Origin of the sequence: uncultured Sphingomonas sp., assembly GCF_913777625.1 — a bacterium.
Lineage (GTDB): Bacteria > Pseudomonadota > Alphaproteobacteria > Sphingomonadales > Sphingomonadaceae > Sphingomonas.
This window is the reverse complement of sequence record NZ_CAJYTI010000008.1, coordinates 169186-226489: the sequence shown is the minus strand read 5'-3', so window position 1 is coordinate 226489 and position 57304 is coordinate 169186. Positions and strand designations below refer to the sequence as shown.

At 67.9% G+C, this 57304-nt stretch carries 50 protein-coding genes (2 of these 50 running past the window's edge); 22 read left to right on the top strand and 28 right to left on the bottom strand.

Going from position 1 to position 57304, the window contains the following annotated elements:
• A protein-coding gene (locus QZ814_RS04885) for a phosphoenolpyruvate carboxykinase (protein ID WP_294329958.1) crosses the window boundary here: on the bottom strand, positions 1-1357 show its 5' portion. 251 nt of this gene lie to the left of the window's left edge; 1357 of the gene's 1608 nt are visible here — the first part of the coding sequence; the start codon lies at positions 1355-1357; its stop codon lies beyond the left edge, outside the window.
• A 202-nt stretch (positions 1358-1559) separates the two neighbouring features.
• Here QZ814_RS04885 and QZ814_RS04880 point away from each other — a divergent pair, with 202 nt between their 5' ends.
• The 7 genes from QZ814_RS04880 (at position 1560) to QZ814_RS04850 (ending at position 6997) form a co-directional block, all read left to right on the top strand.
• The gene (locus QZ814_RS04880) at positions 1560-2270 is read left to right on the top strand and encodes a response regulator transcription factor (protein WP_066716607.1); all 711 of its coding nucleotides are present in this window, start codon (positions 1560-1562) and stop codon (positions 2268-2270) included.
• Positions 2263-3813, top strand: a complete 1551-nt coding sequence (locus tag QZ814_RS04875; protein ID WP_294329957.1) for a stimulus-sensing domain-containing protein — start codon at positions 2263-2265, stop codon at positions 3811-3813. The genes QZ814_RS04880 and QZ814_RS04875 overlap by 8 nt, the downstream gene beginning before the upstream one ends.
• Positions 3814-3863: 50 nt before the next feature.
• A complete protein-coding gene (gene rapZ, locus QZ814_RS04870; RefSeq protein ID WP_294329979.1) occupies positions 3864-4796 on the top strand; it encodes an RNase adapter RapZ in 933 nt (310 codons plus the stop codon).
• 1 nt (position 4797) lies between these two features.
• A complete protein-coding gene (locus QZ814_RS04865) occupies positions 4798-5202 on the top strand; it encodes a PTS sugar transporter subunit IIA (protein WP_064312096.1) in 405 nt (134 codons plus the stop codon).
• Positions 5199-5471, top strand: coding sequence for an HPr family phosphocarrier protein (locus QZ814_RS04860; RefSeq protein ID WP_294329956.1), 273 nt, complete (start codon positions 5199-5201; stop codon positions 5469-5471). The genes QZ814_RS04865 and QZ814_RS04860 overlap by 4 nt, the downstream gene beginning before the upstream one ends.
• 232 nt (positions 5472-5703) lie before the next feature.
• Positions 5704-6507: an RNA methyltransferase gene (locus QZ814_RS04855; RefSeq protein ID WP_294329955.1), complete on the top strand. Its 804-nt coding sequence runs from the start codon at positions 5704-5706 to the stop codon at positions 6505-6507.
• Positions 6476-6997: an META domain-containing protein gene (locus QZ814_RS04850; RefSeq protein ID WP_294329954.1), complete on the top strand. Its 522-nt coding sequence runs from the start codon at positions 6476-6478 to the stop codon at positions 6995-6997. The genes QZ814_RS04855 and QZ814_RS04850 overlap by 32 nt, the downstream gene beginning before the upstream one ends.
• A 102-nt stretch (positions 6998-7099) precedes the next feature.
• Here the strand turns inward: QZ814_RS04850 and QZ814_RS04845 are convergent, their stop codons facing one another.
• From QZ814_RS04845 to recR, 4 genes are all read right to left on the bottom strand, one after another.
• Positions 7100-8107: a DUF2971 domain-containing protein gene (locus tag QZ814_RS04845; RefSeq protein ID WP_294329953.1), complete on the bottom strand. Its 1008-nt coding sequence runs from the start codon at positions 8105-8107 to the stop codon at positions 7100-7102.
• Positions 8108-8277: 170 nt separating this feature from the next.
• Positions 8278-9681, bottom strand: coding sequence for a DNA recombination protein RmuC (gene rmuC, locus QZ814_RS04840; RefSeq protein ID WP_294329952.1), 1404 nt, complete (start codon positions 9679-9681; stop codon positions 8278-8280).
• A 430-nt stretch (positions 9682-10111) separates the two neighbouring features.
• Positions 10112-10636 carry a peptide deformylase gene (def, locus tag QZ814_RS04835; protein ID WP_294329951.1) on the bottom strand — a complete coding sequence of 175 codons (525 nt, stop codon included), beginning with the start codon at positions 10634-10636 and terminating at the stop codon, positions 10112-10114.
• A 31-nt stretch (positions 10637-10667) separates the two neighbouring features.
• Positions 10668-11264, bottom strand: a complete 597-nt coding sequence (gene recR / locus QZ814_RS04830) for a recombination mediator RecR (protein ID WP_294329950.1) — start codon at positions 11262-11264, stop codon at positions 10668-10670.
• A gap of 52 nt (positions 11265-11316) precedes the next feature.
• Here recR and fmt point away from each other — a divergent pair, with 52 nt between their 5' ends.
• Positions 11317-12219 (top strand): methionyl-tRNA formyltransferase, encoded by a 903-nt coding sequence (gene fmt, locus QZ814_RS04825; RefSeq protein WP_294329949.1) that lies wholly within the window; start codon positions 11317-11319, stop codon positions 12217-12219.
• A complete protein-coding gene (truA, locus tag QZ814_RS04820; RefSeq protein ID WP_294329948.1) occupies positions 12216-12962 on the top strand; it encodes a tRNA pseudouridine(38-40) synthase TruA in 747 nt (248 codons plus the stop codon). The genes fmt and truA overlap by 4 nt, the downstream gene beginning before the upstream one ends.
• Here the strand turns inward: truA and QZ814_RS04815 are convergent.
• From QZ814_RS04815 to QZ814_RS04775, 9 genes are all read right to left on the bottom strand, one after another.
• Positions 12952-14142, bottom strand: coding sequence for a class I SAM-dependent RNA methyltransferase (locus tag QZ814_RS04815; protein ID WP_294329947.1), 1191 nt, complete (start codon positions 14140-14142; stop codon positions 12952-12954). The two genes, truA and QZ814_RS04815, sit on opposite strands and share 11 nt — an antisense overlap.
• The gene (locus QZ814_RS04810; protein WP_294329946.1) at positions 14139-15542 is read right to left on the bottom strand and encodes an NAD(P)H-hydrate dehydratase; all 1404 of its coding nucleotides are present in this window, start codon (positions 15540-15542) and stop codon (positions 14139-14141) included. Before QZ814_RS04810 ends, QZ814_RS04815 begins: the two co-directional genes overlap by 4 nt.
• Entirely contained in the window at positions 15539-15877 is a 339-nt protein-coding gene (locus QZ814_RS04805) for a hypothetical protein (RefSeq protein WP_294329945.1), read from the bottom strand. Before QZ814_RS04805 ends, QZ814_RS04810 begins: the two co-directional genes overlap by 4 nt.
• The gene (gene ilvD / locus QZ814_RS04800; RefSeq protein ID WP_294329944.1) at positions 15858-17579 is read right to left on the bottom strand and encodes a dihydroxy-acid dehydratase; all 1722 of its coding nucleotides are present in this window, start codon (positions 17577-17579) and stop codon (positions 15858-15860) included. The genes QZ814_RS04805 and ilvD overlap by 20 nt, the downstream gene beginning before the upstream one ends.
• Positions 17580-17590: 11 nt before the next feature.
• A complete protein-coding gene (locus tag QZ814_RS04795; protein WP_294329943.1) occupies positions 17591-18322 on the bottom strand; it encodes an N-formylglutamate amidohydrolase in 732 nt (243 codons plus the stop codon).
• Positions 18319-19053 carry an enoyl-CoA hydratase/isomerase family protein gene (locus tag QZ814_RS04790; RefSeq protein WP_294329942.1) on the bottom strand — a complete coding sequence of 245 codons (735 nt, stop codon included), beginning with the start codon at positions 19051-19053 and terminating at the stop codon, positions 18319-18321. The genes QZ814_RS04795 and QZ814_RS04790 overlap by 4 nt, the downstream gene beginning before the upstream one ends.
• Positions 19054-19211: 158 nt before the next feature.
• Positions 19212-20048, bottom strand: a complete 837-nt coding sequence (locus QZ814_RS04785; protein ID WP_294329941.1) for a 4-(cytidine 5'-diphospho)-2-C-methyl-D-erythritol kinase — start codon at positions 20046-20048, stop codon at positions 19212-19214.
• Positions 20049-20067: 19 nt separating this feature from the next.
• Positions 20068-21666, bottom strand: a complete 1599-nt coding sequence (locus QZ814_RS04780) for a tetratricopeptide repeat protein (RefSeq protein ID WP_294329940.1) — start codon at positions 21664-21666, stop codon at positions 20068-20070.
• The gene (locus tag QZ814_RS04775) at positions 21641-23293 is read right to left on the bottom strand and encodes an electron transfer flavoprotein-ubiquinone oxidoreductase (RefSeq protein ID WP_294329939.1); all 1653 of its coding nucleotides are present in this window, start codon (positions 23291-23293) and stop codon (positions 21641-21643) included. The genes QZ814_RS04780 and QZ814_RS04775 overlap by 26 nt, the downstream gene beginning before the upstream one ends.
• 131 nt (positions 23294-23424) lie before the next feature.
• Between QZ814_RS04775 and QZ814_RS04770 the strand changes: the two genes are divergently transcribed.
• The 3 genes from QZ814_RS04770 to moaB are packed head-to-tail and all read left to right on the top strand — an operon-like array spanning position 23425 to position 26574.
• Positions 23425-24147, top strand: coding sequence for a uracil-DNA glycosylase family protein (locus QZ814_RS04770; RefSeq protein ID WP_294329938.1), 723 nt, complete (start codon positions 23425-23427; stop codon positions 24145-24147).
• On the top strand, positions 24144-26057 hold the full coding sequence (locus tag QZ814_RS04765; RefSeq protein ID WP_294329937.1) for a lytic transglycosylase domain-containing protein: 1914 nt from the start codon (positions 24144-24146) through the stop codon (positions 26055-26057). Before QZ814_RS04770 ends, QZ814_RS04765 begins: the two co-directional genes overlap by 4 nt.
• Complete coding sequence (gene moaB, locus QZ814_RS04760) at positions 26047-26574, top strand: molybdenum cofactor biosynthesis protein B (RefSeq protein ID WP_294329936.1); 528 nt, start codon at positions 26047-26049, stop codon at positions 26572-26574. Before QZ814_RS04765 ends, moaB begins: the two co-directional genes overlap by 11 nt.
• Before the next feature lie 156 nt (positions 26575-26730).
• Here the strand turns inward: moaB and QZ814_RS04755 are convergent, their stop codons facing one another.
• Positions 26731-27066: a VOC family protein gene (locus QZ814_RS04755; protein ID WP_294329935.1), complete on the bottom strand. Its 336-nt coding sequence runs from the start codon at positions 27064-27066 to the stop codon at positions 26731-26733.
• A gap of 55 nt (positions 27067-27121) precedes the next feature.
• Here QZ814_RS04755 and QZ814_RS04750 point away from each other — a divergent pair, with 55 nt between their 5' ends.
• On the top strand, positions 27122-28192 hold the full coding sequence (locus tag QZ814_RS04750) for a PA0069 family radical SAM protein (RefSeq protein WP_294329934.1): 1071 nt from the start codon (positions 27122-27124) through the stop codon (positions 28190-28192).
• Here the strand turns inward: QZ814_RS04750 and QZ814_RS04745 are convergent.
• Together QZ814_RS04745 and QZ814_RS04740 are read right to left on the bottom strand one after the other, a co-directional pair.
• The gene (locus tag QZ814_RS04745) at positions 28189-29643 is read right to left on the bottom strand and encodes a hypothetical protein (protein ID WP_294329933.1); all 1455 of its coding nucleotides are present in this window, start codon (positions 29641-29643) and stop codon (positions 28189-28191) included. The genes QZ814_RS04750 and QZ814_RS04745 overlap by 4 nt on opposite strands.
• Before the next feature lie 49 nt (positions 29644-29692).
• Positions 29693-30916, bottom strand: a complete 1224-nt coding sequence (locus tag QZ814_RS04740) for an SGNH/GDSL hydrolase family protein (protein WP_294329932.1) — start codon at positions 30914-30916, stop codon at positions 29693-29695.
• A gap of 142 nt (positions 30917-31058) precedes the next feature.
• Between QZ814_RS04740 and QZ814_RS04735 the strand changes: the two genes are divergently transcribed.
• Complete coding sequence (locus QZ814_RS04735) at positions 31059-33671, top strand: M1 family metallopeptidase (protein ID WP_294329931.1); 2613 nt, start codon at positions 31059-31061, stop codon at positions 33669-33671.
• Between the two features lie 153 nt (positions 33672-33824).
• Here QZ814_RS04735 and QZ814_RS04730 read toward each other — a convergent pair whose 3' ends face one another.
• The 6 genes from QZ814_RS04730 to QZ814_RS04705 form a co-directional block, all read right to left on the bottom strand.
• The gene (locus tag QZ814_RS04730) at positions 33825-35417 is read right to left on the bottom strand and encodes a long-chain fatty acid--CoA ligase (RefSeq protein WP_294329930.1); all 1593 of its coding nucleotides are present in this window, start codon (positions 35415-35417) and stop codon (positions 33825-33827) included.
• A gap of 220 nt (positions 35418-35637) precedes the next feature.
• Complete coding sequence (dnaE, locus tag QZ814_RS04725; RefSeq protein WP_294329929.1) at positions 35638-39117, bottom strand: DNA polymerase III subunit alpha; 3480 nt, start codon at positions 39115-39117, stop codon at positions 35638-35640.
• A 193-nt stretch (positions 39118-39310) separates the two neighbouring features.
• Positions 39311-39811: a glutathione peroxidase gene (locus QZ814_RS04720; RefSeq protein ID WP_294329928.1), complete on the bottom strand. Its 501-nt coding sequence runs from the start codon at positions 39809-39811 to the stop codon at positions 39311-39313.
• Complete coding sequence (locus QZ814_RS04715) at positions 39808-40491, bottom strand: ABC transporter ATP-binding protein (protein WP_294329927.1); 684 nt, start codon at positions 40489-40491, stop codon at positions 39808-39810. Before QZ814_RS04715 ends, QZ814_RS04720 begins: the two co-directional genes overlap by 4 nt.
• Complete coding sequence (locus tag QZ814_RS04710; RefSeq protein ID WP_294329926.1) at positions 40484-41734, bottom strand: lipoprotein-releasing ABC transporter permease subunit; 1251 nt, start codon at positions 41732-41734, stop codon at positions 40484-40486. The genes QZ814_RS04715 and QZ814_RS04710 overlap by 8 nt, the downstream gene beginning before the upstream one ends.
• Before the next feature lie 548 nt (positions 41735-42282).
• The gene (locus QZ814_RS04705; protein ID WP_294329925.1) at positions 42283-44754 is read right to left on the bottom strand and encodes a TonB-dependent receptor; all 2472 of its coding nucleotides are present in this window, start codon (positions 44752-44754) and stop codon (positions 42283-42285) included.
• A 219-nt stretch (positions 44755-44973) separates the two neighbouring features.
• Between QZ814_RS04705 and QZ814_RS04700 the strand changes: the two genes are divergently transcribed.
• Positions 44974-45450: an Hsp20 family protein gene (locus tag QZ814_RS04700; RefSeq protein ID WP_294329924.1), complete on the top strand. Its 477-nt coding sequence runs from the start codon at positions 44974-44976 to the stop codon at positions 45448-45450.
• A 203-nt stretch (positions 45451-45653) separates the two neighbouring features.
• Here QZ814_RS04700 and QZ814_RS04695 read toward each other — a convergent pair whose 3' ends face one another.
• The 5 genes from QZ814_RS04695 to secG all read right to left on the bottom strand — a co-directional run bounded on the left by QZ814_RS04695 (position 45654) and on the right by secG (position 50019).
• Complete coding sequence (locus QZ814_RS04695; RefSeq protein ID WP_294329923.1) at positions 45654-46085, bottom strand: SgcJ/EcaC family oxidoreductase; 432 nt, start codon at positions 46083-46085, stop codon at positions 45654-45656.
• A gap of 68 nt (positions 46086-46153) precedes the next feature.
• Positions 46154-46948, bottom strand: a complete 795-nt coding sequence (locus tag QZ814_RS04690) for a helix-turn-helix domain-containing protein (protein ID WP_294329922.1) — start codon at positions 46946-46948, stop codon at positions 46154-46156.
• A gap of 311 nt (positions 46949-47259) precedes the next feature.
• Positions 47260-47919, bottom strand: coding sequence for a peptidylprolyl isomerase (locus QZ814_RS04685; RefSeq protein WP_294329921.1), 660 nt, complete (start codon positions 47917-47919; stop codon positions 47260-47262).
• 4 nt (positions 47920-47923) lie between these two features.
• Positions 47924-49555 (bottom strand): CTP synthase, encoded by a 1632-nt coding sequence (locus QZ814_RS04680; RefSeq protein ID WP_294329920.1) that lies wholly within the window; start codon positions 49553-49555, stop codon positions 47924-47926.
• Between the two features lie 107 nt (positions 49556-49662).
• The gene (gene secG, locus QZ814_RS04675; RefSeq protein ID WP_294329919.1) at positions 49663-50019 is read right to left on the bottom strand and encodes a preprotein translocase subunit SecG; all 357 of its coding nucleotides are present in this window, start codon (positions 50017-50019) and stop codon (positions 49663-49665) included.
• Between the two features lie 261 nt (positions 50020-50280).
• Here secG and QZ814_RS04670 point away from each other — a divergent pair, with 261 nt between their 5' ends.
• The 7 genes from QZ814_RS04670 to QZ814_RS04640 all read left to right on the top strand — a co-directional run.
• Entirely contained in the window at positions 50281-50634 is a 354-nt protein-coding gene (locus tag QZ814_RS04670) for a MarR family transcriptional regulator (RefSeq protein WP_294329918.1), read from the top strand.
• Entirely contained in the window at positions 50564-50944 is a 381-nt protein-coding gene (locus QZ814_RS04665) for an SH3 domain-containing protein (RefSeq protein ID WP_365898116.1), read from the top strand. Before QZ814_RS04670 ends, QZ814_RS04665 begins: the two co-directional genes overlap by 71 nt.
• Positions 50941-51879, top strand: coding sequence for an N-acetyl-gamma-glutamyl-phosphate reductase (gene argC / locus QZ814_RS04660; protein WP_294329917.1), 939 nt, complete (start codon positions 50941-50943; stop codon positions 51877-51879). Before QZ814_RS04665 ends, argC begins: the two co-directional genes overlap by 4 nt.
• A 134-nt stretch (positions 51880-52013) precedes the next feature.
• Positions 52014-53474: a glucose-6-phosphate dehydrogenase gene (gene zwf, locus QZ814_RS04655; protein ID WP_294329916.1), complete on the top strand. Its 1461-nt coding sequence runs from the start codon at positions 52014-52016 to the stop codon at positions 53472-53474.
• Positions 53475-53732: 258 nt separating this feature from the next.
• Complete coding sequence (gene pgl / locus QZ814_RS04650; RefSeq protein ID WP_294329915.1) at positions 53733-54440, top strand: 6-phosphogluconolactonase; 708 nt, start codon at positions 53733-53735, stop codon at positions 54438-54440.
• On the top strand, positions 54441-56264 hold the full coding sequence (gene edd / locus QZ814_RS04645) for a phosphogluconate dehydratase (RefSeq protein ID WP_294329914.1): 1824 nt from the start codon (positions 54441-54443) through the stop codon (positions 56262-56264). It begins immediately after the preceding gene.
• A 125-nt stretch (positions 56265-56389) separates the two neighbouring features.
• Positions 56390-57304 carry the 5' portion of a glucokinase gene (locus QZ814_RS04640; protein ID WP_294329913.1) on the top strand. It continues 54 nt past the right edge of the window, so the window shows 915 of its 969 coding nt (coding positions 1-915); its start codon is at positions 56390-56392; its stop codon lies beyond the right edge, outside the window.

Sequence of the window (57304 nt, the reverse complement as noted above, 5' to 3'; positions counted from 1 at the left end):
CGTTGAGCAGCGCCCGCGTCGCCTTGATCGGCATGCGGTGGCCGACGCCGTACTTGCCGCCGGTCCAGCCGGTATTGACCAGCCAGCAGGCAACATTGCCCTCGGCGATCCGCTTCTTGAGCAGATTGCCATAGACCGACGGATGCCGCGGCATGAACGGGGCGCCGAAGCAGGTGGAGAAGGTCGCCTCGGGCTCGGTGACGCCGATCTCGGTGCCCGCCACCCGCGCGGTATAGCCCGAGAGGAAATGGTACATCGCCTGCTCGGGCGTCAGCCGCGCGATCGGCGGCAGCACGCCGTACGCATCGGCGGTGAGGAAGATCATGTTGTTCGGCACCGGCCCAAGATTGTCGGCCGAAGCATTGGGGATGAAGTCGATCGGGTACGACCCACGACTGTTCTCGGCGAGCGTCGCATCGTCGAGGTCGAGCGTGCGCGTCTCCGGATTCATCACCACATTCTCCAGCACCGTGCCGAAGCGCCTGGTGGTGGCGAAAATCTCCGGCTCGGCCTCGGGCGAGAGGCGGATCATCTTGGCGTAGCAGCCGCCCTCGAAATTGAAGACCGCGGTGTCCGACCAGCCATGCTCGTCGTCACCGATCAGGGTGCGGCTGGCATCGGCCGACAGCGTCGTCTTGCCGGTGCCCGAGAGGCCGAAGAAGATCGCCGTGTCGCCCTGGGGCCCGATATTGGCCGAACAGTGCATCGGCATGATGCCCTGCTCCGGCAGCAGATAGTTGAGCAGACCGAACACGCTCTTCTTCATCTCGCCGGCATAGGCGGTGCCCCCGATCAGGATCAGCTTCTCGGTGAAGCTGACGGCGATCACCGTCTCGCCGCGGGTGCCGTGACGCGCGGCATCGGCACGGAAGCTCGGCAGGTCGATGATCGTGTAGTCGGGCACGAAGTCCGCCAGCGCCGCCGCTTCGGGCCGCACCAGCAGCGTGCGGATGAACAGGTTGTGCCAGGCGAGTTCGTTGATCACCCGCACCTGCACGCGGTGCTCGGGCTGCGAGCCGCCATAGAGATCCTGCACGAACAGTTCGTCGCGCGTGCCGAGCTCGGCGAGGAAATCGGCCTTGAGCGCGGCGAAATGCTCCGGCGTCATCGCCTGGTTGGTCTTGCCCCACCACACGCTGGTATCGGTCTCGGCATCGCGGACGATGAACTTGTCCTTGGCCGAGCGCCCGGTGTGCTTGCCCGTAGCAACCACGAGCGGTCCTTCGGCTGCCAGCCTGCCCTCGCCGCGACGGATCGCGTGCTCGACCAGAGGTGCGGTAATCAGGTTCCAGTGCAGGGTCGCCGACGTAACGATGCCCTGCTCGCCAAGACCATGGCGCGATTGACGCTCTTCCACCCAAGCCTCCTATTTATATTATCACGCCATTTATCTGACAAACCAGAGGATTTGCCGGCGGCGTAACTTTATTGCGACTCGTCCAGTGACATGCCGATGCGAAAGGGGTCAATCCGGGTAAGCGTTGTCGGTCGGTTGAGGCGGAAGAAACTTTGGTCTAACGGGTGGAGATGCTGATTTTGTGCCAGCCCCGGACTGCCGGATGACCGCCACGATCGCGCTGGTCGATGACGACCGCAACATCCTCACCTCGGTATCGATCGCCCTCCAGACCGAGGGATTTCTCACCCGCGTCTATTCGGACGGCGAGAGCGCCTTGAAGGCGCTGATCGAGAACCCGCCCGAGCTGGCGGTGCTCGACATCAAGATGCCGAAGATGGATGGCCTGGAGCTACTCCGCCGCCTGCGCGAGAAGAGCCAGATTCCGGTGATCTTCCTCACCAGCAAGGACGACGAGCTGGACGAGGCGCTCGGCCTGGCGATGGGCGCCGACGACTATATCGCCAAGCCCTTCTCGCAGCGGCTGCTGATCGCCCGCATCCGCGCCATCCTGCGCCGCACCGAAACGCCGGCGCCGGTCGTGGAGGGCGCGGCGCCCGCCGAGCCGGCCGAAGCGCTGGAGCGCGGCCGCCTGAGCATGGATCCGGCGCGCCACAAAGTCACCTGGGGCGGGGTCAACGTGACCCTTACCGTCACCGAATTCCTGATCCTGGAGACGCTTGCCCAGCGCCCGGGCATCGTCAAGACGCGCAACCAGCTGATGGATGCCGCGTACCAGGACGACATCTATGTCGACGACCGCACGATCGACAGCCACATCAAGCGCGTCCGCCGCAAGTTCCGCCAGGTAGACCCGGAGTTCGACGCGATCGAGACGCTCTATGGCGCCGGATACCGCTTTTCGGATGAATGACGAGCGCGACCTGGCGCTGCGATGGTCGGGTCGGGTCAGCCTCACGCCGCGGATCCTCGCGGTCAACATCTTCGCGCTGGCGCTGCTGTGCGGCGGCTTCTTCTACCTCGACAGCTATCGCAGCCGCATCGTCGACAGCCGGGTCGAGCAGACCAGCCGCGAGGTGCGGCTGATCGCGCAAGCGCTTGCCTCCGCCACCGACAAGCGCCGCGACCTGCTGGTGCTCAGCCTCGCCCGCGACATGGGCACCCGCATCCGCCTCTACGATCCGCAGGGCAAGCTGCTCAGCGACAGCCGCGAGCTTGGCCTGCGCAACCTGGTGCTGCGCGATCCGGACAAGGATCCGGTGGGCCAGACCATCGCGCGTTTCCTCGATGCAGTGATCGACAAGGTCGCCGGTGCCGATCGCGCGCCGCTGTACCGCGAACGGCCGCGCGATGCCGGGCTGGAGTGGCCGGACGTCAAGACCGCGCTGGAAACCCATGCCGCCGCTGCGTCGGTCTGGCGCGCGCCCGATCGCACGCCGGTGATCACCGCCGCCGCGCCGATCACCGGCCTCGGCGTGGTGATGACCGCATACAACGCCCGCGACATCACCCAGACGGTGCGGCTGGAGCGCTACCGGCTGGGTGTGGTGCTCGGCATCGTATCGCTGGTTTCGGTGCTGCTCTCGCTGTTCCTCGCCCGCACCATCGTGCGGCCCTTGCGGCGACTGGCGCTGGCGGCGATCCGGGTGCGCCTCGGCCGGGCCCGCGAGGTGGTGGTGCCCCGCCTGCCCGAGCGCCGCGACGAGATCGGGATGCTCGCCCGCGCGCTTTCCGACATGAGCGGCGCGCTGCGCGCCCGCATCGACGCCACCGAAACCTTCGCCGCGGACGTCACCCACGAGCTGAAGAACCCCCTCGCCTCGCTCCGCTCCGCCGTCGAGGGGCTGTCGAACGTCAAGGACCCCGCCCTGCGCGACCAGCTGCTCGACATCGTCCGCGACGACGTCCACCGGCTCGACCGGCTGATCACCGACATTTCCGAGGCCTCGCGGATCGACGCCCAGCTCAGCCGCACCACCTTCGAGCCGTTCGACCTGGGCGAGTTGATCGCCGCGCTGATCGACCAGCGCGAGACCCGCGGCGTGCCCGAGGAGATCCGCCTCCGTTTCGATCGCCCGCGCGGGGTATCGATGGAGGTGATGGGCGACCCGACGCGGCTCGAGCGCGTGTTCGAGAACCTCATCGAGAACGCCCTGTCCTTCTCGCCTCCCGGCGGCCTGATCGCGATCTCGGCGCAGGAGGAGGACGAAGCCCTCGCCGTCTGGGTGGAGGACGAAGGCCCCGGTGTGCCCGAGGAAGCCCGCGAGGCGATCTTCCGCCGCTTCCATTCGGTGCGCCCTTCCAGCGAGGCGTTCGGCCAGCATTCGGGGCTCGGGCTTGCCATTGCCCGCACCATCGTCGAAGGCCATCAGGGAAGCATAATCGTGGAATCGCGGGAGGATCGATCGCAGGGCGCACGCTTCGTGGTGCGGCTGCCATTGGCAGCCCGCGCATGAGCCCGCCCCTCGACCCGCCCGCGCTCCCGGCAGCCTATAACGAGAGCATCATGCAACGGCGTCGCCCCAAACATATCCTGCTCGTCACCGGCATGTCGGGTGCCGGCAAGTCGACCGTGCTGCGCACGCTCGAGGATCTCGGCTGGGAGGTGGTCGACAACCTCCCCCTGCTCCTCCTAAACCGCCTGCTCGACACCGCGCCGGGTGCCGATGGCGGTGACGACGAGCGCCCGCTGGCGCTCGGTCTCGGCACCCAGACGCGCGGCTTCGACGCCGAGAGCATCGTCCAGCGCATCAAGAAGCTGCGCGAGGACCAGGGGCTCGACGTCGGCACGCTGTTCCTCGAATGCAGCGGCGCCGAGCTGATCCGCCGCTTCTCCGAGACCCGCCGCCGCCACCCGCTGGCGCAGGACCGCCCCGCCGAGGACGGCATCGCCCGCGAGCGCGAACTGCTGGGCCCCTTGCGCCGCTGGTCGAACCGCCTGCTCGACACCACCGACATGAAGGCCAACCAGCTCGCGCAGACGATCCGCCAGATCTTCTCGGCCGACGGCGGCAAGACCACCTTCAGCGTCACCTCCTTTGGCTTTTCCCGCGGCCTGCCGCGCGATGCCGATCTCGTCCTCGACATGCGCTTCCTGCGCAATCCGCACTGGGACGCTGCCCTTCGTCCCGGCACGGGACTCGATGCCGACGTCTCCGCCTATATCGCCGCCGACCCCGCCTATGACGCGGCGATGGCGCAGATCGAGTCGCTGCTGCTGCTCCTCCTCCCCCGCTACCAGGCCGAGGGAAAGGCCTATGTGACGATCGCGTTCGGCTGCACCGGCGGGCGCCACCGCTCGGTCCATGTCGCCGAACGGATGGCCCGCCGGTTGCGCGACGAAGGATTTTCGCCCACGGTGACGCACAGAGATTTGCAGACCGCGCCACAGGACTCCCTGGAGGGGGCGCCGGTGTCCATGGCAAGGGGCGGAGAATAGAATGATCGGGTTGGTGCTCGTGACGCACGGACGACTCGCCGAGGAGTTCGTCGTCGCGATGGAACATGTAGTGGGGAAGCAGGAGCAGGTCGCCGCGATCTGTATCGGCCCCGAGGATGACATGGAGGGCCGCCGCGCCGACATCGCCAGCGCCATCGGCGCGGTCGATTCGGGCGAAGGCGTGATCGTGCTGAGCGACCTGTTCGGCGGCACCCCCTCCAATCTCGCCATTTCACTGATGAAGGCGGGCAAGGTCGAGGTGATCGCCGGCATCAGCCTGCCGATGCTGATCCGCCTCGGCAGCGCCCGCAAGACCATGTCCGTGACCGACGCGGTGCTCGCCGCGCGCGACGCCGGCCGCAAGTACGTGACGGTCGCGTCGGAAATGCTGGGGCCGCCGCAATGAGCCGCGTGTCGCGCACCGTTCTCATCGAGAACCGCCGCGGCCTCCACGCCCGCGCCAGCATGGCGTTCGTCACGCTCGCCAGCACCCAGCCCTGCGAGCTGACCGTCGAGAAGGACGGCAACAGCGCCGCGGGCACCTCGATCCTCGACCTGATGATGCTCGGCGCCGCCAAGGGCGACACGATCACCATTTCCGCCGAGGGCGACGGTGCGGAAGGCGCGGTGCAGGCGCTGGTCGAGCTGGTCGAAGCGCGGTTCAACGAGGAATAGGCGCCGCAAGTCTGGGAATATCTACCAGACCAAGAACCACCGTCATCCCCGCGAAGGCGGGGATCCATTGGCGCTGAGGCCGCGGTTCTTTTCACCAGCGCACAGGCGAATGGATCCCCGCCTTCGCGGGGATGACGCGGTAGGCAGAGGGATGCGCGTGCCACCGAAGCAGGGAACGGCCCGAGCTGCCCCCCAACTAGCCCCCGCCCCCATCCCGCCCTATAGCGGCCCGATGCCACGCGAAATCACCGCCTACTCGAACCCCCTCATCAAGCGCATGCGCAACCTGCGCGACAAGCGCCACCGCCGCGAGGAGGGGCTGTTCCTCGCCGAGGGCCTGCGCATCCTCACCGAGGCGCGCGAGGCCGGCCGGATCCCCGACTATCTGTTCTACACCGCCGAGACCGCCCGCCACCCGCTGGTCGTCGCCCTCGTCACCGCCACCGAGGCCCGGGGCGGCGAGGCGATCGAGACCAATGCCGACATCCTCTCGAAGCTCTCCGGCAAGGACAATCCGGGCGCGGTCGTCGGCGTCTATCCGGAGTTCGCGCTCGACCTCGCCGATATCGACCGCAGCACTGCGCCGATCTGGCTGGTCGCCGAGCGGCTGCGCGATCCCGGCAATCTCGGCACCATCCTGCGCACCGGCGACGCGGTGGGCGCCGGCGGGCTGATCCTGCTCGACGACTGCGTCGATCCCTTCTCGGTCGAGGCGGTGCGCGCGAGCATGGGCGCGCTGTTCACCGTCCCCGTCGCCCGCGCCCGCTGGGAGGAGTTCGAGCCCTGGCTGCGCGCCGGCCCCGGCCAGCTCGTCGGCCTCAGCCTCGATACGACCCACGACTATCAGGCCCCGCGCTACGCCGCGCCGACCTTCCTGCTCACCGGCAACGAGGCGCAGGGCATGCCGCCGCATATGGAAGCCGCGTGCGATTTGCTGGTAAAGATCCCCATGCTGGGCAAGGCAGACAGCCTCAATGCGGCAGTGGCAACGGCGGTGATGGCCTATGAAGTACGCAACCAGTTCCGGAACGCCTGAGCGGGCGCGCCGCGCCGCCGCAGCCCTCGCGCTGGCGTGCGGCCTCGGCGCCGCCCTCCCCGCCGCCGCGCAGGCGCCCGCGCCGCCGACGGCCCGCGAGCAGCCCCGCGCCGAGACGCCCCCGTTCGACGCCGAGGAGCAGCTGCTGCTCGGCGACTGGCGCGTGACCGGGGTCGACGGCCACCCGACCGTCCCCGGCAGCCGCGCCCGGCTGAAGCTGGAGGGCCTGCGGATCAGCGGTTATACCGGCTGCAACGCGCTGGGCGGCAACTACCGGGTGGAGCGCGGCTACCTCACCACCGGCGGCGTGATCACCACCCGCCGCGCCTGCTCGGCGGCGCTGATGCGGCAGGAAAAGGCCCTGCTCGCGCTGCTCGACCAGCGCCTGGCGGTCCGCCAGAGCCATCGCGGCCGGATGCTGCTGACCGGGCGCGACGGGAAGGCGCTGGTGTTGGTGCGAGGACGCCAAGTAATTAGCTCCCCATCTTAAACATTTCACAATTGAATAACGCGCTAGCACCTTGAGTTGTTGCCGCGCCGGCATGATGATTTATCCAGCCCAAATCCGACGCGCGCGAAGTCGAGCTTAATATTACCTTCGCAATGGGATGCCGCTAAATTTAACACGGCGTTCCGCATCTTGCATACCCGCTGCACGCAGCATACGAACAAAAGCGTTTACAACCACATCCGGATTTGGCGTTGGACCAATTATTATCGAGTCCAATATCTCGTTCAAATTTGCCTTAAGTAATTTCTTTTCTGGAATGTCGCGCATAGGCAAATAGAACACAGATTGCACAACGCCATTTACACACACAATTTTGCTCGGAACGTCTGGCTCCGCAGGAGGACCAGGTGGACGATAGATAATCCTCCACTCTTTCTCCTCGGCGAAACCGGGATGCTTCGTGCTCAACAGCATAATATCAAGAGCGTATTTCATGTTGAACGAAACAAGATTAGGATCAATTTTTTTCAGATCATCCCGATACTCAATGATAGCGTCACGCATCCGCGTAACCTCTCCGACTATGCCGCGAAGCCCACGATAATCAACTGGAGCTATCACCACGTCGTACGCGTCCTGAGGGTTTGCAAAAGCGTCCACATTGAAAACTAAGCAGACGTTGGCATCACCTCCGTAAGCACGCCACATGCTTAGCAGCCCCATTTCTAATTCAAGGCCGGCATGGGCGGACAGCGACAGCAAATAGGTATTGAGCTTCAGAACGCTCGCTTCATCTCCAATAGCTTTGAACACGCTTTGGAAATGACCTGGAACGACCGCGTTACAAGCATCCAAGAAAGAATTGGCTAGAGCGTCATCGCTGAAAGCCTGACGCAAAAGATTTAGGCCATAATCCACCTCGGAAAAGTCGTTCATCTCGGTTGCATTACGAAGCCATAGGCATCGATCCTCTTCGCTTTTTGCTGTGAGGATAGCGTATGCGGTTTGTGCACTCGTATAGTGGACAAGTTTTGGCTGAGGCTGGTCTGGAGGAGGGATCAATTCAGCATGACGAACTGCATCCCTCTGAAAAAAGACATTTCCTAAGACCTCGTCAATCTTATCTTGCGCGATTTCTGACTCAGGCATCTCCGCCCCGTTTATCAAGTTCGAGCAGACTTTACGACCAAGCAGCCTCGGCGCCTAGCCGTTTAGAGGAGCAATCGAAGTGAAATGAAGCACAGGTCGAAATTAGGGGCAGAATGAACGCCGATACGACTGAATAAATCTAGGTTAATCGTCTCAAAATAATAATCTTCTCACTCCGCCGCAGCCGCTTCCTCCACCTCGCCTCCATCCGGCGCCGGCAGTTCCGCCGTCGGCGCCCGCGCGATCACGTCGACCGTGTCGATCGCGTCCAGCGCGCTGTTGCCGGTATCCACGTTGAGCGCCTGGAAGCGCCGCGCGGAGACCATCACCCGGCCCTCGAAGCTCGCGACGAACTTGTTGTAATTCTCCACCGCGCTGTTCAGCCCGCCGCCGACGCGCTTGAGGTGGCCCGCTGCCGTCGCCAGCCGCTCATACAGTTCCTTGCCCAGCTTGCCGACTTCGCGGGCGTCCTCGGTCAGCTTCTGCTGGCGCCACATCGAGGCGACGGTGCGGGCGAGCGGCAGGAAGGCCGAGGGGCCGGCGATGATCACCCGGTTGCGCGCCGCGCGCTCCCACAGCTCCATGTCCACTTCCAGCGCGCTGGACAGGAAATTGTCGCCGGGGATGTACATGATCACGAAGTCCGGCGCCTTTTCGAACTGCGCCCAATAGGCCTTGCGCGACAGCGCGTCGGCATGGGTGCTCATCGCCTTGGCATGGGCTTTCAGCGCCGCCGCGCGCTCCTCGGCGCTGGTCGCCTCGGCCGCCTGGAGATAGCCGTCGAGCACGCACTTCACGTCGACGATCAGCTGCTGGTCGCCCGGCAGGCGGATGATGAAGTCCGGCCGCAGCATGCCGTCCTCGGTGGTGACCGAGACTTCGGCCGCGAAATCGACATGGCCGGAAAGCCCGGCGATCTCGATCAGGTTGCGGAACTGCTGCTCGCCCCAGCGCCCGCGCGTCTTAGGCGCAGCGCGCAGGGCATTGACCAGCTTGGAGGTTTCCGCGCGGGTCTCGCCCAGCCCGGCCTGCACGGCGCTGATCGCCTCACGCAGCTGGCCATAGCTGTCGTTGCGGTCCTTCTCGACGCGCTGGAGGCCTTCCTCATAGCGCTTGAGCGTGGTGTCGATCGGCTGGAGCAGCGTGCGCAGCCGCTCCTCGTTCTTCTCGCCCGCCTGGTGGAAGCGCGCCTCGGCGCGTTCGAGAAAGGCGCGCTGCGTCTCGCCGAGCATGGTCGAGGCGAGTTCGCGGAACTGGCCGGCCATCATCTCGCGGGCGTTGACGAATTCGGCGAGCCGCTCCTCGAACGAGCCCGCCTTGGCCTTCAATTCGGCCAGCTCGATGCGGGCGGCGTCGCGCTCGTTGCGGAGCATCGCGGCTTCCTCGCGCAGACGGGGGAGCTGGGCCACGCGTTCCTCGGCCATGGCGAGATCGGTGATCGCGGCCTTGAAATCAGCCTCGCGCCGGGCGCTCTCCGCCCGCGCCTCGCTCGTCCCGCGCGCGCCGATCAGCCAGCCGACCACCACGCCCGCGACCAGGGCCACCATCACGAAACCAACGACGAACGGATCCAACTCATGCCTCCCGCGGAACAGGACGCGAACTTACCTGTCCGGGGGCGGGGCCGCAAGGGCGGGTGCGGTCGGTTGGGCGCGGGATGGGGAGGCTCTGGTGGATAAGTGGCCGGGCCCCGCCCCCCCCCCGTCGTCCTTCCGGCGAAAGCCGGAATCCATTGGGGTCGCCGTTGAGGCTCGAGCCGCGACCGAGTGGCGAATGGATCCCGACGTTCGTCGGGATGACGGCTGCAGGTATGGAAGGAGGGAGGCGTCAGACCGCCCAGGCCGTTTCCTCCCCCGCCAGGGGGAGGTGGCGCGCGACGCGCGTCGGAGGGGGAGGACCGCGATCCAGTGGCGGCAGGGGTTCCTCCCCCTCCGTCAGGCTGCGCCTGCCACCTCCCCCTGGCGGGGGAGGATGCACTTCAGGCCCGGTCCGACGCGCGGAAAATCAGGCGGCCTTGCGGGCCTTGTTGAGCTTCTTCATCAGCATGTCGCGCTTGAGCCGCGAGAGATGGTCGAGGAACACGATGCCCTCGAGATGGTCCATCTCGTGCTGGATGCAGGTGGCGAGCAGGCCCTCGAAGACCTCGTCATGCTTCTCGCCCCTCTCGTCCAGCCAGGTCACCCGGCAGCGCGCGGGGCGCTCGACATCGGCGAACTGGTCGGGGACGGACAGGCAGCCCTCGGTATAGACCGAAACTTCCTCGGCCGGCTCGTGGATCTCGGGGTTGATGAAGACGCGCGGGTGCCGGATCGGCTTGCCCTCCTCGTCCTCTTCCTCCTGCAGGTCCATCACGATCAGCCGCTTGGGCACGCCCACCTGGATCGCGGCAAGGCCGATGCCCGGCGCATCGTACATGGTGTCGAACATGTCGCCGATCAGCGTGCGCACGTCGTCGTCGACCGCCTCGACAGGGGTGGAGACGAGACGCAGACGCGGATCGGGTACTTCGACGATAGGGAGGATGGCCATCGCCCAAATTTAGGAGAGCCGCCCCCCAGCGTCAAGCAACCGGCCGCCGCGCGCGGAGCGCCTGGGCGAGCGTGCCCTCGTCGAGATAGTCGAGTTCGCCCCCCACCGGCAGGCCATGGGCGAGTTGAGTGACGCGGACGGGGAAGGCTTCCAGCCGCTCCGAGACATAGTGCGCGGTGGTCTGGCCCTCGAGCGTGGCGTTCATCGCGAGGACGACCTCGTCGATGCCGCCTGCCCCCACCCGGCGGACCAGCGCGTCGATCCGAAGATCCTCGGGGCGCACGCCGTCCAGCGCGGAGAGCTTGCCGCCCAGCACATGGAAGCGGCCGGGGAAGAGCCGCGCCCGGTCCAGCGCCCAGAGGTCGGCGACTTCCTCCACCACGCAGAGCGACCGGTCGTCGCGGCGCGCGTCGGCGCAGATCGAACACGGGTCGTGCGTGTCGACATTGCCGCAGATATGGCACGTCGTGAGCTTCTGGCTGACCGCGCTGAGCGCCGCGAGCAGCGGATCGAGCGTGGTCTCGCGCTTCTTGAGCAAATGGAGCACCGCCCGCCGCGCCGATCGCGGCCCGAAACCGGGCAGCCGCGACAGGGCCTGGGTCAGCGCTTCGATTTCGGGAGAGGCCATGTGCGACACATAGGGGCTTGCATGCGCGCCTGCCAAGCGGTTGAGGGGACATATGCGCATCCTCTTCATGGGAACCCCCGATTTCGCCGTGCCGGTGCTCGACGCCCTGGTCGAGGCCGGGCACGACATCGTCGCCGCCTACAGCCAGCCGCCCCGCCCCGGCGGCCGGCGCGGCAAGGTGCTGACCCCCTCCCCGGTCCATGCCCGCGCCGAGGCGCTGGGGATTGCGGTGCGGACGCCGCTCAGCCTCAAGGGCCCCGAGGAGCAGGCGGCGCTGGCGGCGCTGGGTGCCGATGTCGCGGTAGTGGCGGCCTATGGGCTGATCCTGCCCAAGGCGGTGCTGGCCGCGCCGCGGCTGGGGTGCCTCAACGTCCATGGCTCGCTGCTGCCCCGCTGGCGCGGCGCGGCGCCGATCGAGCGGGCCATCCTCGCCGGCGACGCGGAGACCGGCGTCGGCATCATGCAGATGGAGGCCGGGCTCGATACGGGCCCGGTGCGGCTGGAGGGCCGGACACCGATCGATCGCAAGACCGCGGGCGAACTGCGCACCGAGCTGAGCGCGATGGGTGCGCGGCTGATGGTGCAGGTGCTGGCCGACTTCGACGCCTATCCCGCCATGCCGCAGCCCGAGGAGGGCATCACCTATGCGGCGAAGATCGACAAGGCCGAGGCGCGGCTGGACTTCACCCGCAGCGCGGTCGAAGTCGAGCGGGCAGTGCGCGCGTTCAACCCGGCGCCTGGCGCGTTCTTCGAGTGGAACGGCGAGCGCTTCCGGATCCATGCGGCCGATCTGGTCGATGCGGATGGCCCCGCGGGCACCGTCGGCGACGACCTGCTGATCCATTGCGGCGAGGGCGCGATCCGCCCGACCTCGATCCAGCGCGCCGGCCGCGGGGTGATGACGGTCGCCGAACTGCTGCGGGGCTTGCCGATCCCGGCGGGGACCCAGCTTTGACGCGCTTTGCGCTCACGGTGGAGTTCGACGGCCGCCCCTTCATGGGCTGGCAGCGGCAGGATCACGGCCCCAGCGTCCAGCAGGCGATCGAGGACGCCGCCTATGCCGTGACCGGCGAGGAGGTGGTGGTCCACGCCGCCGGCCGCACCGACGCCGGCGTGCATGGGCTGGGCATGCGCGCGCATGTCGACATCGCCAAGCCGATCGCGCCGTTCCGGCTGATGGAAGCGCTCAACGCCCGGATCCGCCCTCACCCGGTGGCGATCCTGGCGTGCGAGGAAGTTTCGGGGGACTGGCACGCGCGTTTCTCGTGCCTTAGCCGGCATTATGAATATCGGATCGTAACGCGCCGTGCGCCCCTCACTTGGGAGAAGGGCCTCGCCTGGCGCCTGTCCGGGCCGCTCGACGTGGCCGCCATGCACGCGGCAGCGGCGCATCTGGTGGGGCGGCATGACTTCACCACCTTCCGCTCGGCGCATTGTCAGGCCGAGAGCCCCGTCCGCACGCTCGATCGGCTTGACGTGGTGCAGGCCGGCGATCGGATCAGCGTGTTCGCCTCGGCGCGCTCGTTCCTGCACCATCAGGTGCGCTCGATGGTCGGCTGCCTGTCGCTGGTCGGCCAGGGCAAATGGGCGCCGGAGGATGTGCGCGACGCGCTGGAAGCGCGCGACCGCACGACGCTGGGGCTCAACGCCCCGCCCGACGGCCTGTTTTTCCTGCGCGCGGAATATCCTAGCGCGTGAACTTCGCCGCCAGCTCGACATGCGTCGACCAGCGGAACTGCCCAACCGGCTGCACCCAATCGAGCCGGTAGCCACCCTTGCACAACATCTCGGCATCCCGCGCGAAGGTACTGGGATTACACGAAACATAGGCGACGATCGGCGCCCTGGAGCCGGCCAGCTCCCCCACCTGCTCCCGCGCACCGGCACGAGGCGGATCGAGCACGATCGCGTCGAACCGGTCGAGCTCGGCCGTCGTCAGCGGCCGCCGGAACAGGTCGCGGTGGTCCCCGAATACCTGCCGCCCGGTCGCACCCGCCGCGGCCTTGAGCGACAGGATCGCGTCGCGCGCGGCCTCGCCCGCATAGACCCGCGCGCCGTCGAGCGCGAAGGTGAAGGTGCCCAGCCCGGCGAACAGATCGGCGACCGTCCGCGCCTTACCGACGATTGCGCGCACCGCCGTCACCAGCGCCGCCTCCCCCTCGGGGGTCGCCTGGAGGAAGCTGCCGCTCGGCAGCGGCACCGCGACACCGCCGAGGGTGATCGTCACCGGCACCGGCTCCCAGCGCGCCGTGGGGCCGAAGCCTTCGTCGATCGCGAAGCGGGCGAGCCTTTCCGCCTCCGCAAAGGCGGTGATCGCCTCGGCGGCTGCCAGTCCTTCGGGGTCGATCCCCTCGACCAGCACGTCGCGGCCCTGGTCGCTGAGCGCGAGATGCACGTTCACCCGCCGCGCGTCGGGCAGCAGCGTGGCGAACAGGCGGCGGAGCGGCGCGAGCAGCGCGAACAGTTCGGGGGCGAGGACGTGGCATTCGGCCAGGTCGACCAGCTTGTGGCTGCCCACCTCGGTAAAGCCGATCCGCACCTGCTTGCCGCGCCGCTCGGCATGGAGCGTCGCGCGGCGGCGGGTGCGCGGCGGGGAGAGCAAGGGCGTACGGATCTCTGCCGCCAACCCCTGCGCCGACAGCGCGGTACGCACCCGCTCGGCGAGGAAACCGCTCCATGCGGCATCGTCGAGATGCTGGAGCTGGCAACCGCCGCAGCCGGGGAAGTGCCGGCAGGGGGGCGTCTGGTGGTGCGGGCCGAAGCGGATCGCGCCCTCCGCGTCCACCCAATCGCCTGGTGCGGTCAGGGGGAAATGCCGGCCGTCGCTCGTCACCCCATCGCCCCGCGCCGCGACGCGCACCACTTCGACTTCGCTCACAGACATTCCGAACACGCTTCCGCCAGTTGAGCGACGAGCTGATCGGCGAAAAAGGCGGGGCCTGCAAGCTGCGCCGCGCGGCCGTGCAGCCATACCGCCGCCGCAGCCGGGTCGACCCCGCTGCCGCCCTGCCCGATCTGCGCGCCCAGCACGCCTGCGAGCACGTCGCCGGTGCCGGCGGTCGACAGCCAGGGCGAGGCCCCCGCCAGCACCCGCACGCTGCCGTCCGGGCCCGCGATCACGGTGTCGCCGCCCTTGTGCACTACGGTCGCGCCACTGGCGGCCGCAGCCTGGAGCGTACGGTCGATCTTGCTGCCGGTGCCGCCGAACATCCGGTCGAATTCGCCGCCATGGGGGGTGACCCACACCGGCGCCTCGCGCGCCGCAAGCGCAGCGGCAGCACCGGTGCCGAGCAGGCTCAGCGCGTCGCCGTCCAGCACCAGCGGCTTGTCGGCGGCGAGGCCCACGCGCAGGAACGCCTCGGCACGCCGATCGCGCCCGAGGCCGGGGCCCAGCACCACCGCGTCGATCCGGTCCCCGGCAAGGAAATCGGCAAGATCGTCGGCATCGTCGATGGTCCGGCGGACCAGCGCATCCGGGGCCGGGCCCGTCGGCTCGGGGCCCGCCAGCATCACATAGCCCGCCCCGCTCGCCATCGCCGCGCGCGCCGCGAGGCGCCCCGCCCCCGGCATGGTCCCTTCGATCACCGCGACCAGCCCGCGGCTGTATTTGTGGCTCTGCGGTCCGGGCGTCGAGAGGTGCGGCCGCGATACCGTGCGCCACGCCGTATCCACCGGAATGCCGATGCCGGCGAGCAACACATGGCCGCAGCGGGACAGTCCGTCGTCGAGCAGATGGGCGGGCTTGAGCGCCCCCAGCGCCACGGTGGCGTTCACCCCGCGCGGCGCGCCGAGTTCCGCGCCGCTGTCGGTGTCCATGCCCGACGGTAGGTCGATTGCGAGCGTGAAGTCGGCGCCGCGCACCAGCTCGGCGAACACCGCGGCGATGCTGCGCTCCAGCGGGCGCGTGACGCCGATGCCGAACAGCCCGTCGATCACCACCGGCCGCACGGGCGCGCCGTAAAGCGAGGTGGTCGGCCCCTGCCAGCGCGCATGCATCCGCTCGGCCGCACCCGGCTTAGGCGCGCCCGACGCCGCGACCAGCACGTCGAGCCCAGCCTCGCGCAAAAGTCGAGCAACGACATAGGCATCGCCACCATTGTTGCCGGGCCCTGCGAGCACCAGCGCCGGCCGGCCCATCGCGAAGCGGAGCGCCTCCCGCGCAACGGCGGCACCGGCGCGCTCCATCAGTTCGTCTTGGGAAACGCCACGCGCGAACACCGCCTCCTCGGCGGCTCGCATTGCGTCGGCAGAGAGGATCGGGGCACCGGACGGGATCATCGCCCCGTTGTAGCGCCCTTCCCCCCGAGACGATAGCGCATCCCGCCGATCGTCACTTCGGTCGCGCTGCCGGCATGGGTGACGCTCGCCACCTCGGCACCGTCGGCCGCAGTGATCACATTGCCCTGCACCTGCAGCCGCCGGAACCCGCCATCGGGATGGCGGAGGACGAGCCTATCGCCCTCCCGCTCCACGGTGCAGACCGGCAGCAGCGTCTCGCCGACCGGTCCGCACGCGACCGTCTCGCCCGCCTGCTGCGCAGGCTGCGACGCCGGATCGGCACCGCAGCCCGCCAGAAGCACGCCGAGGACGAGACTAGATGTCCGCGTAGACATGACGCTCGGCCTTGGCGCCGGGGTGCGTCACCGCCCCCTGATAGGCCGGGCCGACATTCTGCGAATAGCGGTAGAGCGCGCCCGACTGATAGTCGTTCACCCGCGGCTGCCAGCGCGCGCGGCGCTCGGCCAGCACGTCCTCGGGCACGTCGAGGTCGATCGTCCCCGCCTCGGCATCGATACGGATCGTGTCGCCGTCCTCGACCAGCGCGATCGGGCCGCCCTCGGCCGCCTCGGGGCCGACATGGCCGATGCAGAAGCCGCGCGTGCCGCCCGAGAAGCGGCCGTCGGTGATCAGCGCCACCTTCTCGCCCATGCCGAGGCCATAGAGCGCGGCGGTGGTCGACAGCATCTCGCGCATGCCCGGGCCGCCCTTCGGCCCCTCATAGCGGATGATGATCACCTCGCCCTCGTTGATCTGGCGGTTCTCCACCGCCTGGAAGGCATCCTCCTCGCAATCGAACACCCGTGCCGGGCCGGTGAACTGGAGCCGGTGCATGCCCGCGACCTTCACGATCGCGCCCTCGGGTGCCAGCGAGCCGCGCAGGCCGACGACGCCGCCCGTGGGGGTGATCGGCGTCTTTACGTCGTAGATCACCTTCTGGTCGGGGTTCCAGGTGACCTCGTCGATATTCTCGCCCAGCGTCTTGCCGGTCACGGTCAGGCAGCTGCCGTCGAGCAGGCCGTTGGCCAGCATCGTCTTCATCAGCATGTAGACACCACCGGCGGCATGCATGTCCTTGGCGACATACTTCCCACCCGGCTTCAGGTCCGCGATATACGGCGTTGATTTGAAAGCCTCGGCGACGTCGTGCAGGTCGAAGTCGATGCCGGCTTCGTTGGCCATCGCGGGCAGGTGGAGCGCGGCGTTGGTCGAGCCGCCGGTCGCTGCCACCACCCGCGCGGCGTTGATGAACGCGGCGCGCGTCGCGATGTCGCGCGGGCGCAGGTTCATCTCGAGCAGGTTCATCACCTGATGGCCCGCAGCGATCGCGATTTCTTCACGACTCTTGTAAGGAGCAGGCACCATGTTGCTGTTCGGCAACGACAAACCCATCGCCTCGCCGACGCACGCCATGGTGTTGGCGGTGAACTGGCCGCCGCACGCGCCGTGGCCGGGGCAGGCGACCTTCTCGAGCGCGGTCAGGTCCTTGAGCGGGCAGTTGCCGGCGGCGAACTTGCCCACCGCCTCGAACACGTCGACCACGGTGACGTCGCGGTCCTCGAACCGGCCCGGCAGGATCGAGCCACCATAGACGAAGATCGACGGAATGTTGAGGCGGAGCATCGCCATCATCATGCCGGGCAGCGACTTGTCGCAGCCGGCAAAGGCGACCAGCGCGTCATAGCAATGGCCGCGCACGCTGAGCTCGACCGAATCCGCGATCACCTCGCGGCTGACGAGCGAGGACTTCATCCCCTGATGGCCCATGGCGATGCCGTCGGTCACCGTGATGGTGTTAAACCGGCGCGGCATGCCGCCATTGGCGATCACGCCCTGGCGGGCGGCATCGGCCTGGAAATCGAGGGTGGTGTTGCACGGCGCGCTATCGTTGCCGGCGCTCGCCACGGCGACGAACGGCTTGGCGATATCCTCCTCGGGAATCCCCATGGCATAGTAATAGCTGCGGTGCGGCGCGCGCTCGGGCCCCACGGAGACGTGGCGGCTGGGGAGCTTGGACTTGTCGAATCGGTTGGTCATGGCGCGCAAGCCTATGTCGCGGAAACACCCTTTTGCGCAAGAGTGTTGCGCAGAAAAAGCGTGAGCTCGTGCAACAGCCCTGCCCAGCGCGTCACGCCCTCGGGCGCGCGGATCAGATCGTTGCGGATTTCGATCGCGATCGAGGGGATGCCCTGCGCCTCGGCATGACGGTTGAGCGTCGCGTTGAGCAGGCGGCCCGAATAGGGCTCGTTGTCCCCGGTCACGAAACCCTGGGTGCGGAACCAGTCGACCGCGGGCCGTGCGGCGCGGGTATCGCGATTGTAGAGAATGCCCACCTCCCACGGTCGCGGCGTGCCGCCATCCTCGAGCTGCGGCGTGAAGCTGTGGATCGACAGGATCAGCGCCGGGCGCTGGCGGCAGACCTGGTCCCGCAGGCAGCGGTGATAGGGCGCGTGAAAGCGGGCGATGCGCGCGCGGCGGTCCACGCCCACGTTGCCGGGGATCGGATGGCCGTCGCTGGCCGCGGGGATCAAGCCGGCATGGTCGGGCTCGCGGTGGAGGTCGATCACCAGCCGCGAGACGGTGGCCAGGATCGCTGGAGCATCCAGCATCACCGCCAGCGCACGGGTGACCGCCGCCGCGCCGATATCGACCGCGATGTGCAGATCGAGCAGCGCCGGATCGATGCCGAGATCGATGTCGGCCGGCACGACCTTGGAGGCATGGTCGCACAGCAGCAGGACCGTGCGGTCACCGCCAGGGAGGATCTCGGCGACGCTCATCCGAACACCGGCCGCCGGCGTGCCTGGAAGGCAGCCAGCCCTTCGGCAAGTTCGGGCCCGCCGAACGCCGCGTCGAACGCCGTGTCGAGATCGGCGTCGTCGGGCCGGGTCAGTGCCTGCTTGAGTTGACGGACCGCATCGGGCGCGTTTTCCGCGATGCGCCGCGCCAGCGCCATCGCAGCCACGCCGGCTTCCGGCGCGCGACGCTCGACCAGCCCCACCGCTGCGGCAGTGTCGGCGTCGATCGCCTCGCCGGTGAAGAGCAGTTCGGCCGCTCGACCACGCCCGACCTGCCGTGTCAGCCGCGCCACATCCTGCCGGGGATAGCCGAGCCCGAGCCGCGCCGGGGTCACCGCGAACTGCGCCGCATCGCCTGCGATCCGAAGATCGGCGGCAAGGACGAGCGCCACCGCCGCGCCGAAGCATCCGCCGTCGACGGCAGCCAGCACCGGCATCGGCAGCGCGGCCAAGGCGTCCATCGCGCCGCGCATCGCCTTGCGGAAGCGAGAGCGCAGCGCAGGATCAGCCTGCAAGTCATTGAATTGGGCGATATCGGCGCCTGCGGAGAACATATCCGGCATGGCCGATTGCAGGACGACGACGCGCGCCGCGTCCAAGGTCCTCGCCGTGTCCGCGAGTTGTTCCCAGCCGGCGATCGGCACGGCGTTGCGCGCCCCGCCGCGTGCGAGCACGATGCTCGCGATCGGCCCGTCCCAGTGCACTTCGATCATGGGGAAAGGCTGTGCCCGATCCGCGCGAGCAAGTCACGCGATGGCGCGCGGGTGGACTCCGGCATGGAGCGCACCCGCGGGCCAAAGACGGACGTTCGCGGCGCGTCAGATCCGTCGACGCCCAACTGTCCGAAAACGGTAAAGATTCGGTTATCAAATCATCGCAAACGGGTCGCGGCGCGCCACCAGCCGCGGTTCGCCAGCGCTGCCGCCGCGGCATCGCGGGCGGCAGCGTCGTCGAAGAAGGCGAAGCAGGTCGCCCCCGAGCCGGACATGCGGGCGAGCACCACCCCCGGCTGCACCGCCAGCGCCGCCAGCACCGCATCGATGGCGGGCGCGATCGCGCGCGCAGGCGGTTCCAGATCGTTGCGCCCCTCGCGGGCGACGGCGAGCAGGTCGCCCTGCCCGATCGGCCCGCGATCCACCCCGTCCCAGCCGCGGAACACCGCCGCCGTCGAGACGCCGACGCCGGGGTTCACCAGCAAGACCGGGATGCCGGCCAGGCCGTCGAGCGGCTCCAGCTGCTCGCCCCGCCCCCGGCCAAAGGCCGTCCGCCCGAGCAGGCAGGCGGGCACGTCCGAACCCAGCCCGTCGGCGATCGCGAACAGGCGGGGATCGTCGAGCGCCACCCCGTGCAGCCGCGCCAGCGCGCGCAGCGTCGCCGCCGCATCGGCCGAGCCCCCGCCGATGCCGGAGGCGACCGGCAGATGCTTTTCCAGTTCGATCGCGTGCACGCCGCCGCCAAAGGCCTCGCGGAACCGGGCAGCCGCCCGGGTGACGAGATTGTCGCCCTCCTCCGCCAGCACCGCCGCGAACGGGCCGGTCAGGGTGAAGCGCGCGACCTCGGCCGGCGTCACCCGCACCACGTCGCCATGGTCGACAAAGGCGAACAGCGTCTCCAGTTCGTGATAGCCGTCCGGCCGGCGATGGCGGACGTGGAGCGCGAGGTTGAGCTTGGCCGGCGCCTGCTCCGTGACGGTGGGAAGATCGGACATCGCCCTGCCCCTAGCGTGTTCAGGAGGCGGCCGTCAGCCCCTCGTCGATCTTGCGCGCGATCCGCTCGGCATCACCGGGCGCGGCGTGGATCGCCGCCGCCCGCCAGGCATAGCGGGCCTCGAACTGGCGCCCGAGCCGCCAATAGGCGTCGCCCAGATGCTCGTTCGCCGAGGTCCCGGCCGGATCGCTCCGCGTCGCCGACTCGAGCAGCGGCACGCCCCGCGCTACCTCGCCCTGCTGGACATAGGCCCAGCCCAGCGCATCGGCCGCCTCGGCATCTTCCGGCGCGATACGGTGCGCGCGTTCGAGCAGCGCGACGCCCTCACGCCCGGGATCGCCATGCGCGATCAGCAGCGTGCCGAGCGTGCGCAGCGGTTCGACCTGCGCTGGCGCAAGCGCGGCGGCCTTGCGGAGATCGGGCAGCGCCTGCTCCCAACGACCGGCCCGGGCCAGCGCCACGCCCAGGTCGAGGTGCAGGTCGGCGCTGCCTTCGCCGCCACGGTGCAGCGCATCCCCGTACGCACGTGCCGCCGCATCGAACCGGCCGGCGGCGCCGAGCAGCTCGGCATAGCGTTCGACGTCCAGCGCGGTCGCGCGGCGGTCTTCGGCGAGCGCCTTCGCTTCGGCCAGCGCAGCCTCGGTGCGGCCGCTGTTGCGCAGCAGCGTCACCCGCACGGCCGCCGCGCGGCGTGCGAACGGACTTTCCCTCGGCAAGGACGCTAGCGTTTCGAGGGCAAGCGCGTCGGCCCCTGCACCGTCCAGCCCCTGGGCAAGCAGGATGCGCGACCGCTCCTCGCCGGGATCGAGGATCAGCGCACAGCGGCTGAGCAGGATGGTGAGCGTCGCCATCCGGTCGCCCGAAAGATCGCTGGCAAGCGCGCGGAACAGGCGCGAAAGGCCGTAGCGGATCGTGACCGGGCGCGGCGCCCCGAGCTGGCGCGCAACCGCCTCCAGCTCCGGGCCGCCGCCTTCCAGCAGGAAGCGCGCGCCGGCACGGCCCCGGACGGTGGCGAGGTCGATCCGGGCGTCGGCCTCGTTGTCCCCGGCGACCACGCCCATCGCTTCCAGGACCGCGCTGTCGTCCTTGCCCTGCGCCATCAGCATCAGCGCGCGCTGGGTCCCCGCATAGCGGCGGCCGAGCGCGCCGGTTTCCAGCCGGTCGAGCACGGTCACGCCGTCCATGCCCCGCGCCTGGGCGAGCCAGGCGGTGAGGATCGGCATCAGGAAATCGAACGGCGTGCCCTTCAGCCGCTTCACCGCGTCGGCAGCGGCGGGCTCGTCGCCGTCCGCGAGGTGGACCACCATGTCGAACAGCGCGGTATCGGGCGGGGCGACGCCTGCCTTTTCCATCACCGCCGCCGCGCGGCTGGCGAGCGGCACGTCGCCCGCCATCAGCGCCTGGCGATACGCGCGCAGGGCGATCACCGGATCGTCGGGAGACGCCGCCAGCGCGCGGGCATAGCCTTGCGCCGCCACGGTCGCCGCACCCGCCGCATCGGCCGCGCGGGCGCGGACATAGTCGGTCAGGTCGACCGTCTGCGCCGCTGCCGGCGCCATCGAATATTGGGCCAGCAGCAGCGCGAGGGCCGCACTACATGTTCGGATAATTGGGGCCACCGCCGCCTTCCGGCACCACCCAGTTGATGTTCTGGGTGGGATCCTTGATGTCGCAGGTCTTGCAGTGCACGCAATTCTGCGCGTTGATCTGGAACCGCAGATCATCGCTTTCCCCTACGACCTCATACACACCCGCCGGACAATAACGCTGCGCAGGCTCGGCGTACATCGGCAGATTGTAGCCGATGGGGATATCCTTGTCCTTCAGCGTCAGATGGACGGGCTGGTCCTCCTCGTGATTGGTGTTCGAGACGAACACCGAGGAAAGCCGGTCGAAGGTGAGCACGCCGTCGGGCTTGGGATAGTCGATCTTGGGCGCCTGGTCGGCGCGGAGAAGCCCCTCGTTATCGGGCTTGTGCTTCATCGTGATCGGCCAGCGCAGGCCGAGATGCTCGCTCCACATCGCGGCCCCTGCAAGCAGCGTGCCCCAGGTGTCGCCGAACTTCTTGACCAGCGGCGCCACGTTGCGGACGCCACGCAGCTCCTTGTAGACCCAGCTCGCTTCATAGGCTTGCGGATAGGCGGTCAGTTCGTCGCTGCTGCGCCCGGCCTGCACCGCCGCGAACGCCGCCTCGGCCGCCATCATCCCGCTCTTCATCGCGGTGTGGGTACCCTTGATCCGCGGCACGTTGAGGAAGCCCGCGGAGTCGCCGATCAGCGCCAAGCCCGGCGCCACCAGCTTGGGCACCGACTGCCAGCCGCCGTCCGAAATCGCCCGCGCGCCGTAGGAGACGCGCTTGGCGCCTTTCAGCAGCTCGGCGATCTCCGGATGCGTCTTCCAGCGCTGCATCTCCTGGAAGGGCGAGAGCCACGGGTTCTTGTAGCCGAGCCACACGACGAAGCCGATCGCGACCTGGCCGTCGGCCTGGTGATAGATGAACCCGCCGCCATTGCTGCCGTCGGTCAGCGGCCAGCCCTGGGTGTGGATCACCCGGCCCGGCACATGCTTGGCCGGATCCACGTCCCACAGCTCCTTGATGCCGATGCCATAGACCTGGGGCTGGCTCTCCGCATCCAGTTCGAACTGGCGGATCATCTGCTTCGAAAGGTGCCCGCGGCAGCCTTCCGAGAGGAAGGTGTACTTCGCGTGGATCTCCAGGCCCGGCTGATAGTCGGGCTTGTGGCTGCCGTCCTTGGCGACGCCCATGTCGCCGGTGGCGACGCCCTTCACGCTGCCGTCCGCGTTGTAGAGGATCTCGGCCGCCGCGAAGCCGGGGAAGATCTCGACACCCAGCTCGCCCGCCTTCTCGGCCAGCCAGCGGCAGAGATTGCCGAGGCTGCCGGTATAGGTGCCCTTGTTGTGGAGATAGGGCGGCGTGAGGAACTCCGGATAGGCCGACTTGCCCTTTTCGCTCAGCACCCAGTGATGGTTCTCGGTCACCGGCGTGCGCGCCATCGGGCAGCCATCGTCGCGCCAGCTCGGCAGCAGCTCGTCGAGCGAGCGCGGATCGACCACGGCGCCCGACAGGATGTGCGCGCCGACCTCGGAGCCCTTTTCCAGCACGCACACCGAAAGCTCGGCGCCCGCCTCGTTCGCCAGCTGCTTCAATCGGATCGCCGCGGAAAGACCGGCAGGCCCCGCGCCGACGATCACGACGTCATAGGGCATCGACTCCCGTTCGCTCATCCTTGTTCCCCTAAGTCCTTCGTACTAACACGGCCCTCGCGGCCACCTGTCGTCGCGCGCGCGCAACGTTCCGTCTATCCGGCGATGAAGCCAGATTGACCCCGTCGTCAACTGGGATTCAAAGAATGGGTATGGGGGCAGAACCAGACAATAGCTGGCACAAGTCGCTCGCGAGCGTGCTCGAATGGTGGGACGCCGCCGGGGTCGACATGCTCGTGGAGGACGAGGTGCGCGACTGGTTCGCCAAGCCCGCCCCCCTTCGCCCCGAGCCGCAGCCCGAGCCTGCCGTAGCGGCCGCGCCCGCTGCCCTACCCCAGACCCTGCCCGAGCTGATCGCCTGGCGCACCGGCGAGGCGGCCCCCGAGGCGGGCTGGCACACGCCCCTCGTCGCCCCCGCGATCGTGGCCGATCCCGTCTGGACGATTTTCGTCGACATGCCCGAGCCCGAGGACACCGAGACCTTGTGGAGCGGCCCCGCCGGCGCGCTGCTCGACCGGATGCTGGCGGCGGTCGGCCTGGCGCGCGACTCGGTGCAGCTGGTGCCGCTGTGCTTCGCCCGCCCGCTCACCGGCCAGGTACCGGCCGATGCCGCACCGCGACTGGTCGAGCTCGCAGGTCAATTCCTGTCGCTGGTGCAGCCGAAGACGCTGCTGCTGCTCGGCCATGCGGCGACCCGTGCCGTTCTCGGGCCGGAAGCCTGGCCGCCGGAACTTCGTTTGCACGACGTTAACCGCTACGAGACGACAACCCAGGTCGTGGCGACCTACCATCCGCGCTCGCTGATCGAGCGCCCGGCCGCCAAGAGCGAAACCTGGAAACATCTGTTGCTGCTGAGCCGGGGACCGAGCCTTTGACCTTGCGCATCCTGCTTGCCGCCACGCTGATGACGGCGCCGCTCGCCACGCCGGCCCTGGCCGCCTGGACCGACGACACCAGCCCGGCGGCGATCGACGAGGATGCGCCTGCCCCCGCCCCCGCCAAACGGGGCCAGGGCATTCCGCCCCAGCTCGATGCCGATCAGCGCGCCGACTATCGCTTCGTGTTCGACGCGATCCGCGCCGGCCGCTGGAGCGATGCGCAGATCAAGCTCGATTCGATGAAGCCGGGTCCGCTCCACGCGATCGCGCGCGCCCAACTCTACACCGCCAAGGGCTCGCCCCGCGTCGAGGCGAGCCAGTTGGTCGCGCTGATCACCGAGGCGCCGGAGCTGCCCCAGGCGGAGCAGCTCGTCCGCCTCGCCAAGACGCGCGGCGTGACCGACCTGCCGACGCTGCCGATCGCACAGCGGCTGATCTGGTTCGACGGTTCGCCGATCCGCAAGCGCGCCCGCTCGGTCCGCAGCGACAATGCCGCAACCGAAGTCGCGATCCTGATCGCGCCCTATGTGAAGGCGGATAACGGCCCCGCCGCCGAGGCCGTGGTTTCCCGTTTTGCCAATGACTTGACGCCGGAAGCGCTGACCGAGTGGCAACAGAAGGTCGCCTGGATCTATTATGTCGCCGGCGACGACGCCAATGCCCGCCGCATGGCCGCCAAGGCCGAGCAGGGCGTGGGCGACTGGGCCGCGCAGGCCGACTGGGCGGACGGTCTCGCCGCCTGGCGCCAGCAGGATTGCGCGGGTGCCACCGCCGCCTTCGAGCGCGTCGCCACGCGCGCGGGTGATACCGAGCTCCGCTCCGCCGGGCTGTTCTGGGGCTCGCGCGCCGAAATGGCGTGCGGTCGCCCCGATCGCGTCGCCGCCAAGCTGCGCGCCGCCAGCCAATATGGCGAGACCTTCTATGGCCTGCTCGCCCGCTCCAGCCTCGGCATCGAGGAAAAGCGGCTCGAAGGCGACCGGATGGTCAGCAAGGACTGGAGCGCGCTCGAGCGCCGCCCCAATGTCCGCGTCGCGGCCGCCCTCGCCGAAATCGGGGAGACGTCGCTCGCCGACCAGGTGCTGCGCCACCAGGCGAAATTCTGCACGCCCGACGATCACGGCGCGCTCACCCGGCTCGCCGCCGAGCTGAGCCTGCCGCAGACCGAACTCTGGCTCGCCCATAACGGCCCGGCCGGTGCCAAGCCGATCGTCGAGGCACGCTATCCGGTGCCCAACTGGTCGCCCGACGGCGGCTGGCGCGTCGACCGTTCGCTGGTCTTTGCCCATACGCTGCAGGAATCGAGCTTCCGCACCGAGGTGCGCAGCGCGGCCGGCGCGATGGGGCTGATGCAGGTGAAGACCGGCGCCGCGATCGACGTCGGTCGTCGCCGCGGCGTCACCTATGCCGCCAGCGACCTCACCAAGCCGTCGGTCAACATGGAGATCGGCCAGTCCTATCTCGAGCAATTGCGCGACATGCCGCTGACCCAGGGGCTGCTCCCCAAGGTGATCGCGGCGTACAATGCCGGGCCAAGCCCGGTCGATGCCTGGAACCAGGCCTCGCGCGACGGCGGCGATCCGCTGCTCTATATCGAGAGCATCCCCTACTGGGAGACGCGCGGCTATGTGATGACGGTGCTGCGCAACTACTGGATGTACGAGCTGCACGACGGCAAGCCCTCGCCCAGCCGCGTGGCGCTGGCGGGCGGCATGTGGCCGCGCTTCCCGGGCATGGCCGGGGCCAAGGCGGTCAAGCTGAAGACCCAGCGCGCGCCCGCCCTCAGCTTCCCGGCGCCGCAGCCGGTGGAGCCCGCGCCGCTCCAGCAGCAGTTCCAGCTGCCGGCAACCGGCGCCAGCGTGACGATCAGCGCCGCCAAGCTGCCGAGCGAGGTCGCGCGTGGCAATTGACGAGAGCATCGCCTTCCGCCCCGTCCGCATCGCCGTCCTCACCGTTTCCGACACCCGCACGCTGGCCGACGACCGCTCGGGCGACCGGCTGGTCGAACGGCTGACCGAGGCGGGCCATCTCCTCACCGATCGCGCCATCCTGCGCGACGATGTCGACGCGATCGCGGCACAGTTCGAGGCGTGGATCGCGGCACCCGGCGTCGAGGTGATCCTCGCCACCGGCGGCACCGGCGTGACCGGCCGCGACGTGACGCCGGAAGCGCTGGCGCGGGTCTGGGACAAGGAAATCCCCGGCTTCGGCGAGCTGTTCCGCTGGCTGAGCTATGCCAAGATCGGCACCTCGACCATCCAGTCGCGCGCCACCGCCGGGGTTGCCCGCGGCACCTATATCTTCGCGCTGCCGGGCTCGACGGGCGCAGTTACCGATGCCTGGGACGGCATCCTCGCCAGCCAGCTCGACATCCGCCACAAGCCCTGCAATTTCGTCGAGCTGATGGGACGACTGCAAGAGCGGTAAGCGCTCCCGGCTCCGCCCGTCCGCTTCCGTGCCCCTAAGCTTGCCGTGCCCCTGCGGAAGCAGGGGCCCAGGGTAGGAGAAGACATCGCTTGTGGCCCTGGGCCCCTGCTTTCGCAGGGGCACGCGGTGTCGTTAAGCCAATTCGAACGAGCAGCTTCACCCCTCCATCACCCACGCCGCCAGCGCATGCCCCTGCGGATCGCGGAAGTGGAAGCGCCGCCCGCCGGGGAAGCTGAAGATCGGCACCGTCACGACTCCGCCGGCCGCCTCCACCGCCGCCAGGGTCGCTTCCAGATCATCGACCGCAATCACCGGTAGCATCTGGGTGCGCCCCTGCGCATCGCCGTCCAGCCCGACATCGGTGTCCCCGGTCATCGTCGCGGCATAGCTCGGTCCGAAATCGGTGAACTGCCAGTCGAACACCTGGCCATAAAACGCCTTGAGTGCCGGTACGTAGCCCACCGGCAGCTCGAGATAGTTCAGCCGCGCCATCGTGTTCCCCCTACATGTTCTTGCTATGTTCTACACGATCCCCTAGGATCGCGCAATGGCAAAGACTCGCCCGGTTCGCGGAGCCACGTTCAACGATGCGAGCGCCCGCTTCAACCTCCCCGCGCGCGAGGCGGACGGCGACTGGCTGGATGCGCAGGAAGCGATCGACGGCGCCCCGCCGCCGCTGCGCACCACCGTGACGGTGGAAACCCCGCGCACGATCATCAGCCGCAACCAGTCGCCCGATATCGGCTTCGAGCAGTCGGTAAATCCGTATCGCGGCTGCGAGCATGGCTGCATCTACTGCTTCGCCCGGCCGAGCCATGCCTATCTGGACCTCTCCCCCGGGCTCGACTTCGAAAGCCGGCTGTTCGCCAAGCCGACCGCGCCCGCGCTGCTCCGCGCCGAGCTCGGCAAGCGCGGCTATGTCTGCAAGCCGATCGCGTTCGGCACCAATACCGATCCCTATCAGCCGATCGAATCCACCTGGCGGGTCACCCGCGGCTGCCTCGAACTGCTCGCCGAATGCCGCCATCCGGTGACGATCACCACCAAGTCGAACCGGGTGGTGCAGGACATCGATCTGCTCGCGCCGATGGCGGCACAGGGGCTGGCGGCGGTGATGCTCTCGGTCACCTCGCTCGATCCTGGAATCGCGATGACGGTGGAGCCGCGCGCGCCGCACCCCGAACGCCGGCTGGCCGCGATCCGTACCCTCACGCAAGCCGGCGTGCCGGTGTTCGTCTCGATGTCGCCGGTGATCCCGCACGTCACCGATCACGAGATGGAGCATATCCTCGAGCGCGCGGCCGAGGCGGGTGCGCGCGGCGCCTTCTTCCTGCCGGTGCGGCTGCCCTGGGAAGTGGCGCCGCTGTTCCGCGCCTGGCTCGACGCGCATTTCCCCGATCGCGCGGGCAAGGTGATGGCGACGATCCAGTCGCTCCGCGGCGGCAAGGACAATGATCCCGGCTTCTTCACCCGCATGCGTGGCCAAGGCCCCTGGGCCGATCTGCTCCGCACCCGCTTCACCCGCGCGGTCAAGCGCCATGGGCTGGACGGCGAGCGGATGCGGCTGCGCACCGACCTGTTCCGGCCGCCGGCAGGTCCGCAGGGCGAGCTGTTCTAGGCAGGCCCGAGCAGGATGCGATCGCCCTCGCGGTGATGCGCGACCCCGCAGGCCTCGAACAGCGCGTCGACAAAGGCGACAGGGTCGGGAACACCCTCGTCCAGGAAGCGCCGTACCGAGGCGCGCGCAGCCGGGTCGGCCACCGTCGCGTCGAATGCCGCCAGCCAGTCCGCCTGCGAGACATGCCCCTCGGCACGGTGGGCATCGATGAAGCGTCGCACCCAGCCGAACAGATCGGCGCCGGCGTCGCGCTGGCGCCGCGCGCCCTCCACCGCAATCAGCAGCGTGGCACCGCAGGCATAGTTGGTCCGCACATCCCCGCGCGCAGCCGCCCCCGACAAGGGCTTGCCCACGCCCGTCATCTGCACGCAGTCGTCGACCTCGCGCTGGAGTTCGGGCCGCGGATCATAGCCCGGCACCAGCGTCTCCAGTGCACGAATGGCGAGCATGTCGGCGCCGCCCTCGGTGATCCAGGCCTCGGCGCGGCGGCGGTAGCGCACCGTCTGCCCCAGCCAGAAATGCGCGGATTCGTGCCCGAAGAACCAGCGCAGCCGCGTGTGGATGGCGGCGCTGGGCGCGACGGTCTGGCGTCCGGCAATCCGCATCACCACGGTGCCCGGCAGCACGCTTCCGCCGAACGACATGCCCGGCTCCGATCCGCCGCCCCAGGCGACCATCGCCATCGGCCGCGGCGTCGCGCCCTGCCCCAGTTTCGCGGCGTAGAGCGCGAACAGGCGCGGCGTCAGCCCGTCCAGTTCCTCGGCGATCCAGCCGGGCAGCTGCGGATCGATGATCCCCGCATAGGCTGGCGTCTCCCGGACGCGCGCCGGACCCGCATAGACATAGCCCGGCTCGCCACGCAGATCGCTGCGTGCCAGGCCTTGCGTGCGCACCCCGCGCGCCAGCAGCGGCTGGCCCGACCAGCGGATCGCGAGCGTCGCCGGCAGGATCTCGACATCGACGCCGTTGAGGTCGGAAGGCAGCCGCGCGGCCGCGTCGACCTGGTGCAGCGGCACCAGCGCATAATGGCCGTCGAACACCGCAATGCCGCCATCCGAGAACTTCAGGAACGGGCTATAGTCCGCCTTGAGCGAGCGGTCATAGGGCGTCACCCGAATGCGCACCCGGCGAAGATCACCGCCGGCAGCCCGCAACACGTCATACGCGCCGATCCGCTCCAGCGCCACGCCCGGCGTCTCCACCCGCCAGCTCGCCGCCCGCCAGGAGCTGCCATCGAGTTTCGGGAAGGAGCGCAGGAAGAACCAGGCGGGCGCCGCCTTTCGGAAACGATAGTCGAGCAGCCAGCTGCCATCGGCCTGGTGGGTCAGCGTCGCGCGATAGCCGGCTGGCTTCGAGCCCCTGGCACCCGTCGCAGCCGGCCGCGCCGCGGCGGCAGCGACCGGCTGGGCCAGCGCCATCGCCAGCAGGAGGCTCGCAAAGGCAGATCGCATGGGCGCTCCAGTGTGTTATCTGTGAAACACACTAAGCGCATTCGGTTCGCTAGCGCAACACCGCGAGCGGCACCGCCTGCGCCATCGCCGCATAGCCGGCCACCGAGGGGTGCAGCCCGTCGCCGCTGTCATAGTCCTTGCGCAGACGTCCGGGATCGGCCGGATCGCGCATCGCGGCATCGAAGTCGATCACCGCGTCGAAATGCCCGGACGTCCGGATCCAGCGGTTGACCGCCTGGCGATCGGCCTCGTTCTGCGCATCCGGGTGATAATAGGCCGAGCCCGCATAGGGCATGATCGTCGCCCCGATCACCTTGATGCCGCGGGCATGGGCGCGCAGGAGGATCTGCCGATATGCGTCGATCATCCGCGTCACCAGCGCGGCATGGGCCTCGGCCGAAACCGGCGCGTCGCGGGTGAGCGTGCCGAGGTCGTTCACGCCTTCCAGCACGATGAGATGACTCACCCCCGGCTGGCCGATCACGTCATGGTCGAACCGGGCGAGCGCATTCGGGCCGAGCCCGTCGTTGAGCAGCCGGTTGCCGCCGATGCCGGCATTCAGCACGGCCACCGCCTCCATGCCCGGCACCCTGCGCAGGCGGCGCTGGAGGGCGTCGGTCCAGCGCGCATTGGTGTTGGGCTTCACCCCGTAGCCGTCGGTGATCGAGTCCCCGAAGGCGACGATGGCCCGCGCCTTGGGCGCCACCGCCTCGATGCCGGCGATCTGGAACCAGTGGTCGACGGTCTTGGCCTCGCGGAGGTCGGCGTCCCCCGCATGATTGCCATGCACGACATAGGAGGTCGCACGCGCGCCCGGATGGCCGGTCTGCTGCGCGGGCGGCTGTGCCATGTAGAGCGAGATGGCGAGGTCCGCGCCTGCCGGAGCGCCGATCTCCACCGGGTCGCTCCAATAGTCGGCGCCCGCCGGGATGGTCACCGTAGATGCGCCGGCGAAGCGCAAGGGGCGCTGCGTCGCGCCGTCGATGCGGGGGCTGGCGACATCCACGGCGCGCGCGATCGACGCGCCGTCGATGGTGAGCGGCGCCGTGCCGAACCGGTTCGAGAACCGCACCCGCAGCCGCGTCGCAGGCCCTTGCAGGCGAACGATCTGGCGCAGCGTCGCGTCGGTGAGGTCGGCGGCGGGCAGCGCGTTCTGCCCTTCCAGCGCCAGCTGGGACGTCCACCAGGCGGTCGTCCAGCGATCCCCCGGCGTCGCCTGCGCCGTGGCTGCCGCCAGCAGCCCCACCGCGACCCAGCGCAGCATCCGTGCCATCGATCCTCTCCCAACCACCATTGATAGCGATACCATAAGGAGCGGCACTCATCGGGCAAGCCGTTTAGGCGTCCGGCTGTACTATTGCGGCAAGGCAGCACCCCGCCTAAGCTTCGCGCGATCATCCAACTTCGGAGCCCCGATGCGCGCCCTTCTCTTCGCCACCAGCGCCCTGTTTCTCCCCGTCGCCGCGTTCGCCCAGACGCCCGCCCAGCCCACCGGCAAGCTGCCCGATGCGGCCACGCCGATTGCCTATCGGCTGGATTTCACGGTCGTGCCCGAAAAGGAGCGCTTCTCGGGCCATACCGAGATCGACGTCGACCTGAAGGCGCCGGCGAGCAGCCTGTGGATGCACGGTCGCGACCTGCACATCGCCAAGGCGACGGTACGCGCCGGCCGCAAGACGCTGCCGGCTACCTTCACCCAGAAGAGCCCCACCGGCTTGGCGCAGCTCGATTTCGGCAAGACGCTCCCCGCCGGCCGCGTGACCCTGGTGTTCGACTATGACGCCGCCTTTGGCACCGGTACCCAGGGCATGTACCATCTCAACATCGACAAGCAGTGGTACGCCTGGACCCAGTTCGAATCGATCGAGGCACGCGCCGCCTTCCCGTCGTTCGACGAGCCGGGCTACAAGACGCCCTTTACCGTCGCGATCACCACCAAGCCCGGCTTCACCGCGGTGAGCAACGCGCCCGAGGCGAGCAAGACCAAGGCCGGCGAGCTGGTCCGCCACCAGTTCGCGCCCACCAAGCCGCTGCCCACCTATCTGGTCGCGCTGGTCACCGGCCCGTTCGCCACCGCCTCGGCGCTGATCCCGCCGACGCCGCAGCGCAGCACCCCGATGCCGCTGGGCGTCGTCGGCACCAAGCCCAATGCCGGCCAGCTCGACTTCGCGCTGAAGGAATCGGGCAAGATCGTCTCGCTGCTCGAGAATTATTTCGGCCAGCCCTTCCCCTTCCCCAAGCTCGACCAGATCGGCTCGCCGATCATGCCGGGTGCGATGGAGAATGCCGGCGCCGACATTTACGGCGACGGCATCATCTTCCTCGACGAAAAGGCCCCCAGCGAGCGCAAGCAGGCGTTCGGCATGGTCGTCGCGCACGAACTCGCCCACCAGTGGTTCGGCGATCTCGTCACCCCCGCCTGGTGGGATGACATCTGGCTGAACGAAAGCTTCGCCAACTGGATGGGCTATCGCATCGGCAATGAATGGCGCCCGGGCCTCGCCATCGAACTGAACGCGATCGAGGAAGGCTTCCAGGCGATGGACCTGGACGCGCTCGCCGCGGGCCGGCCGATCCACCAGCAGATCCTGCGCGACGGCGATATCGACGCTGCCTTCGACCAGATCACCTATGGCAAGGGCGGCCAGGTCGTCGCGATGATCGCCGCCTATATGGGCGACACCCAGTTCCGCGACGGCGTGCGGCTGCACATGAAGCGCCATGCCTATGGCAATGCCAGCACCGAGCAGTTCTTCGGTTCGCTGGCCGATGCCGCGCACGATCCGCGCGTGCTGGCGTCGCTGAAGAGCTTCGTCGACCAGCAGGGCGTGCCGCTGGTGACGCTGCACCGCGATGGGACCGCGCTCACCGCCACCCAGTCGCGCTACGGCTTCTTCGGCGCGAACCTCGCCCCCCAGCAATGGGTGGTACCGCTGTGCCTCCGCCAGGGCGACAGCAAGGACTGCACCCTGCTTGACAAGCCGAGCATGACCGTCTCCGCCAAGGGGAGCGGCACGCTGGTGCCCAACGCCGGCGGCTGGGGCTATTATCGCTTCGAGCTCGACCCTGCCGATTGGGACGCGCTGATCGCCGCCACGCCCACCCTCCCCGCTGCCGAAGTGCTGGCGGTGGACGACAGCGCCTGGGCCAGCTTCTATGCCGGCCGCAGCCCGGTGACCCGCGCGATCGCGCTTACCCGCGCGGCGGCCAGGCACCCGTCGAACAAGATCGTATTCGACAATGCCGATCGGCTGCGCGACCTGGAGAAGCGCGGCGTGATCACGCCGGAGGCGCTGCCCGCCTATCGCAAGCTGTTCGTCGAACTCTATGGCCCGATGCTCGCCAAGATCGGCTTCGATCCGGCGACCGATGCCTATGCCAAGGAAGAGGCCGACCAGCGCGAGCTGCGCAAGGATCTGGTGAACCTCGTGGGCGTGACCGGTCATGATGCGGCGACCCGCACCAAGCTGCTCACCGCGTTCGACGCCTTCGTAGCCGGCGACGACAAGGCGCTCGATCCCGACTATCGCGGCGTCGCGGCCGCGGTCGCGATCAACGAGCGCGGCGTGCCGTTCGTCGAGCAGCTGATCGCCAAGGCCAAGGACCGGCCGCAGCTGTTCCAGGCGCTGGGCCAAGGCGTGACGACCTCGGCCAATCCGGACGTCGCACGCTGGTTCCTCAACGACTTCAAGGACCCCCGCATCAGCGCGCGCCAGCGGCTGTTCACCGTCGCCGGCTTCCTGCGCTCGCCTTACACCCGCGATCTCGCCAGCGACTTCATGATCGCGCATTTCGACGAGTTCGTGCAGAATGGCGGCGGCGGCGGCGTGTTCTCGGGCCGCGCGGCGCAGATGTTCGGCGCACTCTGCTCGAACGCGCAGGCCGATGCGGTGGATGCCAAGCTGCGGCCGACCAGCAAGGGCAGCACGCTCAACCTCGACCGCGCGGTCGAGACGATCCGCACCTGCGCCCGCTTCCGCGACGCCAAGGCCGGCGAAGTGAGCGCGGCGATTATCGCGGGGAAGTAAGTAGGTCGGGGGTGGGGGGAGCCTCCTCCCCCCACCGGTCATTCCGGCGAAAGCCGGAATCCATTGGGGTCGCCGTCGCGGTTCCTTCTGCCACGGAGCGGCGAATGGATCCCGGCTTTCGCCGGGATGACTATGGAGAGGATTGCCGCGCCCTCACGCCGCCTGCAGCGAATAATCCTTGTACTGCTTGCGGATTTCCATCTTCAGCAGCTTGCCGGTGGCGGTGTGCGGCAGGCTCTCCACGAAGTGGATCTCGTCCGGCAGCCACCATTTGGCGACGTGCTGGGTCAGATGCGCGAGGATCTCGGCCGCGCTGACGTCACTCCCGGGCTTGCGTACCACCAGCAGGATGGGTCGCTCCTCCCAGCGCGGATGGTGCACGCCGATCGCCGCCGCCTCGGCGACGCCCGCGCATCCTACCGCGCAATTCTCCAGCTCGACCGAGCTGATCCATTCGCCGCCGGACTTGATCACGTCCTTCGCCCGATCGGTGATCTGCATCACCCCATCGGGGTGGAGCACCGCGACGTCACCGGTATCGAACCAATTGTCGGCATCGATCGCGGGCGTCTCCTCGCGATAATATTGGGAGACCACCCAGGGCCCGCGCACCTGCAAGCGGCCGGAGGTCTGGCCGTCGCGGGGCAGGACATTGCCTTCATCGTCCACCGTACGCAGCTCGACGCCGTAGGGTACCTTGCCCTGCTTGCTCACCTGATCGACCTGCGCGTCGAAGCTCAGCGCGTCCCAGTCGGGCGACGGCGCGCCCATCGTGCCGATCGGGCTGGTCTCGGTCATCCCCCAGGCGTGATTGACCCGCATCCCCATCTTCATCAGCCGCTCGATCATCGCCCGCGGCGCGGCCGAGCCGCCGATGGTGACGATCTTGAGGTGCTTCGGCGCCTCGCCGGTCGCATCGATATGCTGGAACATCGCGAACCATACCGTCGGCACGCCTGCCGAGTGGGTGACCTTCTCGCGGTTCATCAGATCGCACAGGATCTTGGGATCGTTGAGCGCCGAGAACACCATCTTCGCGCCGACCGCCGGTGCCGCCCAGGGCAGCCCCCAGCCGACCGCATGGAACATCGGCACGATCGGCATCGCCACCGACTGGGTGGAAAGGTCGAACTCGGCCGGCTGCAGCTCGGTGAGCGCGTGGAGCACCGTGGAGCGGTGCGTGTATACCACGCCCTTGGGGTTGCCGGTGGTGCCGCTGGTGTAGCACAGCATCATCGGCTCGCGCTCGCTACCCTGCACCCAGGCATAGTTGCCGTCCTCGGCGCCGATCCACGCCTCGAAGCCGTCGGGGCCGGGATCGTCGAAGCAGATATAGTGCTCGATCGTCGTCCAGTGCGGCTTCAATCGCTCGACCACGGGCGCGAACATCCGGTCGTAGAGCAGCACCCGGTCCTCGGCATGGTTGCCGATAAAGGCGAGCTGGTCGTCGAACAGGCGCGGGTTGATCGTGTGGATCAGCGCGCCCATGCCGGTCGCGCCGTACCAGGCGACGAGGTGGCGGCTGTGGTTCATCGCCAGCGTCGCAACGCGGTCGCCCTTCCGGATGCCGAGCCGCTCCAGCGCCTGCGCCATCCGCCGCGCGTCGTGCGCGATGCCGGCCCAGCTCGTCCGCGTCTCGCTGCCGTCCGCCCAGCGCGTCACGATCTCGCGCGGCCCGTGCTCGCGCGCGGCGTGGTCGAGCAGAGTGGATACCCGAAGTTCGAAATCCTGCATGCCGCCCAGCATATGCCTCTCCATTGCGTGGCCGTTTGGGCGGAAGATACGCGTTCACCGGGCGAAGTCGAGAGGGCGAAGGGTTACATCGTGTTTCCGGAAAGCGACGTACCGGAAGATGGATCCCATCAGCGCGACCGTCGCCCCAGCGAAAGCTGGGGCCTCCCGTTACAGCCAAACCGTCGCAGCGCGCTGCAGGAGATGCCAGCTTTCGCTGGCATGACGGCATCGGTCAGGCCGCCGCCTGCAGCTTCATGCTCGCGGGCACCAGCGACGCCGCCGACACCCCCGGCATCCCCTCGATCCGCGCCGCCAGCTCGGTATCGAGCCGGAAGCCGCGACCGAGCATCACCGTCGCCTCGCCATCCTCGATCGGCGCGTGGACGAGGATCTCGCCCCTGCCCCCGCCGCGCAGCTCGCCGACGAGTTCGGCCAGCTGCGCGGGAACGGCCGGATCCTGGATGCGGATCTCCAGCACCAGCTGGGTGGTGCCTGCCAGCGTATCGAAGGGCTGCACCCGCTTCACCGCCGCGCGCGGCGTATCCTCGCCGGGGCGCTTGTCGAGCTCCAGCGTCAGGATCGCGCAGCCGGTGCCGTTGGCGCAGGCCTCCATGTCCTTGGCGATCAGCTCCTCGAAGCACGAGGTCTGGATCTGCGCGCTGCGGTCCGAGATCGTCGCCATCAGATAGCGGTTGCCGCGCGCCGACGTGCGGTAGCGGCAATCCTCGATCAGCGCCGCGATCTGCGCATTGACCCGCGCGCCCTCGGGGATCTGCATGTCGGGCAGGCTGGCGATGTCGCGCACGCCCTGCCCACGGAACAGGTGCTCGTAGCGATCGAGCGGATGCGCCGAGAAATAATAGCCGAAGGCATCCTTCTCGGCGTTGATCTTGTCGGACATCGACCAGACCGCGTCCTTGGGCACAGTGATCCCGCCGCCCGCCGGCTCGGCATCGCCGAACAGCCCGCCCTGCCCGCTCATCCGGCTGGCATGGTCGCGCTGGGCGACCGCGAGGATCGTCTCGGCGGCGGCATGCACGCCCGCCCGGTTCGGCTCGATGCTGTCGAACGCCCCCGCCGAGGCGAGCGTTTCGAGCTGGCGCTTGTTGAGCACGCGTGGATCGACGCGCTTGGCGAAATCGTCGAGGCTGGCGAAGCGGCCGTTCTTCTCGCGCTCCTCGACCAGCAGTTCCATCGCCCGCTCGCCCACGCCCTTGAGCGCGCCGAGCGCATAGCGCACCGCCAGCCCCTCGCCCTGCGCCTGCACGGTGAAGTCGGCCTCGCTGGCGTTGATGTCGGGCGACGTCGCCTCGATGCCGAGCCGCCGCATGTCGTCGGCGAACACCGCCAGCTTGTCGGTCTGGTGGATGTCATAGGCCATCGAGGCGGCGAAGAATTCGTGCGGATGGTGCGCCTTGAGCCACGCGGTCTGATAGGCGAGCAGCGCATAGGCGGCGGCATGCGACTTGTTGAAGCCATAGCCGGCGAACTTGTCGATCAAGTCGAACAGCTCGTTGGCCTTGGCTGCCGGGATGTCGTTGACCTCCTTGCAGCCCTTCACGAAGATGCTGCGCTGGGCATCCATCTCCGCCTTGACCTTCTTGCCCATCGCGCGCCGCAGCATGTCTGCGCCGCCGAGCGTATAGCCGGCGAGGATCTGCGCCGCCTGCATCACCTGTTCCTGATAGACGAAGATCCCGTAGGTCTCCTTCAGGATCGGCTCGAGCAGGTCGTGCGGATAGACGATCGGCTCGCGCCCGGCCTTGCGCGCGCCGAACATCGGGATGTTGTCCATCGGGCCCGGGCGGTAGAGCGAGACGAGCGCGACGATGTCGCCGAAATTGGTCGGCCGCACCGCGGTCAGCGTACGCCGCATGCCTTCAGATTCGAGCTGGAACACGCCCACCGTGTCGCCGCGCTGGAGGAGCGCATAGACGCCCTCGTCGTCCCAATCGAGCCGATCCAGGTTCACATCGACGCCGCGCTTGGCGAGCAGCACCACCGCCTTCTTGAGCACCGACAGCGTCTTGAGGCCGAGAAAGTCGAACTTCACCAGCCCCGCGCCCTCGACATTCTTCATGTCGAACTGGGTGACCGGCATGTCCGAGCGCGGATCGCGGTAGAGCGGCACCAGCTGGGCGAGCGGCCGGTCGCCGATCACCACGCCGGCGGCGTGGGTCGAGCTGTGCCGCGGCAGGCCTTCCATGCGCATGGAGAGGTCGACGAGGCGCTTCACATCCTCGTTGCCGTTATATTCGGCGAGGAATTCGCTCACGCCGTTCAGCGTGCGCTCGAGGGTCCAGGGGTCGGTCGGGTGGTTCGGGATCTGCTTGGCGAGGCGATCGACCTGGCCATAGCTCATCTGCAGGACGCGGCCGACGTCCTTGATCACCGCGCGCGCCTTCATCGTCCCGAAGGTGATGATCTGCGCGACGTGATCGCGGCCATATTTCTCCTGGACGTAGCGGATCACTTCGCCGCGCCGGGTTTCGCAGAAGTCGATGTCGAAGTCGGGCATCGAGACGCGTTCCGGGTTGAGGAAGCGTTCGAACAGTAGGCCCAGCTTGAGCGGATCGAGATCGGTGATGGTCAGCGCCCAGGCGACCGCCGAGCCCGCGCCCGAACCACGCCCCGGCCCCACCGGAATGTCGTTCGATTTCGCCCATTGGATGAAGTCGGCAACGATCAGAAAGTAGCCCGGGAACCCCATCTGGATGATGATGTCGAGCTCGAACTGGAGGCGCTGGTTGTAGACCTCCACTTCGGCGGGATCGGTAATCCCGGCGAAATCGAGCCGGTCCTTCAGCCCCTGCCAGCTCCGCTCGCGCAGCATCGCCGCCTCGCCTTCGCGGTCGCCGGCGAGGCTGGGCAGGATCGGCTTGCGCTTGGGCGCGGCATAGGCGCAGCGCTGGGCGACGACGAGCGTGTTCTCGATCGCCTCGGGCAGGTCGGCGAAACTGGTCTTCATCGTCTCGGCCGGCTTGAGCCAGGCCTCGGGCGAGGAGCGCGGGCGATCGTCGGTTTCGAGATAGGTCGAGTTCGCAATGCAGAGCATCGCGTCATGCGCGTCGTAGAAGTCGGCCTCGGCGAAGCAGGCCGGGTTGGTGCCGACCAGCGGCAGGTTGCGGGCATAGGCCAGGTCGACCAGCTTGGCCTCGGCCCGCGTCTCTACCTCGTTCTGGCGGCGGGCGATCTCGACATAGAGCCGGTCCGGGAACAGCGCCTCGAGCTGGGTGGCATAGGCCTCGGCGGTCTTGTCCTGCCCCTCGGCATAGAGCCGGGCGAGCGCGCCCTCGGCGCCCGCGGTCAGGCAGAGCAGCCCGTCGGTGTGGCCGGTCAGCGCCGCGAAGGGCACATGCGCGTCCTCCTCGATCGGGCGGTCGAGATGCGCCTGCGAGACGAGGTGGCAGAGATTCTCATAGCCGGTCTGGTCCTGCGCGTAGAGCGCGAGCCAGTCGATCGGCACGTTCAGCCCCTCGGCCAGGTTCGAGCGCTTCACCGCCAGCAACGTGCCGACGATCGGCTGGACGCCCGCCTTCTTGGCCGCGTCTGAAAAGCTCATCGCGGCATAGAGGCCGTTGCGATCGGCAACCGCGATGGCGGGGAAGCCGTGGTTCTTGGCGTGCTTGGCGATCGCCTTGGGGTCGATCGCCCCTTCCAGCATGGTGTAGCAGGAGAAAACCCGAAGAGGTACGAAACCGGAATGCGCCATGCCCGAACCTAGGAGCGCGCGCGGCATTTTGCCAACCCGCAGGCGGGCTTCTCCACAGCTTTTGCGTCCGACCGACCAATACAACCGAAACGGACTAATTTATAGGTGCGCAGGTTTGCAACTATGATAAACGAGAAGTGCGGCCGGGACATCCACACACCTCCCGTTCCGGCCGTGCTTTTTCCCCCGGGGATTATAGCAGCGCTTCGATATCTGCGGCGATGGCGCGGGGCGCGGTCGTCGGGGCATAGCGCTCCACCACCTTGCCATCGCGGCCCACCAGGAACTTGGTGAAATTCCACTTGATCGCTTCCGTGCCTAGTACGCCCGGTGCCTGCGCCTTGAGCGCCTGGAACAAGGGTGCGGCGTTGCTGCCGTTGACGTCGACCTTGGCATAGACCGGGAAGGTCACGTCATAGGTGAGCGAGCAGAAACTCGCGATTTCCTCGGCATTGCCCGGCTCCTGCGCGCCGAACTGGTTGCACGGGAAGGCCAGCACCGCGAAGCCGCGATCCTTGTAGCTGCGCCACAGCGCCTCCAGCTCCTTGTACTGCGGCGTGAACCCGCATTTGGAGGCGGTGTTGACCACCAGCAGCACCTGGCCGGCAAAGGCGGACAGGTCGCTGGTCGTGCCGTCCGGCAGCGTGACCGGGATGCTCGTGATGGGAAGCGCGGTCGTGGATGCGTCGCTCATGCGGGTTCCTCCAATCGTCCTTCGTGCAGCCGCACGACGCGGTCCATCCGCGCCGCCAGCCGTTCGTTATGGGTCGCGACCAGCGCCGCCGAGCCCTCGCCGCGCACCAGGTTGAGGAATTCGTCGAACACGCGGTTCGAGGTCGCCTCGTCGAGATTGCCGGTCGGCTCGTCCGCCAGCACCAAGGGCGGGCGGTTGGCGAGCGCGCGGGCGACCGCGACGCGCTGCTGTTCGCCGCCGGAAAGCTGGTTGGGCCGGTGGGTCAGCCGGTGGCCGAGCCCCAGCGTCGTCAGCAATTCGGTCGCGCGCGCCTGGGCGGCAGGACGCTCGGCACCGCGGATCAGCTGCGGCAGCACGACATTCTCGGTCGCGTCGAAGTCCGGCAGCAGATGGTGGAACTGGTAGACGAACCCCAGCCGTTCGCGCCGCACCTCGGTCCGCCCGCTCGCCGAAAGCTTGGCCGCTTCCTCGCCGACGATGCGGATCGATCCCTCGAACCCGCCTTCGAGCAGCCCTACCGCCTGGAGCAGGGTCGACTTGCCCGACCCCGAGGGGCCGAGCAGCGCCACGATCTCGCCGGGCATCACGTCGAGATCGACCCCGCGCAGCACGTCGATGCGCACCCCGCCCTGTTCGAAGCTACGGCGCAGGTCGCGCGTCTGGAGAACCGGTTCACTCATAGCGCAGTACCTGGACAGGATCGGTGCTCGCTGCCTTCCACGCGGGGTAGAGGGTGGCGAGGAAGGTGAAGAGCAGCGCCATCGCGCAGATCGCGAAGGTCTGGAACGGGTCGGTCTTGGCCGGGAGTTCGGTGAGGAAGCGCATCTGCGGGTCCCACACCTTCTGGCCGGTGACCGCGCCGATCGCCCACACCACCTGCGCGCGATAGGTGATGAAGAAGAAGGCGAGCAGTCCCCCTGCCCCCACGCCCACCGCGCCGATGGTGGTGCCGACGACGACGAACACCTTCATCATGCTGCCCCGCGTCGCGCCCATCGTCCGCAGCACCGCGATGTCGCGCGTCTTGGCGCGCACCAGCATGATCAGCGAGGAGATGATGTTGAACGAGGCGACCACCAGGATGATCGACAGGATGGTGAACGAGACGGTGCGGTCGACCGACAGCGCCTCGAACAGCTCGCGGTTCATCTGCCGCCAGTCGGTGATCTGGCCGGCATCGCGCACCTTGTCGGCGAGCGGGCCGACGACCTGCTCGATCTTGTCGGGATTGCTGGTGTCGATCCGCACCATGCCGACCGAGTCGCCGAGCAGCATCAGCGTCTGCGCATCTTCCATCGGCAGGATGATATAGGTCTTGTCATAGTCGTAGACGCCGACCTCGAACACCGCGCCGACCTTGTACTGGACGGTGCGGAACATCGTGCCCATCGGCGTGGCGGCGCCCTGCGGATTGTAGATGGTGATCTCGCTGCCGATCGTCGCGCCCAGCGCCTCGGCGAGACGCGAGCCGATCGCGATCTGCTCGCTGCCGGGCTTGAGGTTCTTGAACGAGCCGAGGATTTCCTTGCCCTTCAGCGTCGCGTTGCTCTGGATGTCCTGCACCCGCATGCCGCGCACGATCGCGAACTCGACGCGACCGTTATAGCTGGCGAACAGCGGCTGCTCGATCAGCGGCGTGGCGGCGGTGACGCCGGGGAGCGCCTTGGCCTCGTCGGCGATGCGGCGCCAGTCGCGCAGCTGGCCGTTATAGCCCTGCACCACGGCATGGCCATTCAGCCCGGAGATCTTGTCGAACAGTTCGGCGCGGAACCCGTTCATCACGCTCATCACCACGATCAGCGCGGCGACGCCGAGCATCACGGCGACCAGGCTGAACCCGGCGACGACGGCGATAAAGGCTTCGCTGCGCCCGGGCAGCAGATAGCGGCGGGCGATCATTCGCTCGTAGCGCGAGAGTAGCATGCGGATCCTCTAGGGCCGGTTGCGCGGCGTGGAAAGCGTTCTGTTGCCGATTCGACACAGCCTTGGCGCAAACTGCTGACGCCAAGCTGTCGACCGGTGACAAAAGCGCTCGGTGCTTCTACCAAGAAACCGTCGAAGCGCAGGCGCAAAAAGGCCACGGTTCGGGGAGGTTCCCAGCTCCATTTGCGAAGTAACGCAAATGTTTGAAGCGGGATCCTGTTCAAGGGGGCTGACGAGCATTCGTCACGCAGGCGCCCGGGCCGGCAACGGTCCGGGCGTTTTCGTTTTGGCGCCGCCCTGGTCTCCAAATCATCGCCGTGAACCCCGGGCGCTTCTTCTCTCTACACGTCATCCCCGCGAAGGCGGGGATCCATTTGCCAGGGCGTTTCGGCGCCTGCTGCGGCGCTCCCATCAATGGATTCCCGCCTTCGCGGAAAGGACGGAGAATCTCGAGCGATCGCAGAGCCCATGCTATCGGGCGGAGCAGGTCGCCCTGCCCCGCCCGCCAACCTCCCCCGGCCATGGCGGGAGGCCAGCCTGTGCCACGATCAGAAGGAACCGCTGATCGTGAAACCCCAGGTCCGCGGATCGCCCGGCTGGCCGACGACCAGGCCGGTATTGCCCGACTGGACCGAGAGCAGCTCGAAATAGCGCTTGTCGAAGGCGTTCCGCACCCAGGCGAAGGCGTTCACCTTGCCCTTGCGATAGCCGAGCCGGAAGTTGGACAGCGCATAGCCCTGGATCCAGGTATAGGCGGAGGGCGACGGGTTGGACGAGAAGCGCGAGCGCCAGCTGCCGTCATAGCCGAGATAGACTTGTCCCTCGGCCACCGGTGCATTGACCTCGCCGCCAAAGCCCAGCGCCCATTTCGAGATGCCGGGCAGCACCTGGCCGGAGATGTTGCACGAGGACGGGCTGAAGCCCGGCGTCCCCGCAGCGGCCGGCGTCTGGGTCGCGGGATTGGTGATCGCGGTGCCGCCGGAAAGCTCGGGCGGGCACGGCGCGTTGGTGAACCTGGTGTATTTGGCGTCGGTATAGGCGCCGTTGACATAGACGTTCGCGCGCGCGCTCGGGCGGAACGACGAATCCCATTCGAACCCGCGCGAGCGCACCTTGCCGGCATTCGCCAGATAGCCGCGGATCACGTTGATGGCGTTGTTGTTCACCGTCGCCTGATAATCGCTGATCTCGGTCCAGAAGCCGGCCAGGTTGAGCGTCAGGCGGCGATCGAAGAACTGGTTCTTCAGGCCGATCTCGAAATGATTGACCTTCTCCGGCTTCACCGTCTGGGTCGAGAGATCGACGGCGGTGTTGGTCGAGTTGAGCGGCAGGCCGGAGAGATTGATGCCGCCCGACTTGAACGAGCGTGCATAGGTCGCATAGCCATGGACGTCGCGGCTGAAGTCATAGGACAGGGTCGCGTCACCCGAGACATTCCACTGGTCGAATTTGGGGCTGTAGCGCTGCGGGGCGAGCGTGTTGAACTGGTCCGCGGTCGCCGCCCCGCTGGCCAGCAGCGCCGCCGCGTTGTCCGCCGTCGCGACGAAATTATACCGGGCGTTGCGGATGCTGACGATCGACTCGTAGAAGCCGCTTTTCTTGTCGTAGTTGAGGCGCAGGCCCGGCTGGAAGCGCAGACCGGGCACGACCTCCCAGTTGAGCTTGCCGAACACGGCGAAGCTGGTGTTGGAGAAGTTGATCGTGTTCGTGCTGGTCAGCCCGTTGAGCACCAGCGGATTGCAGGCCGCCGTCGTCGCCGTCGCGCAGCCCGCCGCCCCCGGCGCCACGCTGGCGCCCGGGTTGAGCAGCCAGCGGCTCGCCGCCGAACCCTGGACCTGCGACCCTTGCGTGTCGATCGTCTGGTGGAACAGGAAGATGCCGGCAGTATAGTCCAGCCTGTTCTTGCCGTTGGACGCGATCCGCAGCTCCTGCGAGACCTGCTTCTGCTGCGACGGGTTCTGCGACACGGTGGTGATCGGCAATCCGACGAAATCGCGGTCGTTGGCCGGCTTCCAGTCCCAATAGCGCCAGGCGCTGACCGAGGTGACGGTGGCGCCGCCCAGGTCCCAGTTCGCCACGAGCGAGGCACCGCCGATTTCCTGCCGCGAATTGATGTCGGCGTCGAGATCGGTCGTGCGATCGAACGGGTTGGTGCTCGGCGGCGCATAGCCGAACGCGCCGGCGAGCGCCGCGTACTGGCGGTTGAGCGGCCGCTGGGTCGCCCCGGTGCGGACGTAATATTGGACGCAGCACAAGGGGTTCTGCAGGTTGAAGTCGCCGGACAGCGTCAGGTCGAGGTTCGGCGCGGCGCGCCACAGCAGCTGGCCGCGCACGCCGTAATTGTCGAGCCGGTGCAAATTGCTGTCGCTCCTGGTGTCGTAGATCGTGCCCTTGCGGCTGGTCACCGACGTCGACACCCGCACCGCCAGCGTGTCGTCGGCAATCGGTGCGGAGGCGGAGGCCTTGAGCTGGAGGAAGTTGTAGTTGCCGGTACTCGCCTCGTAGCGCACCTCGGGGGTGAAGCTGGGCTTGCGCGTGGTGATGTTGATCGCGCCCGCCGTGGTGTTCTTGCCGTAGAGGGTGCCCTGCGGGCCGCGCAGCACCTCGACGCGCTCGACATCGACGAAGTCGAAGGTCGAGGCGCCGACCCGGCCGATATAGACCCCGTCGACATAGAAGCCGACGCCCTGCTCGATGCCGTCGTTGGTGAGGCCGAACGGCGCGCCGAGGCCGCGGATGTTGATCGCGGTGTTGCGCGGGTTGCTCGAATAGAATTGCAGGGCCGGCTGCGACTGCTGGATGCGCGCGACGTTGAACGCCCCGGCCTCGGAGAGCGTCGCCCCGCTGAGCACGGAGACCGCGACCGGCACTTCCTGGATCCGCTCCTCGCGCCGCCGCGCGGTGACGACGATGTCGCCGCTCTGGCTCTGCGGTTCGGCGGCGACGGGGGCCTTGTCGGGATCGGGCAAGGGCGCGACGGCGCCGGACAGCAGCAACAGCGGAATCAGCGGCAGGCTCATCTCGTTCCCCTTAGGTCGTTGCCTCAATCTCCACTGAGGAGATGGGGTTTAGCGAGCAAGGAGTTGTTTACCGGTGGCTAGCGCGGTTTTGCCGCCCCTTGAAATGGCAAAGCGCAACACCAGATTCTCGTCGTGAGGTGCCGACCGGGCCTCGCACCGGTGTTGCGGCAGTTGGCCGGGCGCCGATATCCATGACGTTCAAATTGCTCATAGGAGAATATGAAGATGCGTCAGCTCGACTTTACTCCCTTCCGTCGCTCGGCGATCGGGTTCGACCGGCTGTTCGACATGCTGGAAGCCAGCGCCCGCCAGGCGAATTCGGAAAACTATCCGCCGTTCAACCTCGAGCGACTTGCCGAGGACCGTTATCGCATCACCATTGCGGTGGCCGGCTTTAAGGCGGACGAGATCGACATCACCGCGCAGCAGAACCTGCTGCTGGTCGCCGGCAAGAAGGCCGGGGAGAATGAGAACAACCAAGGCAATTATCTGCACCTGGGCATCGCCAACCGCAGCTTCGAGCGCCGCTTCGAACTCGCCGATTTCGTGCGGGTGGAGAGCGCCGACCTGGCCGACGGCCTGCTGACGATCGAGCTGCTGCGCGAAGTGCCCGAGGCGATGAAGCCCAAGAAGATCCAGGTGGGGTCCGGCAGTGTTGCCGCAGCGATCGACCATCGCACGGCCAACGCGGCATAACCCACCGCGCGTGCTCGCGGCGTCCCCTCCCTTAGGCGCCGCGACGGGGCGCCCGGGCTTCGGCCCGGGCGCCTTTTCTATTGCGGGCGGATGATCGCGGCGGAAGCGTCTCAGGAAACGACCCACGCGAAGAGGCCGCGCCTGACGCCAGTCGTTGGCAGCGCTCGGCGGAGGGCGGAGTGGCCTAGTTGCTGCCTGCCGGATTACCCGGCGTGAATGGGATCGTGCGGGGCAGCGTTGGCATCGATCCGCAGATTGGCGACATGCCGCAACTGCAGGGTTTCGTTCTTGCCCGAGAAGACCAGGGTCATGCGGTTAGCTTCATCGGTGACGCGATGGCCTTGCGGGGTCGCGTAATCCCCCAATCGCCACCGAGCGACGGCGATGCGCGTTCCGTCGCCCAGCCGCACGATGCTGTCCAGACCCAGCAGGCTAATCGGTACATCGTTGAACATGATGTTGAAAAAGATCTGGTGCGCCTGGATCACGGCGTCCCGACCTTGCCAGTGCATGCCAACCACGTTGACCCACTGAAGGTCGGGTGACGAACGCGCGAACATCGCAGGCACGTCATTGGCATTCCAGGCCGCTTCATGTTCATCAAGCCATGTGGCGATATCGGCATCGGCGTTCATTTCGGCTCCTTCTAACGCTTTGCGGCGCATAAAGCCGAGTTGCCGGCATGCAGACTAGGAAATTTCGGTCATGCCGGCAGAACGGGTAGCAGCGAGGCAAAGCCACCCGGTGCGGCGCCCGCAAACGCGTGGAAATCGCGCTGCAGATGCGCCTGATCGAAATAGCCAAAGTCTTGCGACAGCATGGTCCATTGCCGATCCGGGCAGGCATCGCGTTCACACAGCAACGCGTCAAAGCGGACGATGCGCGCATAAAGTTTTGGCGTTACTCCAACTTGCGCGAGGAAGCGCCGTTGCAGTTGGCGTCGCCCGAGCCCGGCTGCCGCCGCCAATTGGTCCAGGTTGAGCGTACCGCGGGCGCGCCGCAACAGCCGCGCCGCATGGTCGACCTCGTCATATGGCCGCACGTCCGCGAGGCGCGCATGGAGCCAGCGTTCGGCGGCCCCGATACGCGATTCGAAATCAGGCGCGCGCAGCACGGCATCACGCAACCCCTGCAGCCGGCAGCCGCCGACGCAGGTCGCCGCTTCCGCCCTGTCGACCATCGCGACACCGAACATGCGCTGCAGGCCGCTTGGCTCGAACTGGATATTGAAGGCGCCAATATCCCCTTGCATCAGCAGATCGGTGTGGCGGCAGGTCGTCGCCCCGACCATCATCGCATCGGCAACCACCGAGAAACCTTCGCCTTTATCAGCGCGATAGGGGGTGCCGAAATAGATCTCGATGAAGCTGTTTGGACGCGCCGGCAGGGGCAGGACAATGCCGGATCCGTCGATCGTGCCGACACGCTGCTGGTAGCCGCGTATCAACCCGCGCAACGCCGGTGAAGCCACCGCCTGTCTGAGTTGAAGCGCCGCCATATCCGGGTGCTATCATAGCATTTACGCTGCCAACAACGCCGCCAGACTGCCGGCGCGCCTTGAGCATGCACCCATCGGACAACCGAGGGCGACTATGCGGCGGTGCGGCCGGCGTGGCATGTGGCATTTGCGGTTTCACCAGCCGCGCGTTCACAGGATCACCCTCGTGCACGAACGGATCGCGAAACCGCCGGAAGCGATGAAGATCCCCTCCGTTCCGATCTCCAGATCCCCCAGGACCATCAATTCCACGAGATCGTGACGAACGCTTGTCGGGGGACAGGGCTGGAGCGACGGCACGCCACTAAAGCTCAATTCGTCGGCTTCAACCCCAGCTGCCACGGCTTCACCCGCCCCGTCGGCTTCGCCACCCCGTCCAGCCGTTCGGCGCGCACGATCGTCACCGGCTTGAGGATCATCTGCCCCTTCATCACGTCGCGCCCGCCGCCGCTGGGAAGTGCCAGGATGCGCTGGACCACGTCCATGCCGCCGATCACCTGCCCGAAGGCCGCGAAGCCCAAGTTCGCCCCGCGCGCGTCGAGCCCCGGATTGTCGCCGACCATGATCGAGAAATTGCCGCTCGCCGAATTGGGGTTCGGCCCGTGCGCCATCGAGATGGTGCCGCTCAGGTGCTTGAGCCCCGTCTTGCTGGTCGGCTCCAGCGGCAAGGGATCGAGCATCCGGCGCGCATCGGTGCCGACGCCGCCCTGGATAAAGCCCTTGCTCGGCTCGGTCTTGCGCCGTGCGGTGCGGTAGAAGGTCGTGCCTTCCAGCCGCCCGTCATCGACATAGGCGAGGAAGTTGGCGACCGTTTTGGGCGCCCGCCGCGCATCGAGCGCGACAATGATCGCGCCCATGCTCGTCACCAGCCGTACGCGCACCTGGCCGGGCACCGCCCGCCCCTGCTGCGGCGCCGGCGCTGCGGCAACCGCCAGCAGCGCCAGCCCGGCGACAACGGCACGCCGCAGCACGCGCTCAGACGAGCCGCGAATGCTTCACGGCCGCGGCGATGAAGCTCGCGAACAGCGGGTGCGGATCGAACGGCTTGGACTTGAGCTCCGGGTGGAACTGCACGCCGACGAACCAGGGATGGTCCGGCCGCTCGACGATCTCGGGCAGCGTGCCGTCGGGCGACATGCCGGAGAAGACCAGCCCGCCCGCCTCCAGCACCGGCTTGTAGGCGGTGTTCACCTCATAGCGGTGGCGATGGCGCTCGCTGATCGTCTCGCCGCCGTAGATCGAACCGACGACGCTGTTGCCGCCGAGCTTCGCGGTATAGGCGCCCAGCCGCATCGTGCCGCCGAGATCGCCGCCGGCCTCGCGCTTCTGCAGGCCGTCCGCGGTCATCCATTCGGTGATCATGCCGACCACCGGCTCTTCCGTCGGGCCGAATTCGGTGGTCGAGGCGTTGGCGACGCCCTGGGCGCGGACGCCCTCGATGCAGGCCATCTGCATGCCGAGGCAGATGCCGAAGAACGGCACGTTCCGCTCGCGGGCGAAGCGCACGCCGGCGATCTTGCCCTCGCTGCCGCGCTCACCGAAGCCGCCGGGGACGAGGATGCCGTGCATCGGCTCGAGCATCGCGGCAACCTCGGCCTGGTCCTGCTCGAACAGCTCGGCATCGAGCCACTGGATGTTGACCTTCACCTGGTTGGCGATGCCGCCATGGACCAACGCCTCGGTCAGCGACTTATAGGCGTCCGGCACGCCCATATATTTGCCGACCACGCCGATGGTGACTTCCCCCTCGGGATTCTCCAGCCGCTCGACGATGCCGCTCCAGCGGCTGAGGTCGGGCGACGCGCCCGGCTCGATGCCGAACGCCTTGAGCACTTCGACGTCGAGGCCTTCGCCGTGATACTGGAGCGGCACCGCATAGATGCTCTTGGCGTCGAGCGCGGGGATGACCGCCGAGGCCGGCACGTTGCAGAACTGGGCGATCTTGGCGCGCTCGCCGGCAGGCAGCGGGCGTTCGGCGCGGCACACCAGCACGTCGGGCTGCACGCCGAGCGCGGCGAGCTCACGCACGCTGTGCTGGGTCGGCTTGGTCTTCAGCTCGCCCGCCGCCGCGATGTACGGCACCAGCGTCACGTGAATGCTGACCGTCTGGCCGCGGCCGAGATCGTTGCGGAGCTGGCGAATTGCCTCGATGAACGGCAGCGATTCGATGTCACCCACCGTGCCGCCGATCTCGCACAGCACGAAGTCGAGATCCTCGGTCTCCGCCTGGGCGAAGGCCTTGATCGCGTCGGTGACGTGCGGGACGACCTGCACGGTCGCGCCCAGATAGTCGCCGCGGCGCTCGCGCTCGATGATCGTCTTGTAGATCCGGCCCGAGGTGACGTTGTCGGCCTGGCGCGCGGTCACGCCGGTGAAGCGCTCGTAATGGCCGAGGTCGAGATCGGTCTCGGCGCCGTCGTCGGTGACGTACACCTCACCATGCTGGTGCGGCGACATCGTGCCGGGATCGACGTTGAGATAGGGATCGAACTTGCGGATGCGGACTCGATAGCCACGGGCCTGGAGCAGCGCCGCGAGGCTCGCTGCCATGAGACCCTTGCCGAGCGAGGAGACCACGCCGCCGGTGATGAAGATGTACCGCGCCATGGGAGAAAACGCCTAACGTCAAAGGGCGCAGACCGGCAAGCGTAAGAATCCGCCGGCTGCGCAAATTTTACGGTTAATTCGCCGCAAGCACGGCGAACTACGGATGCTTACTGGCTGAACGGAACCGCGCTGTTGCCGGTGGGTGCCGTGTCGTTGCCGGTCGGCGCCGGGGCGCTCGGGATCGTCACCGGGGCGACGGCGGCGGGCGCCTTCTGCAGGCCGGCGTCGATCTTGGTCGAGTGCCGGGTCGCCGCCAGGAAGGCGAGCACGATGCTCATCAGGATGAACGCCGTGGCGAGGATCGAGGTCAGACGGGTCAGGAAGTCCGCCGCGCCGCGCGCCGACATGAGCCCGGCCGGGCTGCCGCCCGAGGTGAGACCGCCACCCTCCGACTTCTGAACGAGAATCACCCCCACCAGCAGGGCGGCGATGATGAACTGTACGACGAGGAGGAAGGTGAACATGAAATCCGGTGCCCGTTAGCGAAGGGCGCGACATAGGCGAGCAACCCCCGGCAATCAACCGCCTGTTCCGCGCCCGCATCGGCCGGCCTGCCCCCGCAGATCCCGAGCGCCAGGCCGCAACTCCATGGCGTGCCTGCATTTTCACCCGAATTTCGCACAACATTTCGCCCGCGCACTGAAACCTAGTTGCAAAATACGCGTTTGTTTCTCCGGTTCGATGCCGTGCCGGGCCTGAAACGAACGAGTGATGCTGTGAACGCTATGTCCGAACAGACCCTCTCCGGGTGGAAGAATACCCTGATCGATTACGTTCGATCGGGCGAACCAGACCTCACCAACCGCCAGATGGCGTTGCTGATGCTTGTGTATCTCGATCCTGGCCCCCATACGGTGCGCGGTCTGGCGCGGGCGCTGAACGTCTCGAAGCCGGTGGTCACGCGTGCCTTGAATCGTCTGGGCACGCTCGGCTATCTGCGCCGCCAGCGCGACGACACCGACAAGCGCAACATTTTCGTAGCGCGCACCGCGGAAGGGGCAGAGTTTCTTGCAGAGTTCGGGCATTTCCTCGCTGGCAACCACCTCAGCGAGCCAGTCCCAGCAGACGCCGACGCGTAAGCGTCTGGCGCTCGGCGGCCGTTCGGTCGCCATCGATCCCCGGGTGGAAGCCGTCCGCCCCGATCTGGCGGACATCCGCCTCGCAGGCCGTGTGTTCGCGCCGCATTATGCAGCGCCGATGCCCCGCCTGATCCATTTCGAGACGCCGCTGCGGATGACCGCGCGCGGCGACGAACCCGCGCTCGCCATCCTGCGCAAGGGCGATGTGTTCGAGGCGCTCGAGTTCGCCGGCACCAACGCCTGGGGTGTCGCACCAGGGCCTGGCCTGGTGGGCTATGTCGACGCATCGGCCTTGGGGGAGACCGAATGATCGCGCGGGTGTTCATCGACGGCGCCGCCGGCACCACCGGCCTCGAGATTCGCGAGCGGCTCGCCGGCCGTTCGGAGATCGAGGTGATGGTCCTCGGCGACCAGGATCGCAAGGATCCGAAGAAGCGCGAGGAAGCGCTGAACGCGGCCGATTTCGTCATCCTCTGCCTGCCCGACGATGCGGCGCGCGAGGCGGTGGCGATGATCCGCAACGACACCACGCGCGTGATCGACGCCTCGACCGCCTATCGCACGGCGGCCGAGTGGACCTATGGCTTTGCCGAGCTCGAACCCGGCCAGGCCTCGGCGATTGCCGAAGCGTCACGGGTGAGCAATCCCGGCTGCTATCCCACCGGATTCCTCGCGCTCGTCCGTCCGCTGATCCGCGCCGGGCTGATTCCGCACGACTTCCCGCTGAGCGTGAACGCCGTGTCGGGGTATTCGGGCGGCGGCCGCGCGATGATCGCCGAGTTCGAGGGCGACGGCCCGGACCGTACCGAAACCGCCTTTCGCCCCTATGGCCTGTCGCTCGCGCACAAGCATGTGCCCGAGATGCAGAAGCATGCGCGGATCGTGAATCCGCCGATCTTCATGCCCTCGGTCGCCCGCACCTATCGCGGCATGGTCGTGGAAGTGCCGCTGCCGCTCTATGCCTTTACCCGCAAGCCGTCGGTCGAATCGCTCGAGAATGTGCTGCGCGACGCCTATCGCGACTCGCCCGTCGTGCAGGTGCTGCCGGCCGACGTGCCGACCGTCACCCTCGAGGAAAATGCCGGGACCGACCGCCTGTCGGTCCGCGTCTTCGGCAATGACGAGACCCGCCAGGCGCGGCTGATCGCCACGCTCGACAATCTCGGCAAGGGCGCCGCCGGCGCCGCGGTGCAGAACCTCAACATCATGGCCGGGCTGGACCCAACCGCAGGCCTGGTGCTCTGACCTTTCTTCCCCTCCCGCGCCGCGGGAGGGGAATAATGCATCAAAATTTCCCGCGTGCGCATACCTATTCACCCCCTCCGGCTTGATCTTTTGGCCGCATTGGTGTCTCGCGGGCCGAACCAATCGAGAGGGAAATGATGCAGCAGCCCGTCGGCAAATTGCTTCTGTTCGGTGCCACCGGCGATCTCGCGCAGCGGATGCTGCTGCCGTCGCTCTATGCGCTGCATGCCGACGGCCTGCTCCCCCCCGGCCTCACCATCACCGGCACCGCGCGGTCGGACCATGACGACGACGCCTTCCGCGCCTTCGCCGCCAAGGCGCTCGACCAGTTCCTGCCCGCCGACCGCAAGGACGACAGCGCTGTCCAGGGCTTCCTCCAGCGCCTCTTCTACCAGACGCTCGATGCCTCGCAGGTCGAGGGCTACGCCGCGCTGAAGGAGAAGATCGGCGACATCTCGGGCGGACTCGCCATCTTCCTGTCGACCGCGCCCTGGCTGTTCGGCCCGACCATCAAGGGCCTCGAATCGGCCGGTCTCACCGGCGAGAATGTCCGCATCAGCCTGGAGAAGCCGCTCGGCCGCGACCTCGCCTCCAGCCGCGAGATCAACGACATCGTCGCGGAGGCCTTCCCCGAGGAGCGTACCTTCCGGATCGACCATTATCTCGGCAAGGAAACCGTCCAGAACATCCTGGCGCTGCGCTTCGGCAACTCGCTGTTCGAGCCGGTGTGGAACGCCCGCGGCATCGACAGCGTGCAGATCACCGTTTCCGAGACGGTGGGTCTCGAAGGTCGCGCCGGATTCTACGAAGACACCGGCGCGCTGCGCGACATGGTGCAGAACCACATGCTCCAGCTCGTCGCGCTGATCGCGATGGAGCCCCCTGCCCGCCTCGACGGCACCGCGGTGCGCGACGAGAAGGTCAAGGTGCTGCGCTCGCTGCGCAAGATTCCGCTCGCCGAGGCGCCGAACATGACCGTGATCGGCCAATATGGCGGCGGCGCGGTGAAGGGCCAGATCGTCCGCGACTATGCCACCGATCTCGGCAAGGACTCGCGCACCGAGACGTTCGTCGCGATCAAGGCGCATGTCGACAACTGGCGCTGGCAGGGCGTGCCCTTCTACCTGCGCACCGGCAAGCGCCTGGCCGAGCGCCGCTCGGAAATCGTCATCCAGTTCAAGCCGGTGCCGCACTCGATCTTCGCCGAGCGCGGCGGCATGCTCCAGCCCAACGCGCTGGTCATCCGCCTCCAGCCCGAGGAATATGTCCAGCTGCTGGTGATGGCCAAGCAGCCGGGCCTCGACCGCGAAGGCTATCGCCTGCGCGAAGTGCCGCTCAACCTCAGCCTCGACACCGAATTCGCCGGCACCACCCGCCGCATCGCCTATGAGCGCCTGCTGCTCGATCTGATCGAGGGTGACCCCACGCTGTTCGTCCGCCGCGACGAGGTGGAAGCGCAGTGGGAATGGATCGACGCGATCCGCGCCGGCTGGGAGGCGAACGACCTCAAGCCCAAGCCCTATGCCTCCGGCAGCTGGGGACCCTCGCTCTCGATCGCGCTCACCGAGCGCGACGGGGTGCACTGGCACGAATGAGCGGGGCCAAGGCGGCGTGATGGAAAAGTCCGAACCGCCTCCCAGGCAGTTGTCATCCCCGCGAAGGCGGGGATCCATTGCCCTGGCGGCGTCGGTTCTTTCCCCAGAGCGCACAGGCGAATGGATCCCCGCCTTCGCGGGGATGACAGCTAGAGGGACCTCCCGCGCGTTCGTGCCAAATCGCCCAACCTACCCTATATCGGACCCGCACGGCGACCGAGCCGTTGACCCGGTCCCACCAAAATCCAAGGAGCTGACATGACGACCGAAATCGAATGGTGGGACTATGACGACAGCGCCGAGATGGGCGACGCGCTCGCCGGCGACGTCCAGTTCATCATCGAAAGCGCGATCGACGCGCGCGGCGCCGCGGTCATCGCACTTGCCGGCGGCCGCACCCCCGGCCCGATCTACGCCAAGCTGAGCAAGGCCAAGCTCGACTGGAAGCGCGTGACGATCCTCCCCACCGACGATCGCATCGTGCCGATGGGCGATCCGATGTCGAACGTCACCGGCCTCGCCAAGGTGTTCCTGCCGCTCGGCGCCCGCGTCATCCCGGTGGTCAGCGAGAAGGCCGACGACTACAAGGCCGCAGGTCGCGCCGCCGATGCGCGCCTCCAGGACTTCCACTGGCCGCTCGACCTTTGCCTGCTCGGCATGGGCGCCGATGGCCACACCGCCTCGATCTTCCCGGGTCCCGACCTGCAGGAAGCGCTGACCGGCCCCAAGGAGCGCCGTGCGCTGGGCGTGCTGCCCGATCCGCTGCCGCCCGAGGCCCCGGTTGCCCGCGTGTCGCTCTCGCTCGCCGCGATCGTCTCGGCGCGCGCGCTGATGATCGCGATCACCGGCCAGGAGAAGAAGGACGTGCTCGAGCGCGCAATTTCCGAAGGCGCCGGCTCGACCCTGCCGATCGGCCGCGTCCTTGCCGAGACCGAACTGCCCGTCGACATCCACTGGAGCCTGTAAATGGCAACGCTGCACGCCGAAATCGCGGCGGTCACCGATCGCATCCTCGAACGGTCCAAGGCCGGCCGCGCCGCCTATCTCGACCTCATCCGCCGCGAGCGCGAATCGGGCAATGACCGGCCGAAGCTCGGCTGCGCCAACCTCGCCCATGCCTATGCCGGCACCGAGGAGCAGCGCGAGGAACTGAAGTCCGGCACGCGGATGAACATCGGCATCGTCACCGCGTACAACGACATGCTCTCGGCCCACGCGCCCTATTATCGCTATCCCGAGCAGATGAAGGTGTGGGCGCTGGAGGCCGGCGCCACCGCGCAGGTGGCGGGCGGCGTGCCGGCGATGTGCGACGGCGTGACCCAGGGCTATCAGGGCATGGAGCTCTCGCTGTTCAGCCGCGACACCATCGCGATGGCGACCGCGGTGTCGCTCAGCCACCGCGTGTTCGAAGGCGCGGCGCTGCTCGGCATCTGCGACAAGATCGTGCCGGGCCTGCTGATGGGCGCGCTGCGCTTCGGCCATCTGCCGATGGTGCTGATCCCCGGCGGCCCGATGCGCTCGGGCCTGGCGAACAAGGAAAAGGCCGCCGTCCGCGAGCGCTATGCCGAGGGGAAGGCGACCCGCGAGGAACTGCTCGAATCCGAGATCGCCGCCTATCACGGCAAGGGCACCTGCACCTTCTACGGCACCGCCAACTCGAACCAGATGATGATGGAGGCAATGGGCCTCCACGTCCCCGGTGCCGCCTTCGCCAACCCGCAGACCAAGCTGCGCCAGGAACTGACCCGCCACGCCGTCCACCGCCTTGCCGAGATCGGCTGGAACGGCGACGATTATCGCCCGATCGGCCATGTCGTCGACGAGAAGGCGATCGTGAACGCCGCCATCGTGCTGCTCGCGACCGGCGGCTCGACCAACCATCTGATCCACGTCCCCGCCTTCGCGCGCGCGGCCGGCATCGTCATCGACTGGGAGGATTTCGATCGCCTGTCGCGCGTCGTGCCGCTGATGACCCGCGTCTATCCGAACGGCTCCGCGGACGTGAACCAGTTCGAGGATGCCGGCGGTCCGTCCTTCGTCATCAAAGAGCTGCTGCGCGCCGGGCTGATGCACGGCGACGCGCTGACCATCGCCAAGGACGGCATGGCCGCCTATGGCCGCAAGCCCGACATCGTCGAGGACGCGCTGGTCTGGACCGAGCATGGCGAGAAGAGCAATGACGAGAACATCGTCCGTACGGTCGAGACCGCCTTCTCGCCCGAGGGCGGCTTCCGCATCCTCAAGGGCAATATCGGCCGCGCCTGCATCAAGGTCTCGGCGGTCGAGCGCGAGCGCTGGATCATCGAGGCCCCTGCCCGCGTCTTCTCGGACCAGCTCGAAGTGCTGGAGGCGTTCAAGGCCGGCGAGCTGGAGCGCGACGTGATCGTCGTGGTCCGCTTCCAGGGCCCGCGCGCCAACGGCATGCCCGAGCTGCACAAGCTCACGCCGCAGCTCGGCGTCCTCCAGAACCGCGGGTTCAAGGTGGCGCTGGTCACCGACGGGCGGATGTCGGGCGCCAGCGGCAAGGTGCCGGCGGCGATCCATCTGTCGCCGGAAGCACTGGGCGGCGGCCCGATCGGCAAGGTGCGCGACGGCGACATCCTCCGCCTCGATGCCGAGGCCGGTACGCTGGAAGCGCTGGTCCCCGCCGACGAGTGGGATGCACGCGACCATGCCGCCGCCCCGCCCCCTGCCATCGGCACCGGCCGCGAGCTGTTCGCGATGATGCGGCACTATTGCGACGAGGCCGAAAAGGGCGCCTCGGCGATGCTGCACGAGGCCAGTCTCTAAGCTTGTAACGCATGTAAATCCTATCGCCGACGCCCCGCGGACTTTACATCCGCGCGGCGGACGGGAAGAAGAGCCCCGCCCACTGGCAACGTTGACAGGGGCGGTAGAGAGAGGATCGAATTCGGATGGAAGTCGTCGCCGTCGACATTGGTGGCACCCACGCGCGCTTCGCCGTCGCAGAGGTGGCCGAAGGCCGCGTCGTCTCGATGAGCGAGCCGATCACCCAGAAGGTCGCCGAACACCCGAGCCTTCAGCTCGCCTGGCGCGCGTTCGGCGAGCAGCTCGGCCGCCCGACCCCCAAGGCAGCGGCGATCGCAGTCGCCTCGCCGATCAACAACGACCTGATCAAGCTCACCAACAATCCCTGGATCATCCGCCCGCCGCTGATCCCGGAGCGGCTTGGTGCCGATACCTGGACGATCGTCAACGATTTCGAAGCGATCGGCCATGCCGTCGCCCAGCTCGAGGACGACTCCTTCCTCCACCTTTGCGGCCCCGAGATGCCGCTGCCCGACAAGGGCTCGATCACCGTCTGCGGCCCGGGCACCGGCCTGGGCGTCGCGCAGGTGTTCCGCCATCGCGGCGGCTACGACATCATCGCGACCGAAGGCGGCCATAGCGACTTCGCGCCGCTCGACGCGATCGAGGACGCGATGGTCAAGCGCCTGCGCCGCACCTATCAGCGCGTCTCGAAGGAGCGCATGGTCGCCGGCCCCGCGATCGTCTCGATCTACGAGACGCTGGCGGACCTGGAAGGCGTGCCGGTCGCGCGGCTCGACGACAAGGCGATCTGGACGCTGGCACTGGAGGGCAAGGACAGCCTAGCAGTCGCGGCACTCGACCGCTTCTGCCTGAGCCTCGGCGCGGTGGCGGGCGATCTTGCGCTTGCCCATGGCCCGACCGCGGTGGTGATCGCCGGCGGTCTGGGCTTGCGCCTCAAGGACCATCTGCTGCAATCGGGGTTCGGCGAGCGATTCGTCGCCAAGGGGCGCTTCCGCTCCCTGATGGCGACGATCCCCGTCAAGCTGATCACCCATCCC

What these genes read in the sequence shown, in the direction of transcription:
- QZ814_RS04880 (WP_066716607.1), top strand. Translation starts at nt 1,560, where the DNA reads ATGACCGCCACGATCGCGCTGGTCGATGACGACCGCAACATCCTCACC.
- QZ814_RS04875 (WP_294329957.1), top strand. Translation starts at nt 2,263, where the DNA reads ATGAATGACGAGCGCGACCTGGCGCTGCGATGGTCGGGTCGGGTCAGC.
- rapZ (WP_294329979.1), top strand. Translation starts at nt 3,864, where the DNA reads ATGCAACGGCGTCGCCCCAAACATATCCTGCTCGTCACCGGCATGTCG.
- QZ814_RS04865 (WP_064312096.1), top strand. Translation starts at nt 4,798, where the DNA reads ATGATCGGGTTGGTGCTCGTGACGCACGGACGACTCGCCGAGGAGTTC.
- QZ814_RS04860 (WP_294329956.1), top strand. Translation starts at nt 5,199, where the DNA reads ATGAGCCGCGTGTCGCGCACCGTTCTCATCGAGAACCGCCGCGGCCTC.
- QZ814_RS04855 (WP_294329955.1), top strand. Translation starts at nt 5,704, where the DNA reads ATGCCACGCGAAATCACCGCCTACTCGAACCCCCTCATCAAGCGCATG.
- QZ814_RS04850 (WP_294329954.1), top strand. Translation starts at nt 6,476, where the DNA reads ATGAAGTACGCAACCAGTTCCGGAACGCCTGAGCGGGCGCGCCGCGCC.
- QZ814_RS04845 (WP_294329953.1), bottom strand. Translation starts at nt 8,107, where the DNA reads ATGCCTGAGTCAGAAATCGCGCAAGATAAGATTGACGAGGTCTTAGGA.
- def (WP_294329951.1), bottom strand. Translation starts at nt 10,636, where the DNA reads ATGGCCATCCTCCCTATCGTCGAAGTACCCGATCCGCGTCTGCGTCTC.
- recR (WP_294329950.1), bottom strand. Translation starts at nt 11,264, where the DNA reads ATGGCCTCTCCCGAAATCGAAGCGCTGACCCAGGCCCTGTCGCGGCTG.
- fmt (WP_294329949.1), top strand. Translation starts at nt 11,317, where the DNA reads ATGCGCATCCTCTTCATGGGAACCCCCGATTTCGCCGTGCCGGTGCTC.
- QZ814_RS04810 (WP_294329946.1), bottom strand. Translation starts at nt 15,542, where the DNA reads ATGATCCCGTCCGGTGCCCCGATCCTCTCTGCCGACGCAATGCGAGCC.
- QZ814_RS04805 (WP_294329945.1), bottom strand. Translation starts at nt 15,877, where the DNA reads ATGTCTACGCGGACATCTAGTCTCGTCCTCGGCGTGCTTCTGGCGGGC.
- ilvD (WP_294329944.1), bottom strand. Translation starts at nt 17,579, where the DNA reads ATGACCAACCGATTCGACAAGTCCAAGCTCCCCAGCCGCCACGTCTCC.
- QZ814_RS04795 (WP_294329943.1), bottom strand. Translation starts at nt 18,322, where the DNA reads ATGAGCGTCGCCGAGATCCTCCCTGGCGGTGACCGCACGGTCCTGCTG.
- QZ814_RS04790 (WP_294329942.1), bottom strand. Translation starts at nt 19,053, where the DNA reads ATGATCGAAGTGCACTGGGACGGGCCGATCGCGAGCATCGTGCTCGCA.
- QZ814_RS04785 (WP_294329941.1), bottom strand. Translation starts at nt 20,048, where the DNA reads ATGTCCGATCTTCCCACCGTCACGGAGCAGGCGCCGGCCAAGCTCAAC.
- QZ814_RS04775 (WP_294329939.1), bottom strand. Translation starts at nt 23,293, where the DNA reads ATGAGCGAACGGGAGTCGATGCCCTATGACGTCGTGATCGTCGGCGCG.
- QZ814_RS04770 (WP_294329938.1), top strand. Translation starts at nt 23,425, where the DNA reads ATGGGGGCAGAACCAGACAATAGCTGGCACAAGTCGCTCGCGAGCGTG.
- QZ814_RS04755 (WP_294329935.1), bottom strand. Translation starts at nt 27,066, where the DNA reads ATGGCGCGGCTGAACTATCTCGAGCTGCCGGTGGGCTACGTACCGGCA.
- QZ814_RS04750 (WP_294329934.1), top strand. Translation starts at nt 27,122, where the DNA reads ATGGCAAAGACTCGCCCGGTTCGCGGAGCCACGTTCAACGATGCGAGC.
- QZ814_RS04745 (WP_294329933.1), bottom strand. Translation starts at nt 29,643, where the DNA reads ATGCGATCTGCCTTTGCGAGCCTCCTGCTGGCGATGGCGCTGGCCCAG.
- QZ814_RS04740 (WP_294329932.1), bottom strand. Translation starts at nt 30,916, where the DNA reads ATGGCACGGATGCTGCGCTGGGTCGCGGTGGGGCTGCTGGCGGCAGCC.
- QZ814_RS04735 (WP_294329931.1), top strand. Translation starts at nt 31,059, where the DNA reads ATGCGCGCCCTTCTCTTCGCCACCAGCGCCCTGTTTCTCCCCGTCGCC.
- QZ814_RS04730 (WP_294329930.1), bottom strand. Translation starts at nt 35,417, where the DNA reads ATGCTGGGCGGCATGCAGGATTTCGAACTTCGGGTATCCACTCTGCTC.
- dnaE (WP_294329929.1), bottom strand. Translation starts at nt 39,117, where the DNA reads ATGGCGCATTCCGGTTTCGTACCTCTTCGGGTTTTCTCCTGCTACACC.
- QZ814_RS04720 (WP_294329928.1), bottom strand. Translation starts at nt 39,811, where the DNA reads ATGAGCGACGCATCCACGACCGCGCTTCCCATCACGAGCATCCCGGTC.
- QZ814_RS04715 (WP_294329927.1), bottom strand. Translation starts at nt 40,491, where the DNA reads ATGAGTGAACCGGTTCTCCAGACGCGCGACCTGCGCCGTAGCTTCGAA.
- QZ814_RS04710 (WP_294329926.1), bottom strand. Translation starts at nt 41,734, where the DNA reads ATGCTACTCTCGCGCTACGAGCGAATGATCGCCCGCCGCTATCTGCTG.
- QZ814_RS04705 (WP_294329925.1), bottom strand. Translation starts at nt 44,754, where the DNA reads ATGAGCCTGCCGCTGATTCCGCTGTTGCTGCTGTCCGGCGCCGTCGCG.
- QZ814_RS04700 (WP_294329924.1), top strand. Translation starts at nt 44,974, where the DNA reads ATGAAGATGCGTCAGCTCGACTTTACTCCCTTCCGTCGCTCGGCGATC.
- QZ814_RS04695 (WP_294329923.1), bottom strand. Translation starts at nt 46,085, where the DNA reads ATGAACGCCGATGCCGATATCGCCACATGGCTTGATGAACATGAAGCG.
- QZ814_RS04690 (WP_294329922.1), bottom strand. Translation starts at nt 46,948, where the DNA reads ATGGCGGCGCTTCAACTCAGACAGGCGGTGGCTTCACCGGCGTTGCGC.
- QZ814_RS04680 (WP_294329920.1), bottom strand. Translation starts at nt 49,555, where the DNA reads ATGGCGCGGTACATCTTCATCACCGGCGGCGTGGTCTCCTCGCTCGGC.
- secG (WP_294329919.1), bottom strand. Translation starts at nt 50,019, where the DNA reads ATGTTCACCTTCCTCCTCGTCGTACAGTTCATCATCGCCGCCCTGCTG.
- QZ814_RS04670 (WP_294329918.1), top strand. Translation starts at nt 50,281, where the DNA reads ATGTCCGAACAGACCCTCTCCGGGTGGAAGAATACCCTGATCGATTAC.
- argC (WP_294329917.1), top strand. Translation starts at nt 50,941, where the DNA reads ATGATCGCGCGGGTGTTCATCGACGGCGCCGCCGGCACCACCGGCCTC.
- zwf (WP_294329916.1), top strand. Translation starts at nt 52,014, where the DNA reads ATGATGCAGCAGCCCGTCGGCAAATTGCTTCTGTTCGGTGCCACCGGC.
- pgl (WP_294329915.1), top strand. Translation starts at nt 53,733, where the DNA reads ATGACGACCGAAATCGAATGGTGGGACTATGACGACAGCGCCGAGATG.
- edd (WP_294329914.1), top strand. Translation starts at nt 54,441, where the DNA reads ATGGCAACGCTGCACGCCGAAATCGCGGCGGTCACCGATCGCATCCTC.